Source organism: Phycisphaerales bacterium, assembly GCA_035627955.1.
Classification (GTDB): Bacteria; Planctomycetota; Phycisphaerae; order Phycisphaerales; family UBA1924; genus JAEYTB01.
In genome coordinates, this window is record DASPKU010000022.1 from 1 (window position 1) to 56,969 (window position 56,969).

A 56,969-nucleotide genomic window follows, 5' to 3' on the forward strand; every position below is an offset into this window, starting at 1 on the left:
GCCCCCGTGCGACGCTCGCCCTCGCGCGCGGAGTCCCCGCCGGCGGCGGGCGCCGCGCTCCCACCCCCCACCTCCGACCTCCCACCGCGCGCCATGGCGCGCTCCGCCCGCAGCGCCGCGGCCATCCTCCGGATGTGCTCCGGCGTCGTCCCGCAGCAGCCGCCCACCAGCCGCACGCCGTCCTGCTCGATGAACCGCTGCATCGCCTCGACAAACGGCCCCGGCTGCAATGGGTACTCGGTGCGGCCTTCGTGCAGGATGGGCAGCCCGGCGTTGGGCAGGCACGAGACGTATCTCGGGAGCGAAGCGCCGCCGCGGAGCGGCTGGCCACCCTGGCCCCAGTTCTTGCCCAGCCACCCCACGTGCTCGCTCATCTCCACCGGCCCCGTCGCGCAGTTCAGGCCCAGCGACAGGATCGGGTACCCCGCCAGCGCGGTCGCCGCCGCGGCGATCTCCGTGCCCAGCAGCATCGTCCCCGTCGTCTCGATCGTGACGCTCACCATGACGGGAACATCGAGCGGCGTCTTCCCGCGCTCCTCGATGGCCGCGAGGGCGCCGTTGATCGCGCACTTGGTCTGGAGCAGGTCCTGGCACGTCTCGATGATGAGCGCGTCGACGCCGCCCGCGAGAAGCCCGCGGGCCTGCTCGCGGTAGCTCTCGAACATCTTGTCCCAGTCGATCTGGTTGAGCGTGATGAGCTTGGTGCCCGGTCCCATCGAGCCCACCGCAAACCGCGGCTTGTCCTTCGTCGAGTGCTTGTCGCACGCCGCCCGCGCCACCTCCGCCGCGGCCTGGTTCAGCTCGAAGCAGCGGTCCTGCAAGTCAAACTCCGCGAGCACATGTCGCGCCCCGCCGAAACTGTCGGTCTCAACCGCGTCCGCCCCGACCGCCAGGAACGACTCGTGGATGGCGCCGACGACGTCGGGACGGGTCTTGGCCAGCAGGTCGACGCAGTTCTCGCACCCGCAGTAGTCACGCTGAAGGTCGAGCTCAACCTTGTGCAGGCTGGTCCCCATGGCCCCGTCGAACACCAGAACGCGCCGGGAGAGAGCATCGATGAAGGGGCTGGGCATGCGGGTTCTCGGGCCTCTGGAAGTGCTCCATCCGTTTATCCGGATGAATGGATGAATGCAAGCATACCGCGTGATTCGACCGCTGTCGAGGGATGACCAGTCGCGCCAGTTGCCCGGGAAAGGGGAATGGCCCCGGTGGGACTCGAACCCACACACCCCTTGCGGGATAGCGGATTTTAAGTCCGCTGCGTCTACCAGTTCCGCCACGGGGCCGCGGCGTGAAGGGTAACCGGATCGCGTTAGCCCTGGCGGTGCGTGGAACTGGGGAACTCCCACGGCGTGCCGGGCTTGTACTGCGTGAGGGCGTACAGCTCCTGGCGGGTCTGCATCTGGTCGATGAAGCCGGACACGCTGCCGTCCCGCTTGAGCTGCTCTAGGGCGCGGGTGACCGCGCCCATCGCGACGCGCAGCAGCGACACGGGGTAGATCACGCAGGTGTAGCCCATCGCCGCGAACCGCTCCTGCGGGATGATCGGCGTCTTGCCGAACTCGGTCATGTTGGCCAGCAGGTAGGGGCCGCCGCGCGGGGCGGGGCCGTCGAGCCGCTGCATGGCTTTGGCGAAGAGCGCGAACTCCTCCTCGTTGGCGAGGCCCTCGGGGAAGATCATGTCGGCCCCGGCGAGGGTGTAGGCCGCGGCCCGGTTCACCGCCGCCTCAAACCCATCCACGCCACGGGCATCGGTACGGGCGCAGACCACGAAGTGCGGGTCGCACGCGGTGCGGGCCTTGGCCGCCCACTGCACCTTCTCGATCATGTGGTCGGTCGGCACGAGCTCCTTGCCGTCAAGGTGGCCGCAACGCTTGGGGAACTTCTGATCCTCTAGGTGCAGCCCCGCGGCCCCCGCCCGGGAGTACTCGATCACGGTCCGGCGGACCATCTCGGCCTCGCCGAAGCCCGTGTCCGCGTCAGCGAGGACTGGCAGCCCGGAGGCGTCCGCGGCCTCGCGGATGCACCGGCAGAAGTGCTCCAGGCCGAGCAGCCCCACGTCGGGAACGCCCGCTGAGACGCTAGTGGCCGCGCCCGAGATGTAGCACGCCTGGAACCCCGCCTGCGCGATGGCGCGGGCGCAAAGCCCGTTGAACGCGCCGGGCGTGCCCACGCAGCCCTGGTTCATGAGGTCGCGAAAACGCTGGCCGGGGGTCCTGGTGGTCATCGGTCAGACTTTCTTCGCCGCCTTGTAGAACGGCATCGTGGTCACCGCCGCCTCGAGCACGCCCTTGCCCGTGTCGATCTCAACCTTTGTCCCCACGGCGTGCAGGTCCTTGTCGAGGAAGCCCATGGCGATGCACTTGCCCAGGGTGGGGCTGGGGCAGCCGCTGGTGACGACGCCCACCGTCTTGCCCCCCTGCTTGATCTCCATGCCCTGACGGGCCGAGCGCTTGCCCTCGATGAAGAACCCGGCGAGCTTGCGGGCGGGGCCCCCTTCGGCCTGCGTGCGCTTGAGGGCCTCCATGCCGATGAACTTCTCGCCGCGCTCGTCCTGGTCCTTGTCCATCGCGATCGCGAAGTCCACGCCGCAGGAGAGGGCGTTGAACTCCTCGTTGAGCTCGTGCCCATAGAGCGGCATGCCCGCCTCCACGCGGAGGGTGTCGCGGGCGCCCAGGCCCGCGGGGCGGATCACCGCGCCCGGCTTCTTCATGTCGATGTCGGCCAGCAGCAGCTTCATCGCCATGCCCACGGCCATGTTCGGCAGGATCACCTCGACGCCGTCCTCACCCGTATAGCCCGTGCGGCTCACGATCAACTTCGCGATCATCAGGTTCTTCACCGCGAAGCGGTACTTCTTCAGCGTCGGCACCTCCGAGCTCACCTTCGCGACCAGGTCCATCACTTTGGGGCCCTGGAGGGCCACCATCGCGGTGGACATCGTCTGGTCGTCGATCTTGAAGTTGAGGTCGCCCTTGTTCTCGCTGAAGTGGGCGAGCAGCTTCTCGCGGTTGCTGGCGTTGACCACCACGAGGAACTCATCATCATCCAGGCGGTAGACGATCACATCGTCCTTCACCCCACCCTGCTCGTTGCACACCAGCGAGTAGCGGCACTGGCCGGGCACCATGTCCGTGATCTTGCGGGTGCAGATGCGCTCCAGGAACCGGCGGGCGTGACGCCCGGCGACCTTGACCCGCCCCATGTGCGAGACGTCGAAGAATCCCCCGGAGGTGCGGACCTGGTGGTGCTCCTCGGTCAGGCCGAAGTAGGTGAGGGGCATCTCCCAACCGGCGAAGGGGACCATCTTGGCGCCCTGGTCGAGGTGGAACTGGTAGAGCGGCGTCTTGTGCACAGAGGTCCTCCGAAGCCCGCAGGACCCACGGCTCATCAGCGAGCCGGCGCGCAAGCGAGGGTCTTCCCGGGCGGGAGGAGGGTAGGAGCGGAGCGGTTGGCTTTCCGGCTGAGGGCTCTAGCGCCGCGCCGTCCAGGGCGCGTTGTCGATCAGCCGCACCGACCCGATCCGCGCGGCGATCAGCGCCCGCCACTGCGTCTCCGGCGTCACGTCCGCCGGGCGGGTCAGCGTGGTCGCTTCACGCACCACGGCGTACTCAGGCTTGATGCCGAACTCCGTCAGCACCAGCCGCATGACCTCCTCAGCGGCCTCGGGGTTCGCAGCCCCGAGCGACTGCCGCAGCGCCCGCGAGATCGCCAGCGCCTGCTCGCGGTCTTCGGGCGAGAGGAACCGGTTGCGGCTGCTCATTGCCAGCCCATCAGGCTCGCGAATAGTGGGGGCCCCGAGCACCTCCACCGGCAGCCGCAGCTCCTTCGCCATCCCCTTGATGACCTGCAGCTGCTGCCAGTCCTTGTCGCCGAACATCGCGGCCGTGGGCTTCACAATCTCGAACAATCGCTTGACCACCTGGCACACGCCCGCGAAGTGGCCGGGCCGGTGCGCATCCTCCAGCCCGGGCTGCGTTGCCACGGCCGGCAGCTTGGGGACCTCCACCTTCTCGTCCGGCGGGTAGATGTCATCCTCCCGCGGGGCGAACACGCACGCCGCCCCCGCCTGATCGCAAACCTTCAGGTCTTCATCCAGGTCGCGCGGGTAGCGCTCGTAGTCTGAACGTTCGTTGAACTGGGTGGGGTTCACGAAGATGCTGACAACGCACCCGCCGGGCATCTCCCGGTTCTTTGCCAGGGCGGACCCGGCTCGGATGAGGGCCGCGTGCCCCTCGTGCAGGGCTCCCATCGTGGGGACGAAGACGCAGGGCTCGTTATGAACGCGGGCAAGGTCGGCTTTATTGAGGGCTACACGCACGGCCAAAGAGTCGCCGCGCTTTTGCACCCCGTCAAGCCCGGGTCATATTGATGCTGGGTGAGACGGCGCACATCGGGAGCACGGGTTATCGGATAACCGAACGCCGGTTGCGCCGCGCCGCCATCAACCGGCGCTGCAGTTCGGCCGATGCTCACTTGGATGTGGAACGAGGACCGCTCCAAGCAGCTGGCCCCCGGGCATGACACCGCCACGGGCTTCGAAGCCCCCGCGGCCCTGCGCCCGCGCGTTCCCGGCCACCCCTTCAAGGCCGACATCGACCTTGCGGAACTCGACGACCGCCAGCGGCCCGGCCCCGCGTGGGCGGCCCGCGCCCAGACGCTCAGCCGCTCGCACATCGTGGTGCTGTCGCGCCGCATGAGCTACCCCAAGCGGCTGATGCTCGTGGCCGTGCACCTCATCGACGCCAAGCCCACGCCGCTCATGGGCAAGGTCATCGAGTGCGAGTACCACTCCGACGGCCTGTACCGAATCGTTCTCGAGCTGCTGCCGCTTCCCGAGGCCGATGTGCTGGCGCTGTGGTTCCCGGCGGGAAGCCTCAAGTAACCATGGGTTGCCCGCCGCTCCGCGGCGGGTGTTGACCGTGCGGCTCCGAAGGCGTGAGGCGACTCTGTGACGTCTCAAGTCAGCCGCCGCGGAGCGGCTGGCCACCCAGAATCAAACCGTCGTCGCCGCCTGTGCCTTCGCCTGGATCATCCAACGGTTGAGGTCCGCCGCCCACGGGTCGCGCGGGTCGATCGACGCCCCGTACTTCCGCTGGATCGCCGCGGCCACCAAACCCATGAACATCGGCTGCGGGCGCAGCGGTCGGCTGGTCAGCTCAGGGTGGAACTGCCCGCCGATGAAGAACGGGTGCGTGACGACAGGGCCGCCTGGCGTCTCGGGGCCGCTGCCCGGCTGCCGCAGCTCCATCATCTGCATGATCGGGCGCGTCGGGTGCTTGCCGCTGAACACCATGCCCGCGGCCTCCAGCCGCTCGATGTACTGCGGGTCCACCTCGTAGCGGTGGCGGAACCGCTCGCGCACGCTCGCCTTCCCGCCGAACAGGTACGACGCGATGGTCCCCGGCACCACCGTCATGTCCTGAGCGCCCAGCCGCATCGTGCCGCCCAGCCCCTCGATCTGCTTCTGCTCCGGGAGCTCGCTGATCACCGGGTGCGGCGCGGTAGGGTGGAACTCGGTCGATGAGGCGCCCGTCAGCCCCAGCACATTGCGGGCAAACTCGATCACCGCCACCTGGAACCCAAGGCAGATGCCCAGGTACGGCAGCCCCCGCTCACGGCAGTACTTCACGCAGGCGATCTTGCCCTCAACGCCGCGGGTGCCGAACCCGCCGGGGACGATGACGCCGTCGAGCCCCGCGAACTCGGTCTCGACGGAGGAGTCGGTCACGTCGGTGGTGTCCAGGAACTCCATCTCCACGCGCGTTCCAAGGTTGGCCGAGCAGTGCTCGATGGCCTTGTCGATGGACGCGTACGCATCGCGGAGGTTGGCGTACTTGCCGGCAACGCCGATGCGGACGCTGCGCTGCTTCTTGGCGGTCAGGCGGCGCACAAAGCCGGTCCAGCGCTCACGATGGCGGTCCTCCTGGGCGAAGTCCACCTTGTCGTGCAGATTGAGGATCGAAAGGATCTCGCGGTCGAGCCCCTCCATCCGCATCTCTTCGGGGATGGTGTAGATGCTCTCGCGGTCGTGCAGGCTGAACACGCGCCGCAGCGGCACGTTGCTGAACATCGCGATCTTCTGCGCCACCTTCTCGCCCACGGGGTGGTCCGCACGGCACGCGATGATGTGCGGCTGGATGCCCGCTTCCATCAGCCGCTTGATGCCCAGCTGCGCCGCCTTGCTCTTCTGCTCGCCCAGCGCGGGCGGTTCGATGATGTACGTCAGGGCCACGAAGCAGCACGAGCCCGGGCCCTCCTCGAACGCCAGCTCGCGCATCGCCTCGATGTAGAACCCGTTCTCGTAGTCGCCCACCGTGCCGCCGACCTCGACGAACACCACGTCGGCCGGCTTGGTGCCGTCACCTCTCACAGCGAGCTCGCGTAGCTTCCGCTTCACCTCGCCGGTGACGTGGGGGATCATCTGCACGTCACGCCCCAGGTACGCGCCCCGCCGCTCGCGCTCCAGGATCTCGCCGAAGATCTGCCCGCTGGTGATGAAGTTCCGCTTGCTGAGGTTCTGGTCCAGCAGCCGCTCGTACGTGCCCAGGTCCATGTCGCACTCGGTGCCGTCGTCAAGGACAAACACCTCGCCGTGCCGGTAGGGGTTGAGCGTGCCCGAGTCGATGTTGAGGTAGCCCTCCATCTTGATGGGGGCGACCGCGAGGCCCTTCTCCTTCAGCATCTTGGCCAGGCTGCTCGCGAAGATGCCTTTGCCCAGCCCGGACATGACCGTGCCCAGCACGATTACGTACTTGTGCGCACCCCGCTGATAGCCCTCCGGGATCGGGCTGTAGAACTCGCTGTCGGTCGATGTCTCGGCCAGGTCGGCCAGGCACGCGGACCGCTCCGGGTTGGCCTGAAGGTTCAGCCGCTTGGGACCCGGTGAAGAGGTGGGGGAACCGTGTTGTTGAAAGGGTTTAGGCTCGGGCTGGCCGGGGTTCTGGCTGGGCGAGGGGGGCATAGCACATCGTATCAGGAGGGCGCGGCAAACGCGAGCCCCAGACGGGCTTGTGTGCATATCTCGCGCCCGCAGTCGCCCCCTCCGCGGGACAGGCCGGGATGAGTGAATGGCCCGGGTGCGATAAGCTAGGCCCATGAACGCACGCTTCATCCTGGCCCTGGCGCTCGCCGGGCTTTCATGGGCCCCCGCCGCGGCCCAGACCACGCCCGAATCCGACCCGCGGATCGACGACGAGACCGGCCGTCTGCTGGCCACGTGGCCCAAGGACCGCCTCTTCGACCACATCCACATGCGGCTGGAGCTCACCTTCCCGGACATGGGCAAGCCGTACCTGGAGGGCGTGGAAACGCTCACGATCGCCCCGGTCGGCGCCGGCCGCTCGCGGATCACGCTGGACTGCAACGGCCCGTCGGTCACCCAGGCGCTGCTCAACGGCGACCCCTGCCGCTTCGAGCAGCAGGGCAAGAAGCTGGTGGTGACCTTTCCCCGTGAGCTGCCCAGGGGCGCGGCCGCGGACCTCACGCTCCAGTACACGGTCGACTTCGGCAAGAACAAGGGCGAGGGGCTGACCTACAGCCGCGCCCGCAAGGACGGCAAGGGGCTGACCGAGCAGTCCCCGCAGATCCACGCCCAGGGCGAGGCGGAGCTGAACAGCCGGTGGTTCCCGTGCCTGGACCACCCATCGGAGAAGCTCACGACGGAGCTGGTTGTGGACGTCGAGGATGGGTACGAGGTGGTGTCGAACGGCCGCCTGGTCTCGCAAGAGGCGGGGCTCCCCGGGCGCACGAAGTGGCACTGGCGACAGGATCAATCGCACACGGCCTACCTCGTGACGCTTGTGGTGGGGCGGCTCGCCCGCGTGGATCTCATCGAGGCTGACGGCTCCTCGCCGCGGGTGCCGATGCCGGTCTTTACGCCCATCGGCACCGAGGACAACATCCGCCGCACCTTCGCGGGTGTGCCGGAGATGATGCGTTTCTTCGAGGAGCGGTTCGGCGTGCCCTACCCCTGGGACAAGTACGCCCAGTGCAACGTGCGCGACTTCGCCGCCGGCGGCATGGAGAACACCAGCTGCACGCTGCTGAACGCCCGCATGGTGACGATGGACGCGCCCGAGGGGACGTTCGATGACCTGCTGAGCCACGAGCTGGCGCACCAGTGGTTCGGCGACCTGATCACGTGCAAGTCGTGGGACCACCTGTGGATTCAGGAAGGCTGGGCGACGTACTCCGAGGCCCTGTGGAACGCCCACAAGGGGTCGAAGGACGGCGAGGAGAAGGCCCGCGCGGCGTACCACAAGACCATCCTCTCGCTCGCCCGGAGCCAGCAGCGCCGCAACCGCGGCCACGCACCGGTCGCGCCCGCGGTCGTCAGCAACCGCTACAAGAACCCCGACAGCGTGTTCATGAAGTCCGACGACCCCTACTCCAAGGGCGCGATGGTGCTGCACATGCTGCGGCAGCGGCTGGGTGACAAGGCCTTCTTCGAGGGCACGACGCTTTTCCTGCGGCGGTTCGCGTACAAGAGCGTCGAGACCGACGACTACCGGCGCGTGCTCGAGGAGGTCTCGGGGCAGAGCCTGGAGCGGTTCTTCGACCAGTGGACGCGCCGGCCCGGGCTGCCGCGGCTCTCCGTGACGCAGGCGTGGGACGAGGCGAGCGGCATGCTGACCCTGAACGTCGAGCAGACCCAGAAGATCGACCGCCACAACCCCGCGTACGCCATCACCGTCCCGGTGCTGATCAAGCTGACCGACACCGATAGCCGCTGGCTGCACATCGACATGGACGCGCGCACCGCGAGCGGGTCGATCAAGCTGCCTGGAAAGCCCGTTGACCTGTCGGTTGACCCCAACCTGACCGTGCTCGCGGCCGTGAAGGTTGAGAAGCCCGAGGCGATGTGGCGGCACGAGGCCGAGCACGGCCCGACGCTCGCGGCCCGATGTCGTGCGGTCGACCACCTGCGCGCGGTCGACAGCCCGGGCGCGCAGGAACTGCTCGCACGAATCGCCTCTGACGCAAACGCCGATGAACTCCTCAAGCAGGCCGCGGCCGACGCGCTCGCCGCCCGCGACTAACCGACCAACGGAGATGTGTCGATGCCCCGCCTGACCCACCCGACCGCCCGCACCGCCCTCTCGCGCGTGCTGCTGCTCGCTCTTGCCGCCGACCTCGCCCTCCCCGCGCTCGCGGGCGGCGGTCACGAGGGCTGCCTCGAAGGCCGCACCCTCTTCGTCCCCGCTGCCAAGTCCGCCGCGTTCGACGAGGACAGCGGGCGCGACCTGCGGAACTTCCCCCCGCACCGCCTCGCCGACCTCACGCACATGCGGCTGGAGATCCTGATCGAGGACATGAACACGCCGCGCTTCACGGCCACGCAGTCGCTGCGGCTCGCCGCCCTCGGCCAGCCGCTGGAGACGCTCACGCTCGATGCTCGCGGACTCAGCATCGCGTCGGTGGCGATGGCAGGGCGTGAAACGCGCTTCTCGCACGACGGGCGGGCGCTCACCGTCACGTTCGCGCCGGCGCTCCAGCCCGGCGAGATTGGCGAGCTCATCACCGAGTACAGCGCCAACGACCCGGCCCTCGGCCTGATCTGGACACCCGAGTCCCCCGCGTTCCCCGGCCGCCCCGCGCAGCTGCACACGCAAGGCCAGCCCGAGACCAACAGCTTCTGGTTCCCCTGCCGCGACTTCCCCAACGAGCGCCTGACGACCGAGCTGCTGGTGACCGTGCCCGCCGGCTACACCGTCAGCGGCAACGGCTACCTGGCGGATCGGCGCCGCGAGATCCGCACGGCGAAGACCGCCGCGGGCGACCAGCGGATGAGGCCCTACGACACGTTCCACTGGGTGCAGGACAAGCCGCACGTGCCGTACCTCGTGTCGCTGGTGGTCGGCAAGTTCGATGTGGTCGACGTCGGTTCCAAGCAGCTCTCGATGCCCGTGTACGTGCCGCCGGGCCAGGGCCCCTGGGTGCAGGGGACCTACGGCCGCACCAGGGACATGGTCACCTTCTTCGAGCGCGTCACCGGCCAGCCCTACCCCTGGGCGCGGTACGCGCAGCTGGTGGTGTGGAACTTCGGCGCCGGCGGCATGGAGAACACCTCGGCCACGACGCTGTACGACACGGCCGTGTTCCGCCCCGATGCCCTGATCGACCATGACCTCGACGGCCTGATCAGCCACGAGCTCGCGCACCAGTGGTTCGGCGACCTCGCGACGTGCAACTCGTGGGAGCACATCTGGCTCAACGAGGGCTTCGCGACCTACATGACCGACCTGTGGTTCGAGCACCGCGACGGGCGCGACCGCTACGAGGCCGAGATGATCGGCCAGTTCGACGGCGTGATCGGCGCGGACAAGGCTGAGGCGCCGGCCGCGCAGGGCATGGCCAGCAAGGTCTACACGCACCCGTGGGAAGTCTTCCGCCGCCCCGCGAACCCCTACGGCAAGGGCGCCTCGGTCCTCCACATGCTGCGCCGCGAGCTGGGCGATGAGCAGTTCTTCGCGGGCGTGCGGCTCTACACGCAGCGTTACGCCCTCAAGACCACCGAGACCTCGGACCTGCGCTACGCGCTCGAGGAGGTCTCCGGCCGCTCGCTCGAGCAGTTCTTCACCCAGTGGTGCACCCGCCCCGGCGTGCCGCTGCTGACCGTGACACCCGCCTGGGACGCGGCCAGCAGCACCCTGACCGTCACGGTCGAGCAGACTCAGCCGATCAACGGCGACAACCCGGCCTTCGAGTTCGACCTGCCTATCGCTATCAGCACCGGCTCCGCGGCCTTGCAGCAGCACGAGGCCGCGGTGACCGGCCGCACGGCCACCTGGTCAACCAAGCTCGACCAGGAGCCCGTGTTCATTGCGGTCGACCCCGACATGCACGTGCTCGCCGGGATCACCATCAAGCAGGAGGAGCCCGCCCTGCTGCGGCAGATCGCCAATGGTCCCACGCTCTACAGCCGCGTGCAGGCGTGCCGCACGCTTTCTTCGCAGAGCGGGCCGGTATCGATGCAGGCCGCCGCTGCCCTCAGCCGCGTCGTGCACGACCGTGCCCTCCATTATCGACTGCGGCAGGAGGCCGTGCGTGCACTTGTCGCTCGCGGCGCCCACGCCGACGTGCGATCCCTCGCCACCACCGCGACCGACCACTGGGAGGTGCGCGTCACCACCACCGAGGCCCTCGCCCAGGTCGCCAACTCCGATCCGCTGAAGGACAACTCTCGCGCCCGCGACGCCATCGGGGCACAGCTCGCCGAGCGCGCCGCCAAGGACAAGAGCACCAAGGTCCGCGCCGCAGCCATCCGCGCTCTTGCCGACGCGAAGACCTCGCACACACTGCCCGCCGTGCTCGCGGCTCTCAGAGTGGAATCACAGAGCGATGCCATCCGCCAGGCCGCGCTCGACGCCCTCGCCAAGCTCGACGCCCCCGACACCATCCAGCACGCGATCGCCTACAGCATGCCGGGCAACGACTCGCGTACACGCCCCACGGCCGTGGCCGCGATGGCGAAGCTCGCGCGTCAGAACAAGGACCTGGCCATCCGCACCCTCACCGACCTGCTGCACGACCGCCAGCTGCGCACTCAACGCGCGGCCGGCGACGCGCTGGCGGAGATTGACGACCCCCGCGCCGCAGAGGCGCTGCGCAGTGCCGCCGAAGCCCCGCGCTCCGAGGAGCACCGGGCGATGTACAGCGAGTGGCTGGAGAAGATCGACGCAAAGAGCAACGGCGGGTGAGGACTCAGGACCGGGGAGGCGGGCTTTCAGCCCGCAGCCCTCTCCGTTCAATCTGCATGCGCTCCCAGGGAGAAAGCGAAGACTTGAGTGCGGGCTGAAAGCCCGCCTCCCCGGTTGTTAGCCCCGCCGCGCCTTCCAACGCGCGACAAACGCCTCATACTGCTCCGGGGTATCAATCCCCTGCGTTGCGCACGCCCTCACCGCCACGCCGATCCGGTACCCGTGCTCCAGGACGCGCAGCTGCTCGAGCATCTCGCACTGCTCCAGCGGCGTCGGCGGCAGGTGCACGTACTGCGACAGGAACGCCCGCTGGTACACGTACAGCCCCACGTGCTTCAGCGGCGCGACCGCCGTCCCGCCCGCCCGCGGGTGCGGGATCAGCGACCGCGAGAAGTACAGCGCGTGCCGGTCCGCCCCCGTCACGACCTTCACAATATTTGGATTCGCCGGGTCCTCGCCGGGCATGAAGGGCGACGCCACCGTGGCGACCTCACACCCGCCGCTGAGCATCACCTCAACCGCCGCGTCGATCACCGCGGGCTCGATCTCCGGCTCATCCCCCTGCACATTCACGACCACCGCATCATCACCGAGCCGCAGCCTCGCCGCGGCCTCCGCCAGCCGGCTCGTCCCATTGGGATGCTCGATGCTCGTCATCACCGCGTCGCCGCCGAACCCCTTCACCGCCTCCTCGATCCGCCGGTCGTCGGTCGCCACCACCACCCGCGACAGCGACCCCGCCCGCTTCACCGCCTCGTACACGTGCTCCACCAGCGGGTTCCCGGTGCGATCAAGCAGCATCTTCCCCGGCAGACGCGTCGAGGCCATGCGGGCCGGGATGATGGCGATGATCGGCGGCAATCGGAACGAACCCCAAAGACTAACCACAGAGACACAGAGGCACAGAGAAAGGCAGTTGGGATGGAAGATAATCACGAAGACAAAGACACTCCTCTCTGTGTCTCTGTGCCTCTGTGGTTCAATCCTTTTACTTCGCCCGCAGCTCCGTCAGGGCCTTCTTGATCTGCTCCCGCCGCGCCCGAATGTCCTTGAAGCTGATGGACTGCACCGCGATCCCCGACGCGATCTTGTCCGCCTCCTCCAGCGTCGCCAGGTCCCGCGTCTCGGTCGCCTTCTGCTGCAGCGCCACCATCAGCGAGTACCGCATCTCCAACTGCATCTCCGCGGACGTCTCACGCATCTCGAGCCCGCGCCGGAAGGTCTCCACCGCCTCGTCGTTCCACCCGATGTTCAGGAACGACTGCCCCAGGTACAGCAGGCTGGGTGCCCGGTTCTTGGGGTCCTGCTGGCTCTCCTGGAACAGCTCCACCGCCTCGTTGTACCGCCCCGCGTTGTAGTACCGCTTCCCAAGCTCGAACTTCCGCACCAGGTCCGTCGGGTAGTTCGCCACCCGCAGCTTGTGCTCCTCGAGCTCCAGGTTCGCGTGGTCGGTCTGCTGCTGGGCCAGCATCCGCTGCACCATCTCGTTCTCCGGCGCCTTCTCCAGCATCTGCTGCAGCTCGACCACCTTGCGGCGGCTCTGCCGGATGCGGATATCACCCGCCTGCTCGCGGAAGCGGAACTGCTTGGTCGCCTCGAACGCCTCCATGAACAGCTTCCACGCCTTCTCTTCGTCGCTCGGCCGCCCGCGCTCTAGCAGCAGCTTGCCCAGCTTGTCGATCGTCGGCAGGTCCGTGGGCCGCTTCTTGTACTCCTCGACCGCCGCCACCAGCAGCCGGTCGATCGTCTCGTCGGTCTTGACGATCCGCTCAGAGTCCTCCAGCATCCGCTGCTTGTCCGCATCGCGGATGTTCTGCCGGAACCCGCCCGCCTCGCCCGACCGCTCATACCCGCCGCGCGCCATCGTCGCCTGGGCCGCCAGCGTCCGGATGTACGCCCCCAGCTGCCCGTCCGTCGGGTCCACGCGGTGCGCCGCCTCCGCCGCCTTGATCGCGCGGTCGAACGACCCCACGCGCTCGAAGCTCTCGCAGCACTTCATGATCAGGTCTTTCCGCGGCTTGGGCTGGCTGATCGCCGTCGCGAACGCCCGGTCGCCCACCCACAGCGTCGGCTCGGGCTGCCCGACCTTCGCCGTCGCCTCAAACGCCCGCACCGCCAGCGTCGCCTCCTTGGGCTTCAGGGCCCACTCCAGGATCGCCAGCAGGAACTTGTCGACGTCCGTCTTGCCCGACACGCTCTTGATGACGTCTTTATCAAGGCCCTTCTTGCTCGCGGGGTCATTGAGGAACTTCGGCACCGCCGCGAAGAACCCTTGTAAGCCCGTCATCGACCCCGGGTCCCACCGCAGCCCGTTCAGCCACAGCTGGATCGCGTACTGGAGGTTGCCCGTCTCCTCCACCGTGCGGGCGTGCTCGAAGAACTTGGTCGCCTTCTCGGGCGAGAAGACAATGGGAGCCTTGTCCTTGTCTTTGTCCTTGTCAGGACCGTCGTCGTCGGGGAAGCCGGTAGCTGTTTTCTTTCCGAAGAACGCCAAAACAGATTCCTTCTGGTGGTGAGCGGTGGGGTCGTCCGGCCCGGGAGCCGCGGGGGCCGTGATTCTAGTGAAACCGGCTCAGGCCCGCATTGTTGCCTTCCTCCTGATCCGGCGGGAAGAGAACGCGGAGTACGCGGACGGGAGCGGAGGGGCGCGGAGCCGAGGCTGAATCGGGCAATCCCCGGCCTCCCTCCGTCTTCCTCCGACGCCCTCTGCGAACTCTGCGTTCTGTTCCTACTCCCCCTGGCTCTCTCCGCGTGCCTCCGCCGCTTCCGCGACCTCCGCGTTCGCTTTACGTTCCATACGATTTCAAGATGCCCCCCGATCCCGCCAATCCCGCACCCATCGACCCCAAGTCCCTCCGCCTCCGCACCTACCCCGACCCCATCCTGCGGCAGAAGGCCCGCCCCGTCCCGCAGGTGAACGACGAGGTACGCGCGGTCGCCAAGGCCATGCTGCGCATCATGGTCGAGGAGGAGGGCATCGGCCTCGCCGCCCCCCAGGTCGGGCTCCCCTGGCGGCTCTTCGTGGTTGACATCCCCGAGGGCGAGGGCCGCTCCGCAACCGGCGACCCCCACGCAAACCCGCCCACCCCCCCCAGCGCCACCCACGGCCCGCAGGTCTACATCAACCCCGTCCTGTCGAAACCCACCGGCGGCGTCGAGCCCTATGAAGAAGGCTGCCTCAGCCTCCCCGACATCCGCGGCGACGTCCTCCGCCCACCCACCATCACCATCACCGCCCTCGACATCGAGGGCAACCAGTTCACCCACACCGCCACCGGCCTCCTCGCCCGCTGCTGGCAGCACGAGTTCGACCACCTCGACGGCGTCCTCATCATCGACAAGATGACGGCGCCCTACAGGCTCAAAAACAGAAGCGCCATCAGGGACCTGGAACGCGAAGCCCTCTAGGCGAAGTCGGAAGTGGGAAGTCGGACATCGAGTTCAGACAAAGGATGGCATGCTCACTGTTCTGCGTGAGCATGCTTCTTTCCGCGGACACAAGTCGACGCTTTGCATCGCCTCCTGCCTCGGCCGCGGAAGCGGCGCACGGCTTCAGCCGGGGCGTGGCGTCTTCGACACCCCCCGAATCAAATGCGGCCCTAATCGCGGAGCGACTTCCGGAGCGCTCCGCAGATCTCCGCCGTATCAAGCGTCGACGAGTATCTCCCAACGCCATCGCTCAGGTCGCGCTCGGCCCGCCCATACGCGATCAACTCTGCGTTCGTCATGCCGTCCATCCCCCATGTATACACGACGTAGCATCCATTGGCGTCCTTGCGAGGCGACCTGGGGTCGTCGAACTCGATCGCGACGGACCAGTCAATGCCCGGGTCTAACAGGGCTGCCAGGCGTCGAGTTGCCTGTGTTTCGGTCCCAATTGCGCGGACCTCAGCAAGGCGGAACGTGAAGGGGCCTTCGGGCGGTGTACGAAACTGGAACCGTTCGTCCGGCACCGCTTCGAAACGCGTCCCGTCAAGAATTCGGCGCACCTTCCATTGGCTCACGCTGCCAATGTTGAACTCACCATCCAGCGTCTGTTTCGGTTTGAGTTTGATGTACTCCTCGCGGCGACGGCTGTCGGCCGTGTAGGCGTCCATCATTAGCGTAAGGCAGCGCACCTCGGTCTCCCTCCACCTCTTCTCCTTTAGATGGCCGAATAACGCATGCCCGCCGGCCCCGACGAGAATGATGGAGGCGATCGCAATAATCCAGCGCATACGGCGAAGACTACCTCTTTCAGCCTCTGGCCTCAACCAGGGACTGGAGCCGCTCCAAAGAACCGATGGGCACGAACCGGTTGTCCTTGTCATATCCCACGAGTGCCCCGTCGGGCTTCGTGCAGACGAAGGTGAGCTTGGCCCCCCAAGGCGGCAGCCATGCGCCCCGCATTCCGGGTACCCGTTTATCCAGCCATTCGATGCACTCAATCCGCTCAGCGATTGTCATGCCCATATATACGGACGACGAGGGGTCAGGTGATTGCGCAAACCGTCAGCTTTTCAGTAACCGCATGGTCGAGCGGGTGGCACAGGAACTGGACGGCGCAATCGATGGTTGGGCGTGGGTCGCGGCGAAGACCATTAATGCGCCGCGGACCGACGCCGCGGGTTTGGCGCGGCGTCACTCGCCGCGGCGGTTGATGGCACCCATCACGGATTGCCATGATGGTCCCGCTGTACGACGACGCGCCCGCACCATCGCCCCGCTTGCCCCCGGGAAACGACGACGCGCCGTTGCCATACGAAGACACAGCCGGGGCGCATCGTCGTACACCCCCGGCGCGCGACGACACAGTCATAGCGCATCGTCGTACAGCGGCGGCGCGCGACGATACGGCGGCGGCGCATCGTCGCGCGCCGGCGGCGCGCGGGCATGGACCCCCACCCCCTTGTGCTTGTCTGTGCGATCTGCGCGGTTTATCCGGGCGGTTGGCGAACCAATCCGGGGAGTTCATGTGCTGATGGGCATGCGGAGGCCCGGAACCGCCCACAAACACACGCTGCCCAAACCTCACGGCCTGAACGTGTAATCCGCCGTCACATTCCCGTAGTCCGTTCCCTGCGGCGCCGGCACGCGCACCCGCATGCGCGAGTGGCCGTCGACGTACAGCAGGTTGGCCTCGACCTGGCCCTTCTTAAACCAGTACATGCCCTTATCCCCGCCCTGCTGGTAGTTGTAGATCGTGTGCGTGCCGATCATCCACGTCTTGCTGGTGTTGTTCACCATCGGCATCTTGCCGCCGCCCAGCGGCACGAGCGTGGCCTGGTCCTCGCCGTCGAGCGTGTGGTCGTTGAGCGTGTAGCTGGAGCCGACGAGGTCGTACATCGACTGCGTCTTGTCCATGCCCGGGATGGGCACGCCGGTGTCCTCCGCGCCCTTGTCCACCGGCGACTTGAAGAACGGCAGCTGGACGACCTCGGGGTCGGCGTCGGGCGGCACCTTGGAGTCGTTCACGTACGCGTTCAGCGGCCGCCCCTCGGCCCCGATGGTGTCGATGCCGTAGAAGGGCAGCTGCCCCTTCTTGCCGCCGAACAGCGCGCCAATCACCGCCTCGCCCCCGCCCGGCAGCGGGCCCATCTTCTGCGGCAGCGTGTCCTTGAAGTCCACGAGGTACGCGCCGGTGCCGACGCCCAGCTGCTGGAGACGCGCGCCACACTGCGTCACCCGCGCGGCCGCGCGGGCGGCGCCGAGGGCCGGCAGCAGGATGCCGATCAGCAGCGCGATGATCGCGATGACAACCAGCAGTTCGATGAGTGTGAAGGCGCGGGGCACGGGCCAGAGGATACGGCAGAAAGGCCGATTCAGGTAGCGAAGCCCGTGGTCAGGGGATGCCCGCCCGCTTCTCGGACGCTTCCACCGCGGCCGCCCCCACCAGCCGCGTCAACGCCTCCGTCAGCGTCCGCTTCACCTCCTCGAAGGACGGGCACCTCTCCCCCAGCTGCTGCCGCATGCTGGTCACCGGCCGCCCCACCAAGCCACACGGGACGATCAGGCCGAAGTGGTCAAGGTTGGTGGTCACATTGAGGGCAAGGCCATGCAGCGAAACCCACCGTCGGACGCGCACACCCATCGCCGCGATCTTGGCCGGCTGCCCGTGGATCGCCGAATCGAGCCACACACCCGTGGCCTTGGGATCGCGGTGCGTGCGCAGTCCGTACGCGGCGCACGTGTCCATCACCGCCTGCTCCAGCAGCCGCATGTAGTCGTGCAGCCCCAGGTTCAGCAGGTTGAGGTCCAGGATCGGGTACGCGACCAGCTGGCCGGGGCCGTGATAGGTGATGTCCCCGCCGCGGTCGGTCTCGGCGACGTTGACGCCGTGCTGCGCGAGCAGCTGGGGCGTTGCGATGAGGTTGTTGGCGGCCCCCGCACGACGCGAGATCGTGACCACCGGGTCATGCTCAACCAGCAGCAGGTAGCCCGGATTCGGCTGCCCCGACTCCCGCGCCGCCATCACCTCTTCCAGGTGCGCAAGCTGGGCCTGGTACGCGGGCTCGTACGCGACACGCCCAAGGTCTTTCACAGGCAACGCAAAGGGCACGCGAGAAGCGTAGTTCAGTGCCCGCCGCCCGCGGGCTTGGCCTTGTCCCCGGACTTCTTCGGGTCCGCCTTCTTGTCCTTTGGCTGCTCCGACGAGGGCTCCACCGGCCGCGGCAGCGTGTCCGTCGCCAGATTGAACGCCGGCCCGCGCGTGGGCGCCGGAGGCTCCCGCAACAACAGGTACGCCCACACCCCACCCGCAAGCAGCAGGGTGTTCACGGCCAGCAGGCCTGTCGCCACACGAAAGGGGCGCGGCCTGCTCGCAAGCGGTGACGAAAGCCGCTCAAAGAAACGGAAGAGCGGGCCGGTAGTTGAGGGTTCCTCCACGATCGCCGCCATCGAGGGTTGCGAGCCCGCCGGAGCACTCGCAGTACTCGCCGGATTGGCAACCGCCGCGGCAGCCGGCGGCACGACAGGTGCACTCGGCGGCTTCACGGCCACCGGCGGTGCCGCGGGCGCGAGCGGCGCCGCCGGAACTACAGCCGCTGCCGCGTGCTGTTCTGGCTCTGCCACCGGAGCCACCGGCTTGTTGGGCTCGAGCAGCTCCGCCGTCAGCTCCGCAAGCTGGGCGTCAAGGTTGTCCAGCGCCTGCAGCGCCTCCGTGGAAGGCAGCGCCGGGGCCGGCTGGTCCAGCAGCGACTTCACGTCCGACGACAACGCCGCCGCCGGCGCGGCCGCCGCCTCCACGCGGTTGGCCGTGGTGTCGATCTTGCCGAGCAGGGAATCGATATCGGCCTGGAGGTTGGGGGTCCCATCCGGCGCGGCGGTACCCTTGTTGTCGGCCGCGGGTGTCATAACCGTGGAAGATGATCGGCGTTGTGAGGCCTGGACTCAAGGGGCATCGGGAGGGTGGATGGGCCATCGAGTGTACTTTCCCAGCCTCGAGACCGTGGAATCAGGGCTGATAACCGTGACGGGGGAGGAGGCCCACCACGCCCTGCGGGTCAAACGGCTGGCGGTGGGGGACGCCATCGACGTCCTCGACGGCCAGGGGCGCGTCGCCCGCACCCGCATCGCGACCACCGACAAAACCCGCGACGGCTGGGCCATGGGGCTGGAGGTGGGCTCGCTCGACCGCGTCACACAGGTGGCCCCACTCGTCACCGTTGCCGCCGCGGTGCCCAAGGGCGAGCGGCTGGAGTGGATCATCGACGGGCTCTCGCAGGTGGGCGCCGCGGCATGGCGACCCTTGTCGACGCGCCGGTCGGTCGTCGACCCTCGCGAGGGCAAGCTGGAGCGGCTGCACCGCGTCGCGATCGAGGCGATGAAGCAGTGCGGCCGCGCGCACGTGCTCCAACTGCTGCCGATCGCGTCGCTCGCCGAGTCACTGAAGACCGGCAGAGTGGTGATCGCGGACGCCTCCGGCGGCGAGTATCAGCCCACCGGCGCAGACGCGATCACGCTTCTGATCGGCCCCGAGGGCGGCTGGGAACCCGCGGAGTTGGAAGCGGCCGCCGGAGCGGGAGCGATCATCGCGCGGTTCGGTCCCCACGTGATGCGGACAGAGATGGCCGCCGTGGTGGCATGCGCCGAGGTGCTCAGTGTTGAGAAGCGGTCTCGGGCACGGGCCGTATAGTCCCAGGGGTGCCTCATGGCAGGAGAACTCAGATGACGCGTCTCGCAGCAGCGGCAGTGGCGTTGATGGTGTTCGCAGGCGGAGTGGTGGGCGAGGTTCAGCCGGCGCCAGCACCCGCGACGAACGTCGCCCCCGCCGCCAAGCCCGACGCCGCGGCCATGGCCGCGAAGGCCATCGCCTACCTCAAGAGCCAGCAGGACCAGGCCAGCGGCGGCTGGGCCGTCAACCCGCAGGGGCCGAGTTTCCCGGCGATCACCGGGCTGGTGGTATCGGGGATGCTGTCGGACCCGAGCATCAAGCAGGACGACCCGGCGGTAGCCGCGGGCGTTAAGTACATGCTCGACAAGGTGCAGCCCGACGGCGGCATCTACGACAAGGTGCTGCCCACGTACAACACGGCCATCTGCCTCTCGGCGCTCTCAAAGGTGAGCAGCCCGCCGCAGGTGAAGTCCGTCATCAAGAACGCGCAGGACTTCCTCAAGACCCTCCAGTTCGGCGAGGGCGCCGTTGTCCGCCCGGACCTCAGCGAGTCCGCCCGCCCCGTCGACAAGTCGCACGCCTTCTACGGCGGCTGGGGCTACGGCAGGCACGGCCGGCCCGACCTCTCCAACACCGGCTTCGTGCTCGAGGGCCTGCGCGACTCCGGCGTGCCAAGCGATGACCCCGCGTTCCAGCGGGCGCTCGTGTTCCTCCAGCGCACGCAGATGATCGAGCAGCACGACGGCATGAAGATCAACGAGGCGCCGTACGCCAAGGGCAGCAGGCAGGGCGGCTTCATCTACGCCACCAGCGTCAACAAGGACGAGGTCGGCGTCGGCCAGACGCAATCGACCCTCGGCCCTGTCGAGGAGACCCTCGACGACGGCACCAAGGTCAGCCGCCTGCGCGCCTACGGCTCGATGACCTACGCCGGCTTCAAGAGCTACGTGTACGCCGGGCTCAAGAAGGACGACCCCCGCGTGCAGGCCGCGATGGACTGGATCAGCCGCAACTACACCCTGACCGAGAACCCCGGCGCGGGCGAGGACGGCCTGTACTACTACTACGTGATCTTCGCCCGCGCCATGCAGGCCCACGGCGAGCCGATCATCCGCGTCGTCAACAAGGACGGCTCCACCACCGAACGCCGCTGGGCCGCGGACCTGGTCGAGCAGCTCGCCAAGCTCCAGGAGCCCGACGGCTCATTCCGCCCCATGAAGGACGGCGCCCGCTGGATGGAGGACAACAAGGTGCTCATCACAGCGTACTCGCTGGTCGCGCTGGAGGCCGCCCGCGCGGACCTCGAAAAGCACCCGGTGAAGTGAGTGGAATGCGAAGAAAGCCCAGGGATCATGATCCCTGGGCTTTGGGATGGCTACTTGATCGCGACCAGCACCCCGATCTGCACCGCGGTGATGGTGCCGTTGTGCAGCGCGTGCGCCAGCATCGGCCCGATGATGCTCCCGCGCCACTCCCGCAGGTAGCCGTACACCAGCCCGCCCAGCGCCACCTGGATGATGCCCTGCGTGCCGTACGGGTGCACGATCCCGAAGATCACCGCGCTGCTCAGCACGCGGGCGACCAGCGGGAGCTTCGTGGGGAACGCCCGGTGCAGGCAGCCGCGGAAGAAGATCTCCTCGAACACCGGCGCCCAGATGCACGCGCTGATGGCCCCGAAGATTACAGGGATCCAGCTGTTGCTCAGCGGCTGCTCGAACATCGGGAACCTGGTATCCGTCGCCGGGTCCTCGCCAGCATCACCGGTGAACATGCCCAGCAGCAGGTAGTACCCAAAGAGCAGTGCCACACCCGCGAAGTACCCCACCAGCCCTGCCGAGATCTCGCGCCCGATCCCGTCCTCACCCGCGGTCAGCCCGATGTCAACGCGCAGCTCCTCCGCCGTCACCCCCCGCAGCAGTGGGCAGAACACCGCCAGCACGGCCGTCCACAGCATCAGCTCGTGCACCACGAACGCCCACGCCGCCGTCTCCCCGAGCAGAAGCAGGCCCACGCAATCCATGGTCACAAAGCCCAGCAGGAACAGCGCGAACGCCTCCGCGTACACGTGGCGCGGCACCGTTGTTACCGGGATGCCGTGGCTGTGCCCGCGCATCTTCAGGAGCAGGATCACGGCCAGGACCACGCCAAGGAACAGCCCGACCCATTCCCACAGATTGATGAGCGTTCGCAGGGTGCTGAGCTTCCCCGCACCGGTCATCGTCGCCCACCGCAGCGGCTCGCCCGCGGGCTGCTGGTGCGAAAGCGCGAGGTCGGCGAACCACTCGTGGCGCGAGCGAAGCGACTCCTGCACCTCCGCCGGCAGCGGCTCGAGCCTCCCCTTCGCGGCATTCTCGTACCACGGCTTCAGCCACCCGATGTCCCTGGCCAGGTCCCCGCCCGGGCTCGCCTCTTCCGAGAGTTTCTGGAGCCGCTGGGCCGTCTCCGCCGGTCCGAGCAGTTCCCCGGCGACGATGGCCGCGCGGAACCGGTCGGTGCGGCTGACCGCCAGCCTGTCGATGTCGGTGATCGCCTCCCTCGCGACCTCGCGCGGGACTGCGATCCCGTCCCAGCGGTCCGGATGCTCGATGTCACCCCAAGGCTGCCGGCTCGACTTACCTGAAGGGTCGTTGCGGTGCAGTACGTGGAATACCTGCTTTACCAGCATCTTCGACGTGACGGTCAGGTCCGCGACGCCCGGGTCGGGCACGTCCTCACTCCGAACGACCTCCGCCATCGGCGCGTTGGTCGTCTGCGAGTGGAACGACGACGTCAGCTGCTGAAGCAGGATGACCAGCGGGAGCAGGACGAGCACGGCGATCGGCGCTGCCCGCTTCATCCATACGTTGAAAGGGTCATCCTCTTTGTAGGCCGAAGGGAAAAGAGACATGCAGGGGCAGGATAACAGGAGCCCGGCTTACCGACGCGGCCCGGAGCTTTTCCGCCCTCTGAAGTGCTCGGCCTCGGCCTTGGCAGCCGCGACCATTGCCTTCCGCAGCCTCTCGAACTCCTCGACGTCCGCGTCTTCTTCGAACTCGTACGAACCATCGCTGAACGAGAACTTGCCCGCCCTAGCATGCAGGAACTCGAGATAAGCGACCGTCGCATCAGCCGTCTGGGTGCGGAACTCGCAGTCCTTGACGGCATCGCCCAAGTCACCCAGTTCGCCGCGGAACTCGGCGACGAGCCTCCCGAGGTGCTCGTCCGGGCACCCTTCCTGCCGGAGCACTTGAAGGTACTTGGCCTCGGCGCTCGTGATGATGGCGCAGTTGTTGCGGTTGCTGCCCTGCATCGCTTTCGCCAGCGTCAGGCGGCTGGCAATTTCGGCGTCCTCCGTGAGAGTTGCCGGCCTGACCCCGCCCGCAGCCGCAAATGCATCGGCGTCGGCGCGGTACTTCTTTGCGCCCGCGATCATGTCGTCCGCGAATCGGCGCGACGCGCGCTTTGAAGCTTCTACCGCTTTCTGCCCCTCCGCGACGAGCTGCCGGCCCCGCTCGACGTTCTCCGCACGCCTGACGGAGATCCAACCCAGAAACCCAAAGAAGGCAAGCATGCACACCACGAGCGTGATGTTAAAGACGCGATTCGACTTCCCCGAGATCCCGTACGCGATCGCTGACACGATGAGCCCCACGAGGATCGCCGCGACCGGCGTGAGGACGCCCACGAAGGTCGCGTTCACCTCCGCCTTCCCGGTCAGCACGCCCGTCACCCACAGGGATGCCAGAACCGCCGCGCCCATCAGCAGTGCCGGCGCTGGATGGAGGCGCAGGCGATGGGCGCGCTTCGGAGCCGCCCCGGGTTCACCAGCGGGCTTCCCTTCGGTCGGTCCGCTCACGGCCTTACCCCCGGCACCGCCCCGCGCTCCGTGATTTCGCGCTGCACTTCCTCCACAAACCGCGCCAGCGGCATCGCCCCCAGGTCCTTCTCAATGCCGCGGCAGCGCACCGAGACGTTGCCGCCCTCGGCGTCGCGCGGGCCGACGATGAGCATGTAGGGCACCTTCATGTCCGCCGCTTCCTTCACCTTGCCCTGGATGCGGTCAGGCCCCGCGTCGATGGTGGCGCGCACGCCGACGGCCTTGAGCGCCTCGAGCACCTTGTGGGCGTACTCGTTGGTCTTTTCGCTGATGGGCAGCACGCGGACCTGCTCGGGCGCCAGCCAGGTGGGGAACGCGCCGGCGAAGTGCTCGATGAGCACGCCGCAGAACCGTTCCATGCTGCCGAACGGCGCGCGGTGGATCACCACGGGCCGGTGCGGCTTGTTGTCAGGGCCGACGTACGACAGGTCGAAGCGGATCGCCATGTTGTAATCGACCTGCACGGTGCCGAGCTGCCACTCGCGACCGATCACGTCCTTCACCACGAAGTCGATCTTGGGCCCATAGAACGCGGCCTCGCCCGGCTCCTTGCTGAACGGCACGCCCAGCGACTCTGCGGCGGCGATGCAGGCGGCTTCCGCCTTGTCCCAGTTCTCCTTGGTGCCGGTGTACTTGTTGCTGTCGGGGTCGCGCAGGCCGACGCGGACGCGGTAGTCCTTCATACCCAGCACGTTGAAGATGATCTTGACCAGCGACAGGCAGCCCTGCACCTCCGCGGGGATCTGATCCTCGGTGCAGAACAGGTGCGCGTCGTCCTGGGTGAAGCCGCGCACGCGGGTCATGCCGTTGAGCTCGCCCGACTGCTCCCAGCGGTAGACGGTGCCGAACTCCGCCAGCCGCACCGGCATGTCGCGGTAGGAGTGGGGGGCCGAGGCGAAGATCTTTGCGTGGTGCGGGCAGTTCATGGGCTTGAGCATGAACCCCTCGACCAGCTGATCGTCGGGCATCACGCGCGACTTCTCGATGGTCTCCTTGCCGGTTCGCTCGTTGATGCCGCGGGCCAGCCGCTCCGACACACCTTCGACGCGGTGCATCACCTCTGAGCACGAGCAGGTGGCGAGGCGGTCGAGGGTGTCGCGCTCGATGATCGGGGGGAACTGGCTGTCCTTGTAGTACGGGAAGTGGCCCGAGGTCTTGTACAGCTCCAGACTGCCGATGTGCGGGGTGAACACCTCGGTGTAGCCCTGTTTCTTGAGCTCGGCTGCGATGAAGGTCTGCAGCTCCTTCCGCACGATCGAGCCGTTGGGGGTCCACAGGATCAGCCCCTGCCCCACGGCCTCATCGATATGGAACAGCCGCAGGTTCTTGCCAATGACGCGGTGGTCGCGGGCCTTGGCCTGCTCGAGCTGGTTGAGGTACGCATCAAGATCGGCCTGGCTGGCGAACGCGGTGCCGTACACGCGGATGAGGCGGTCGGAGTTCTCGTCGCCGTGCCAATAGCTCGAGGCGAGCGACATCACGCGGGCCGCGCCGATGCGCCCGGTCGAGGGCACGTGCGGGCCGCGGCAGAGGTCTTCCCAGTTCTTGCCCGGCTCGCCGGTGGCGTAGAACGAGAGCGCGTTGCCCCTGGTGGCACCGGTCTCCTGACCGGTGTTCTTTTCGGCCTGCTTCGGACCCTTGTACACGCTGCTGGGCATCCCCAGCGCCCGCTCCGCGTTGTCGACCTTGTACTTGTTGCCCTCGGCGCGGAGCTTCTGCAGCCCCTGCTGCGAGTCGATCTCGTAGCGGGTGAACCGGCGGTCCTCCTTCACGATCTCTGCGATCCGCCTGTTGATCGCCTCGAACTGCTCGCTGGAGATCTTCTTGCCCTCGGGCACATACATGTCGTAGAAGAAGCCGGTGTCGGTGGGGGGGCCGTACGCGAGCAGCACGTCCTTGCCGATCACGTCCTGGATGGCCTCGGCCATCACGTGCGCGGCCGAGTGCCGCATGAGGTACAGGGCGTCGGCACTGGCCTGCTGCCCCGCACGCGGCGCGGTGACGATCTCGAGCTTCGCGTCGCTGGTGATGGGTGCCGAGAGGTCGCGCAGCTGGCCGTCAACCTTGACGCCGATCGCGGCCTTGGCGAGGCCCGCGCCGATGCTGGCGGCGACCTCCGCGCCGGTCACGGGTTGATCGAAGGACTTGGTCTTGCCGTCGGGGAGGGTGATGGTGGGCATGGGCAAATCCGCAAAGGGCAAAGGGCAAAGGGCAAATAGGAATCGGCAGATTAGCTGGGATTGCTGGGGGCGTAGAGGCGGAGGGCTTCGCACTCGGGGCAGCGGTAGGCGACGACCTTGTAGCCCTGTTTGACCTGCGAGCGCTTCGCGTCCCCGGACCAGAAGCTCGCTTCCGGCGTGCCGGGGCACCAGCGCGGCAGGTGGATGGAGTCATAGTGTCCCATGTCGGTCAGGAATCCGGGCTCCATTTCCTTCTGGCACACGAGGCACACAGGTTTACCCGCCATTGGTCGAAACTCCTGCTACGAAAAAAGCCCGGTCATTGCCGGGCTTTGTGGGATCGGTGCTGGCCGCGGTTGCCGGTTAGCCGCGGTGTCGGTCAGGGGTCGTCGTCGTAGTCGTGGTGGTGTTTGCCCGCATACTGGCCAAGCGTAGGCACGCACTGCTCCGCGGGTCAGGCGGAGGCGCTCCCGCACTCAGGGCACGCTGTAGAGGGCGGCAGCCCCGTGCGGTCGTACCCGCACCGGCACCTCGCGGGGCCGCTCAGCGTTCGGTTGATCACCACCCGCCGCAGGGCCTCCCAGGAGAGGGCTCCCGCCGCGACCGCCGGCACGACCGCACACAAAGCGGCGATCGCATCGCCCCCGCGCCCGTGCAGTTTCGCTGTGAGCCCGGTTCTGACCAGCACCATGGGCAGTATCACCAGAACCGCGAACGTGACCACCATGAACAGGAAGAGGCCAACCGTTGCGCACCAGCCGCTGTTGAACCGCTGGAGGTAGTGCCACCGCTCCCTCTTTGGCAGGTGAGCCAATGCCGGGTGCTTCATGGGCGAGCGGAGGTCCATTGGATGATCACCAGTGCCGTCACGCTGCTACTTCGCCATACCCACCACCGCGTCCACCATCTTGCCGATGCCCTCGAACACCTCGTGCGGCCGGGCGTCGAACATGTACGCGGGCGTCGTCACGACGCGGTTGACCTCGTCGGTGTAGGCCTCGGCCACGCTGCGGGGCACGTGCGTCGCCCCCATCGTCTTGATCGCCTCGGCGGTCTGCTCGTCGGTGCCGATGGTGACTTTCACGCCCGGGCCATCCTTCCGCGTGCCGAGCACCCGGGCCGCGAGCACCGGCGCGATGCAGCACAGGCCCACTGGCTTCTTTGCGCCGTGGAAGGCCTTGAGGACGCGGCTGATGTCGGGCAGCACCTCGCAGTCATGGCCCTTGCTGGCGAAGTCGCACAGGTTCTTGGCCGCGCCGTAACCGCCGGGCAGGATGGCCGCGGAGAACTGGGCGGGGTCGAGCTTTTCGAGCGGCGTGATCTCACCGCGCGTGATCCGCGCCGCCTCCACCATCATGTTCCGGGTGTGGCCGGGCTGGGCTTTGTTGGTCGCGTGGTTCACCACGTCCTGCTGCGGGGCATCGGGCGCGAAGCACCGGAACTCGCGCCCGTGCTTCGACAGGTGGATGAGGATGCTCACCGCCTCCTGGATCTCGCTGCCGTCCATCTTGCCGCAACCAGACAGAATCACCGCGATTGGGAGAGGCATGGTGTGCTCCTGGATTGCAGATAGTACATCGCTGACGCGAAGGCCCTACCGCGGAGGTTGCGGAGTAGGCGGAGTTCCGCGGAGAAAAAACTAGATCAGAGTTTCAGACTCCGCGCGACTCCGCCCCCTCCGCGAAACTTCCGCGGTGGTGCCTTGAACTCCCGCTCAGAGCCGCAGCCCACCCACGAGGTCCCCGATGCTCGCCGCGTGCTGCCGCGTGAGCCACTTTTCCAACCCTATGGCCACCTTGTGCGGCGTCTTGGGGTCCGCAAACAGGGCCGTGCCGATCTGCACTGCGCTCGCCCCCGCCAGAATGAACTCCGCCGCGTGGTGCCAGCGCGTCACGCCGCCGATCCCGATCAGCGGCGTCTGCGTCTGCTTGGCGATGGTCCGGTGCACGTCGTACACCAGCTTTACGGCGACATTGTGCACCGCCGGGCCCGAGAGCCCGCCCGTCACGTTCGCCAAACGCGGCCGTCTCGTCTCCACATCAATCGCCATCGCGGGGATCGTGTTGCTGATGCACAGCCCATCCGCCCCCGGGCGCGAGTTAGGCCCGCCCGGCTCGCCACCGGGTTCGATGGCGGCGCGGGCGATCTCCGCCATGCCTGGCTTGCCGCTGGCGATGGGCGAGAGCTTTACGAACAGCCGCTTGGTCTTCAGCACCGGGCGCACCTCGCGGATGAGCTGCGAGAGCTGCTCGGTATCCGCCGAGAACTCGCACCCGCCGTGCACGTTCGGGCACGACACGTTGAGCTCCAGCGCCGGGATCGACGGGATCGGCTCCAGCGCCGCCGCCACGCGGCAGTAGTCCTCGATCGAGTACCCCGCCACCGACGCGATCACCGTCGTCGGCACCTGCGGTACCCGCGGTGCGTAATCGCGCACGAAGGCGTCCACGCCCACGTTCGCCAGCCCGATCGCGTTCAGCATCCCCGCGTCCGTCGGCAGGATGCGCCACGTCTGGTTTCCGTCGCGTGGCTGGGCGGTGATCGACTTGGTCACCACCGCGCCCACCCGCGAGAGGTCGAGCACATCGGCGAGCTCGCTCAGCGTCCCCGCGGTCCCGGCCGCGAGCATTATGGGCGAGAACAGCGGGATCCCGGCAAGATTGGTGGAGAGCGAGGGCACGCCCAGAGCGTACCCGGCAGGATCAGCCGGGGTGCGACGGGTCACCGCCCGCGCCGCTTACTCCGACCGTCGAATCCACCCCGGAGGGTCGCTCGCCGGGAACGACTCCTCCGAGGCTTCCGTCACCACGTCATCGATGTTCGCTGCGTTCCCGCCCTTCCGCTCGCCGCTCTCCTCCCTGGCCACGGGCTCGGGCTTGGGGTACTGGTGCGGCGGCGGGTTGATCTCCCGCCCCGGCGTGTTCGTCGGCTGGGCCGACGCCGGTGACGGGCTGGTGGTGGGGGTGTTGTAATCGGACGAGGTGGGGCGCTTGCCCTCGCTCTCCCGGTTGTGCTCGTACTGCGGGCTGCGGTCCTGCATGGAGTCCTCCTTTGGTCTCTTCATACGCGACCGGTACAAGCGCGGCCGGTAGTCGAGGTCAGCAGAGTCTCAACTCAGCGGGAATCGGATTGAGGAACACCAAGTGGGGCACACGCACCCGGGCCAAACACGGGAGATTCATCGATGCCTTAGCGGTGGCAGTGAGAGTGTGGGTTCAGGAGCGGTGTTCACATCAAGCACAGAGCCCGCACGCGGTTACAGCGGGCACATCACAAGGAAGAAACGCATGAAACGCATCGCAGTTCTCACCATCGGGGCGATGATGCTGGCCGGCTTCACGGCCTGCGAGCAGTCCAACGACAACAACGCCGCCCGGCGCGGCAACGTGCAGCGCAACCAGGGCACCACCACGACGACGCCCAGCCCCAGCGCGACCAACAACGACCTCAACACCGGCGCCGGCAGCAACCGTGGCACCAGCGGGTCCAGCGGTAGCAGCCAGACCGCCATGCACACGCAGATGCTGACTCAGTGGAAGTCAGAGATCGGCGACGTGCAGACCCGCGTGCAGGGCCTGCAGACGCGCATCGACAGCTACCAGGGCACCGACAAGGACCAGATCCAGCAGCAGTACAAGGACCTCCAGCAGCAGGTCCAGCAGCTGAACACCCAGGTGCAGACCTTCAACGTCAGCGACACCGGCAGCTTCGATCAGTTCAAGAATGACTTCACCACCAAGATGAACCAGATCAACCAGCAGCACCAGCAGCTGGAGCAGAAGCTGAACCAGGCGCCGATGAGCGACCCCAGCACCCCGCCCTCGGATACGCAGCCGACCGAACCGGCCCAGCCCGAGAGCGACCCCGCGACGCCGCGCAACCCCTGAGCCGCGCCGCGTGACACTTGAACAGAGCTGAAGACCAGGGCCCCCTCGCGGGAGGGGGCTTCTTTCGTTTTGCTCCGCGATGCACTTGCCGCACCCGCAGGCTGTTTCACCGCTCCGGTGTATCCGGGCTGTTCAGCGGCGTCGCCCCGAACCCGCCCGTGTCGTGCGATTGATCGGACTGCTGCTGGTGCGGCCGCGGCAGCGGCGGCGTAAACCCCCGCTCCTCGTCGGCGGGGTTGTAGCAGCCCGCGATCGGCAGCAGCACGAGGCACGTCACGACGGCGATGGATCGCATGCCTCAAAGGTGCCACAGGTTGGGCTACTCGCACACGGACCACGACCGTCCGGGCACGGTCGTGCCAGGTTCCCCGCGAATGAAGCTGGATTCGACCCGGTCACACGCGAGCCGGTGGGTTGGGCGGGGTATGGTGTAGGCATGAGCGGGGCCCAGCAAGTGCTGACATGGACGGTGCTTCTCTCCCGGTGGATGGAGTTCGCCAAGTCCTCCGTTGCCCTGCCCAAGGGCGGCGAGGCCGGACGCGTTCGGCGGGCCGTGCCCGCCCTCATCGGCCTCCAGGCCGTGACGTACGCCCTCGCCGAGGTCCCGCTCCTGCCCTCCGAAGAGCAGAGCTTCGCCCGCGACCGCGCCGAGGTGCTCATCAAGCGCTACCAGGCCGAGCTCCACGGCATCTGGGAGGGCGAGCCCCTGCCCGAGGCCATCGAAGAGAGCGTTAGCGACGCCCTCGCCTCCCTCGCCGTGCTCGAGGCGAGCCTGCACAACTGGGCCTGAGCAACCGCCCGCCGCCCCGTCTGCGGCGTTCTCGGGCCTCCGGTTTGCCTGCACCGGCGGCAAATATTTCGTAACTTCCCATCAGCGGCGTGGACTTCGAGGAGTCTGCCATGCGCAAGCTCGGCGTGCTGATGATCGCTCTCGGGATGCTGCTCTTCCTCGGCCCTGTCGTCGGGGCCAGAGTCGAACTCCTCCGCTGGACCGCGGCCGTGGACACCTGGGGCCCCATGGTCGGCCTCATGATCAAAACCGTGGTCCTGGTCATGGGCGTGGTCATGTCGCTCTCGAGCAAGGCCTAGCTCGAAGGCCCGGTCCCGGTATGCTGGACCCGGCCCGCGCCAGACCCGCGGGCCGGGGAGGCACCATGCGAAGCTGGGGCATCTGGTTCATCATCATGGGCGCGGGCTCGTTCCTGCTGCACTACATCAACATGGAGTTCATCCTGCTGAGCTGGGTGGACCTGTGGGGTGCCACCATCGGCAACGTCATCCGCGTCGGCTTCATCGCGCTGGGCATCGTCATGGTCGCCCTGGGCCGCCCCGACGCCGACGCCCCCGTGCAGAGCACCCGCCCTACCGACCAGCCGCCGCGGCCGTAACCTCTCCGCGTGGCGATGGTCACCGACATCGGCGTGTGTATCCGTCAGTGGGACTGGTCCGAGACCAGCCAGACGGTGTCCATCTTCGGGCGTGATATCGGCATCGTCCGCGGCCTCGCCAAGGGCGCGAAACGCGAGAACGCCCGCTTCTCCGGCGGGCTCGAGGTCATGACCCGCGCCGAGTACATCGTCTCGCTCAAGCCCACCGAGGGCCTGATGACCCTCGCCGCGTGGGACCTCCAGGAGACCTTCCCCGCCGCCCGCGCCTCGCTCTCGGCCTTTTACTCGGGCATGACCATGCTCGACCTCGTGCACCACGCCCTCCGCGAGCAGGACCCGCACCCGGAGCTCTTTGACGCCCTCCTCGCCGGTCTTCGCGGCCTGGGCACCCCGGCCGGCGATCGCGTCAGCCTGCTTCGCTTCCTCTGGGCCGTGCTCGGGGAGACCGGCCACCAGCCCGAGCTGGTGCGCGACGTTGACAGCGGAACCGAGCTCGCGCCCGCACGCTCCTACGCCTTCAACGCCCGCCTGGGGGGCCTCACCCGCGACGCTGGCGAGGGTGGCACCGGCGTCTGGCGCGTGCGTGCCGAGACCGTCGAGCTGCTGCGGGCCGTGGCCTTCCAGCAGTCCCTCGAGGCGGGCGATCTCGCGGGCGTCGAGCGCGCGACCAAGCTCCTCGCCCTCTACTTCCGCGAGGTCTTCGCCTGCGAGCTGCCCTCGATCAAGGTCTGGCTGAAGGACTGAGGACCCGGGGAGGCGGGCTTTCAGCCCGCACGATCAGTCCGAAATATCACGCCGGGATCAACCGCCCCGTCGTGCAAGGCTTGATCGGGAACGCCGCGGCCGTCGCCCGCAGGTCGTCCAGCGTTACCGCCCGGATCTTCGCCAGCTCCTCCTCGAGCGTCGAGTACTTCCCCAGGTACGTCCACTGCCGCCCCAGCCGGTGCATGCGGTCGTGCGGCCGCTCTCCGCCGATGGTCGCCCCCGTCGCCAGCTTGTTGAGCAGACGATCCAGGTCCTCCTGCGAAAGCGACGCCACCAGCCCATCGAGCTGCTTCTCGATCTCGGCCCAGATCTCGTCCGCACGCTCCGGATCACCGGATGCGTACACGAAGAACTCGCCGAACCCGTCGTGCGGGTCGAAGCTCGCCTGCGCATCCTCCGCCAAGCCCGTCTCGATCAGCGACCAGTGGAATCGCGAGTTGTCCGGCGCGCCCACGATCTGCGCCAGCAGCGCCGCGGCGTACCGCCGCTGGTCCGCCATCGCCGGCGCCCGGCACAGCCCCAGCATGTACGCCCGGTTCACCTTCTCGCTCTTGATCACCAGCTCACCGCCCGCGATCGGCGGGTCGGCGTTGTCCCGCCCGATGCTCGTCGATTGCCACCGCCCGCACAGCGCCTCGATCTGCCGGCCCACCTTATCGAAGTCCATGTTCCCCGCCAGCGCCACGATCGTGTTGTTGGCGCTGTAGCGATTCTCGAAGTAGGCCATCATCTCGTCGCGCTTCATCGCCTTGATGGAGTCGTCTGTCCCCAGCACGCGGTGCGACAGCGGGTGCGTGCCGAAGTGCTTCTCCAGCGTCGCCTCGTACAGCACCCAGAACGGGTTGTCCTTGTACATCGCGATCTCTTCGAGGATGACGCCTTTCTCCATGTCGAAGTCGGCCTGCCGCAGCGCCGGCCGCATCATCTGCCCCAGCATGTCCATGCCCGACTCCAGGTACTCCGGCAGCACGTGCGCGTAGAAGCAGGTCATCTCGTTGCTGGTGAACGCGTTGTTCCGCGCCCCGATCTCGTCAAAGCGACGGTTCAGCTCGTCGGCCGAGATCGTCTCCGTCCCCTTGAACATCATGTGCTCGAGGAAGTGCGACACTCCCATCAGCGGCGTCGACTCGTCCCGCGCCCCCGTCTTCACGAAGAAGCCCGCGGCCGCGGTGTGGGCGTTCCGGTCCACCTCCGCGATGATCGTGAGTCCGTTGGGGAGCCGGTGCTGCTGGAACGAGACGGTGCCTGTCGCCATGGTCCGAGTGTACGGGCACGACCGCTGCCGGTGGGGAGGGCAGGTGAGCGCGGCCGCTAACGTGCCGCGGGTTTTCCGGACGCGGGTTCACTCGCAGCCGGCTTCACCGGAGTCTTCGCCCCGGGCGCCGCCTTCGTCTCGGTCCTCGGCTGGTCCTTTGCCGCGGGCGTCCCCGCCCGAAACTCCACCACCCCCCAGCGCTCCGGCAGGTGCATGTCGATCAGCCCCATCGGCGACCACACCCAGTTGTGCTCGGGCCTGCCGGGCACCTTCACGTACTTCCCGTGCTCGATCGTCGTGTCCCACTCCACGCGGGAGAAGTTCACCTTCCACTGCTCGCCGTGCTTGGGCGCCTGCCGCTGCTCGCCGGCGTTGAGTGCCGGCTCGTGCACGGTGAACGCCGCCCATGGCAGCGCGATCTCCACATCCCACCCGCGGTCCGTGTCCGACGGGTCGTTGGTGGTCCCGTGCACCTTCACCGCCGTCTTCAGCCCCGCAATGTCGAACTCGTTCTCCCCCTTCCCGCCCTGCCGGTACGGCTTCCGCAGCAGCAGGTCCCACACCGTGTTCAGCGCGTTGACCTCCAGCTCGTAGTAGTTCTTCGTGTCGCACGAAGGGTTGAGGAACACCTCGAAGTCGTTGTCGTGGAAAATCACCGAGTCCCGCTGCGTGAGTGTCGCCCACACGTGAGGCTCTTCCATCTCGGCCGCGATGTAGAAGTGCGTGTCGTCCCAGCACATCTTGACCCGTGTGCGGTGGCGCGGGCGCGGCTTCAGGTCCCCCTCAATGTCCACGAAGTCGTCGGTCCACTGGAACGCAGCCCACTCGGGCTTGCCGATATCGCCGTCGATCACGATCGCCGTTGGCGTCCGCTCGCACGCGTACGTCTTGAAGGCCGGAGCTGGCGGCAGTGGGGGAGGCGGGGGCGGGGGCTCGAACATGGGCCGATGGTACCATCGCACCCGTGCACACCGTGGACCTCAGCGGCAACACCTGGACCGTGCGCACCGACAGCGCGGAAGCTCCTGCGCACGTGCGCGCCCGCGCCTTCGCCGCCCTCGTCCCCGGCTGCGTGCATACCGACCTGCTGCGCGCGGGCGCCATCCCCGACCCGCTCGTCGGCACCAACGAGCGCGAGACGCTCTGGATCGGCGAGTGCGACTGGGTCTACGAGCGGACCTTCACGGTCGCCCACAGTCACACCGAACGCCCCCGCCTCGAACTAGTCTGCGACGGCCTCGACACCATCGCCGAGCTGCACGTGAACGGCACGCCCATCGGCACGGCCGCGAACATGCACCACCCGCACCGGTTCGACCTCCGCGCCGCCATACAAATTGGCGAGAACCGCATCGCCATCACCTTCCGCTCCCCCCTCAAGCACATCCGCACCGAACAGTCCCGCCTCGGCCCCCGCCCCGTCAACGGCGACTGGGACCCCTACATCTTCATCCGCAAGCAGGCCAGCAGCTTCGGCTGGGACTGGGCCCCCAAGCTGCCCACCAGCGGCATCTGGCGCCCCCTTCAAATCGAAGCGTGGAGTATCGCGCGGATCGCCTCCGTCCGCCCGCAGGTCATGCGACTGGACGCGGAGCGCTGGCGCGTCTCAACGCACATTCAACTCGAGTGGGCGGACGCACAAACCCAGGCGAGCAACCTCCTGCTCGGCGCCTGCCTGCGGGGACCGGACAATAACGGCCCCAATAGATGCGATGAGTGGGACTCGGTCGTGCCAACGCCCGGACAGACAGAGTTCACGCTGGTGCACGAGGTTGACCGCCCGCGCCTGTGGTGGCCCCGTGGTTACGGCCAGCAGCCGCTGTACGCCCTCGACGTGGCCCTCCATACCGATGAGCCGCGCGAGCCCTGGGGCGTGGCCGACGGGTGGAACGGGGCCATCGGCTTCCGCGAGGTGCGGCTGCGGACCGACCCCGACGCCCACGGCACCTCCTTCGAGCTCATTGTGAACGGCAGGCCCATTTTCTGCCATGGCGCTAACTGGATCCCCGAAGGTCCGTACGCCGCAACTGCAAGTGACGAAACCGTGCGGCAGCGCGTCCAACAGGCCGCGTCGATGGGCCTGAACATGCTCCGCGTCTGGGGCGGCGGCATCTACGAGTCCGACGAGTTCTACAAGGCCTGCGATGAAGTGGGCATCCTCCTCTGGCAGGACTTCATGTTCGCCTGCGCCATGTACCCCGAGGAGCCGCCCTACCCCGCGCTCATCGAGGCCGAGGCCCGGCAACAGGTCTCGCGCCTGTCGCCGCACCCCAGCGTCGCCCTCTGGTGCGGCGGTAACGAGTGCACCTGGGCGTACGAGGCCTGGGGCAACGCCCCCGGCGAGCGGCCGTGGAAGGAGCGCCTCGACGGCCGCACGTGGGGACGCGGCTACTACCTTGACCTTCTGCCGCGCATGGTCAAGGAGCTCGACCCCACGCGCCCGTACTGGCCCAACAGCCCCTGGCCCGGGCGTGAAGGACTCGGCGGCAACTCGCCGGCTCACGGCGACCGCCACACCTGGGACCTCTCGCTCGACGGTTACACCACCATCGTCCCGCGCTTCGTGAGCGAGTTCGGCCACCAATCCCCGCCGGCCCGCGCCACGCTGCTGCAAGCTCTCACCCCCGAAGACCTCACTTTGCGATCCGCCGCTCTCGAGCACCACCAGCGGGCCACCGGCGGCACCGAGCGTCACATCAACGCCGCCATCCGCGCGACCTTTGGCGAGCCGCGCGACTTCGATCAGTGGCACCTCTGGGCGCAGCTGCTCCAGGCCCGCGCCGTCTACACCGGCTTCGCCTGGGTGCGGGTAAACCGCCGCCGCTGCATGGGCGCCCTCGTGTGGCAGCTCAATGACTGCTGGCCCGGCATGAGCTGGTCGCTGATCGACTCCGCGGGCATCGAAAAGCCCGCCGCGGCGGCCGCCAGGCACGCCCTGCTCCCCCGACAGCTCTTTCTGTTGAACGTCAGCGGATCGCCGCACCTCTACTCCGTCAACGACACGGACGAGCCATGGGACGCGCCCGTCACCGTGCAAAGGCTGAGCTTCGCAGGCGAGGTGCTCGCGCACACCAGTCTCGCGCTGAGCCTCCCTGCGAGGGCAGCCCTGCACCTCGGCCGCATGCACGACATTGTCGGATCGCCGCACCGCCCCTCCGCCGAGTTCTGCACCGCCGCGGCCGCACCACTAAAGGCCAGCGCGTTCTACGTGCCCGACAAAGAGCGCGAACAACCCGCCCCGCTCTCTGAGATCGACGCCCTCGCCATCAATCACTGGCGCAACACGGCTGCCATCAAGGACGCCAATCTCGCTACCCTCCACCCATGAACCTCACCCGCACACCTTTCGGCGTCGCCGTCAACCTCCCCTCCGGCGAGCTCCTGCCCATCCGCCACATCATCGGCATCGGCATGAACTACGCGGCCCACGCCAAGGAGCAGGGCAAGGGCGTCCCTGAGCGGCCTGTGCTGTTCACCAAAAACCCCTTCGCCGCGAGCCTCAGCGGCGACGACATCCGCATCCCCAAGGTCTGCCAGGACCGCCCGCAGGTCGACTTCGAGGCCGAACTCGGCGTGGTCATCGGCACGCAGCCCGGCGGCGCGTTCGTGCGCGACGTGCCGAAGGACAAGGCCCTCCAGTGCGTCCTCGGCTACGTCTGCGCCAACGACGTCTCCGCCCGCTGGTGGCAGAAGGAAGGCTCGGGCGGCCAGTTCTACCGCGGCAAGTCCTTCGACACGTTCTGCCCCATCGGCCCCAAGGTCGCCACACCCGAGCAGGTCGGCGACCCCAACGCCGGTGGGGGGCTCCGCATCCGCTGCCGCGTCAACGGCCAGTTGATGCAGGACAGCACCACCGCCGACATGATCTTCAATGTCACAACCCTCATCAGCGAAATCAGCCGCGGCCACACCCTCCTCCCCGGCACGCTGATCGTCACCGGCACCCCCAGCGGCGTCGGCATGGCCCGCACCCCCGCCGTCTTCCTCAAGCAGGGCGACACCGTCGAGGTCGAAATCGAGAAGATCGGCACGATCACGAACCGAGTGGTCCAGGAGTAACCCGACTTCTCCTCTCCCCTCCTCTGCCTTCCTCTGCACTCCCCCGCGCTACCGTTCCCCAGATGGCCAAGAAAAAGGCTGACCAGGACCACACACCCTCCATCGAGAACCGCAAGGCCCGGTTCGATTACCACATCGGCGACACGCTCGAGGTCGGCATCGTGCTGCGCGGCTCGGAAATCAAGGCCGTGCGCGACAGCCAGGTCTCCCTCGGCGAGGGCTACATCCTCGCCCGCGAGCAGCCTCTCGAGCTCACCCTCCTCAACGTCAACATCGGCGAGTACGCCCCCGCCGCGGCCCTCGGTCACAAGCCCACCCGCGCCCGCCCTCTCCTCGCCCACAAGCGCGAGATCATCAAGCTCGCCCACGAGGTCAGCAAGAAGGGCATGACCATCGTGCCCCTCAAGCTGTACTTCAAGAACGGCTTTGCCAAGCTGCTCATCGGCGTGGCCAAGGGCAAGGCCAGCCACGACAAGCGCCAGACCATCGCCGAGCGCGAGAGCAAGCGCGACATCGACCGCGCGATGTCACGCCGCCGCTGATATCCGCCCGTGACATCCAGCAAGCCGGGACTCAGCTCTTCCCCCCCGGCCCCTTCGCGCCAGCCTTCCCATGCCCGCCCTGCTGCGGCGTCTGGTTGTGCAGGGTGCCGCGCGCCATCGCGTCGGTCTGGTTCTCGTCGGCCTCGTAGTTCTGCGCGGGCTGATCGCTGCCAATGCCCGCCTTGCGGCCCTCGTGCGCCTGCCGCTTGTCGTCGTGGTCGCCCTTGCCAAAGCCGGGGGTGGGGGGCGTGTTGCCGGGGTTCGCCATGTGATCCTCCTTCACAGAGGAGTGTGCGCACCGCGCCTCGGCGTAGGCTGAAATCGAGCCTCAAACACCGCCCACCGGCACACCGGCTCAGGTGCGGAACCGCTCCCCTTCCTTCTTCCGCGCCTTCTCCACCTCGTCATCCGTCGCCGGCGTGATCGGCACGATCTTCGGCGCGGGCCGCGTCGGGTCCGGCGCGGCCACCACATCCGCCCCCTTGGGCTGGATCACCACCAGCTCACGATCTTCGGGCGACTCCGGCCGCTGTGCAATCTCCGAAGCGGACTTCGCTCCCTGAATACGCGCCTTGAGCTGATCGATCTCCGTCGCGAACGCCGCCCGGGTCCCCCCCGCCTGCTGGATCAGCTGGAGCGCACCCACCACCTCCGAATACGTGAAGTTCAGCCCCGGCCGCGGGTCCTCCGGCGTGGGCTTGTGCGCCATGTACTCGATCAGCTTGGGGAGCCGGCCGCTCACCGTGCTGATGATCGGGCGCGCCCCATTGGCGGGCTTGTAGTACACCCGCACCTTGTCCGTCGTCTCCTCCGCCGTGAGCATCAGCCGGTCGCCCCACGCCGACACCACCGCCGGGCGTCGCATCTCGTTGTTCTCACCAAACAGCACCACCCGCGGCTGCCCCTGCTGGCTGATATAGATCAGCGGCTCGCCCACCGGCACGATGTCCAGGAAGAACTTGTCCGCCACGAACTCCCGCTCGATCCCCTGAATCGTCCGGCCCGACAGGTTCCGGCTCGCGATCAGCTGCAGCTGCGTCGGAGAGATCCGCGCCTCCGCCGAGTCCGGGTTCGCCCGCTGCATCGCCTGCAGCCGCCGCAGCTGCGTGCGTTCGGCCCGCCCCGCCAGTGCCTCGTACGCCGCCACGCGCACGCTCAGCTCCGGCTGCGCCAGCAGGTCCTTGAGCGCCTCGTCCACCGTCGGCCCCGTGGCGTTGATCTGCCCCAGCAGCGCGATGGCCTGCAGCTGCACCGGCCCCTCGCGCTTGAGCGCGAGCTCCTTGAGGTGCGGCGCCGCCAGCGGGTCCTCCAGGCGCGCACCGGTCCGCAGGGCGGCCAGCTGCACGCGCGTCTCCGGAAAGTCGTACAGCTCGCGCACGAACGGCAGCGACTTGACGCCGATCGCCTCCAGGCACCACGCCATCTCGTCGGCGAGCACCGGTTCGTTCTTCATTCCTTCGACGTAGCGGCGGGCGTACTGCTCGGGGAATCCCTGCTCGATCTGCAGGTGCCGGATCAGGCTCAGGAACTCGCCGGGCGTCTGCCGGAAGCGGTTGGGCACGTGCAGGGCGATGCTGCCGCCCGCGCCCGTGCGGTCGTCGGGGCCGCTGCGGCCGCGTGCCGTCGCGACCGGGTCACCCGGCCCCGCGGGGAAGCGGCTGTTGATCGCCGACACCATCGCCCGCGCCCGCGCAAAGCTCGGGTTCATCAGCACCATCTCGATTGCCAGCGGGTTCGCCACCCGTCCGCCGGCGAGAATGCGCCCGCTTACACGGGCCGGCGACGGTGCACCTTCTTCCTGCTTCTCGAAGGGGTTGATGAAAATGGGTCCCTTGGCCACGGCGATCCGGCGCGCCTGCACACCGCCGAACGCGTTGGCCTGCCCCAGCCGCAGGTCGGTCGTCCACAGCGTGCCGCCCTCCAGGCTCGATGCGTTCAGCGCCTGAACGTACACGTCAAACGTCGCGTTAGCGGGCGCGCCCGGCGGGATCGCCGCCTGCACCAGCACCACCGCCACGTTCTTGTCCCTCAACACCTCGCGCGGGCTCTTCCCAGTGATCGCGTCGTTGCCCAGCTCGTTGGCCTTGCCGATCTCGTTGAGCCCCATCTCCCGTTCCATCGTGGCCGCGATGGAATCAGGCAGTACGTCGCCGCCTGTGCCGTTCAGCCCTACGACCAGCCCGTAGCCGGAGACCAGGACCGGCTCGATGCCGCGGAACTCGACTTCCGCCCCGATCGTCCCCCGCAGCAGCGCCGGCACCTCCTTGACGGGCACCTGCACCTGGCGGGGCTTGGGCTTCTCGCCCGATGAGCAGCCAACAACAGCCAGGGCCGCCAGGGCCAAAGCGGGGAACATCGCCAGCGCAGGGGCGCTCTTCAAGGTCATAACCATCTCCAGCACGGCCGCTTTGGTCACCGGGCACGCACGTCGGCACGCCCAGTTCACCACGGCCTTGGGCCTCCAATGTACGGATTCCCGAGCCGGTTGGCCTCGCCCCAGACTCCCCAACAGCCCCGATCCCACCACGCCGCAACCCCTCCGCCCTGTCGGTTGCACGCCCTTCATGTGGAAAAACCGCCCACAGACAGCTTGCCGGTACCCGAACAGGCCGGTTGTGGATTCTTCCATCCACACCCGACCCCGTTCCTCAGCGGTTTTTCATCGCTTCCCAACCCCGCGTGAACGCGGGGCTTGCGCCCTGCCGACAGAGTTTCCCCGAATTTGACCACCGGATTTTGGGTCTGACCCCGTTGCACCTACGATAGGTAGTGGTATCCTCGCCCCCGTCAACACAACTGGTCGCGTGTCGGTCAAGGGTGTTCGCAGGACCTTCACACGCGAAGCAGGCGTCAACGAGAGTTTGTAGGATGGGCGCGTCGGGTGGGAGCCCGCGACGCTTATTCGGGTAGTGTTTGGACTTCACTCGGGCCGAAGGACCTCGGCTCAGCGTGGTCGGCGGTGACATTCCGCGCCCCCTCGCAAGGGCGGCGCACACCGGGTCGGCAAGCGGGAAAGGGTGGTCTGTGGGCGTTCTTTGTGACAGGCAGATCCGGCAGCTGGTGAAGATCACCCCCTTCGAGGAGGCGGTGAAGCGCCCCGGCAAGATCTCCTACGGCGTCTCCAGCTACGGCTACGACGTCCGCGTCGGCACCCACTTCAAGATCTTCACCGCCACGCCACGCACCGGCGGCATCACCGTCGTCGACCCCAAGCGCTTCAGCGACGACCTCATGGTCGAGATCGACACCGCGAAGATCCACGCCGACCACATCATCATCCCCCCGCACAGCTTCGCCCTGTGCGAGACCGTCGAATACCTCGAGGTCCCGCGCGACGTGCTCGTCATCTGTGTCGGCAAGAGCACCTACGCCCGCTGCGGCCTCATCGTGAACGTCACGCCCCTCGAGCCCGAGTGGCGCGGCAAGGTCACGCTCGAAATCTCCAACACCACGCCCCTCCCGGCGCGGGTGTACGCCAACGAGGGCATCGCCCAGTTCGTGTTCCTCAAAGCGGACCAGGTCTGTGAGAAGTCGTACGCGGACAAGGGCGGCAAGTACCAGGACCAGGGCGGGCTGACGCTCCCCAGGGTTGATTGAACGTTAGAAGAAGGCATCGAGGCAGCAAGGCATAAGGCATCGAGGCGTGAGTGTCCGACCCGATCAAGTCATATCAGGACCTCGTGGCATGGCAACGGGCCTTCACACTTGGAAAAGCGCTTTACGCCCTCTCGGGGAAGTTCCCCGACGGAGAGCGGTTCGGGCTGATGAACGCGGTGCGTCGGGGCGCCTACACGGTTGCGAGCCACATCGCTCAGGGCTATGGGCGAGGCAACACACACGACTATGTCTGGTTCCTCAAGCAGGCACGCGGCGAACTCTACCAGCTCGACACTCAGCTCCTCTTTGCACTCGACTTCAAGTACATCTCCGACGACGAGCATCGAAGAGTGAAGCAGCAGTTGGATGAAGCCGAACGCGTTCTCGCAGGATTGATCAGGAGTCTGGGCGGCTAACTCGGTGCCTTGGTGCCTCATGCCTCGGTGCCTTCTTCTAAGTTTCAAGGCGGCAGTATGAAGATCACACGCAAGTTCACCACGGCTGGCAACGACCCCTTCGCTTCGGTCAAGTGGGTCACCCGCTCCTCCAAGATCACCAACCCCGATGGCTCCATCGTCTTCGAGATGAAGGACGCCGAGGTGCCGGAGAGCTGGTCCCAGCTCGCCACCGACATCATGGTGAGCAAGTACTTCCGCAAGGCCGGCGTGCCCGTGCGCGACGCCGCGGGGGCGCAGCTCAAGGATGACAAGGGCAAGCCCGTCACCCGCGGCGAGAAGTCCGCCCGTGAGGTCATCCACCGCCTCGCCGGCTGCTGGCGCTACTGGGGCGAGACCCACGGCTACTTCGACACCGCGCAGGACGCTCAGGCGTTCTACGACGAGCTCGCCTACATGATGGTGCACCAGATGTGCGCCCCCAACAGCCCGCAGTGGTTCAACACCGGGCTCAACTTCGCCTACGGCATCACCGGCCCCGCGCAGGGCCACTGGATCGTCAACCCCAAGACGGGCGAGCCCGAACTCGCGGATGACGCCTACACCCACCCGCAGCCCCACGCCTGCTTCATCCAGAGCGTGAGCGACGACCTCGTCAACGAGGGCGGCATCATGGACCTGTGGGTCCGCGAGGCACGCCTCTTCAAGTACGGCTCGGGCACCGGCACCAACTTCAGCAACCTCCGCGGCGAGGGCGAGAAGCTCTCCGGCGGCGGCAAGTCCTCCGGCCTCATGTCCTGGCTCCGCATCGGCGACCGGGCCGCGTCGGCCATCAAGTCCGGCGGCACCACCCGGCGCGCCGCCAAGATGGTCTGCCTCGACATGGACCACCCCGACATCCAGGACTTCATCAACTGGAAGGTCCGCGAGGAGATCAAGGTGCAGGCGATGGTGGAGGGGCTCAAGCTCCTCAAGAAGCACAACAAGGACATCGCCGAGCAGGCCGACAAGTACGACCTCAAGCTCGACTACGACTTCAACGGTGAGGCCTATCAGACGGTCGCCGGCCAGAACAGCAACAACTCCGTCCGCATTCCCGATTCCTTCTTCGAGGCCGTGGACCAGAACGCCGACTGGGTCACGCACTTCCGAACTAACCCCAGCAAGACCAAGAGCTACAAGGCCCAGGAACTCTGGGACGACATCGGCTTCGCCGCGTGGCGGTGTGCCGACCCCGGCGTGCAGTTCGACAGCACCATCAACGCCTGGCACACCTGCCCCAATGGCGGCCGCATCAACGCCAGCAACCCGTGCTCCGAGTACATGTTCCTCGACAACACGGCCTGCAACCTCGCATCGCTGAACGTTCTCAAGTTCTACGACGCCCAGAAGCGCACCTTCGACATCGCTGCCTACGAGCACGGCATCGACCTGTGGACGATGGTGCTGGAGATCAGCGTCCTCATGGCCGCGTTCCCCAGCCGCGAGATCGCCGAACTGAGCTACAAGTACCGCACGCTGGGGCTGGGCTACGCCAACCTCGGCGCCATGCTCATGCAGGCGGGCATCCCCTACGACAGCGACGAGGGTCGGGCCGTGTGCGCCGTGCTCTCCGCCATCCTCACCGGCCGCAGCTACCGCATGTCGGCCCTCATGGCCGGCGAGCACGGCGCCTTCCCCGGCTACCACGCCGACAAGGACAACATGCTGCGGGTCATCCGCAATCACCGCCTCGCGGCGATGGGCGAGGCCCGCAGCTCCAAGAAGTATGAAGCCCTGAAGATCACGCCCGTCCCCACCGACCACGCGATCTTCAAGGCCGGCAAGGTGAACATCGCCAATAGCAAGGACCTCCTCGCCCACTCCGTCAAGGCCTGGGATGACGCCCTCAGCCTCGGCGAGAAGCACGGCTACCGCAACGCCCAGACCACGGTGATCGCGCCGACGGGCACCATTGGCCTGCTGATGGACTGCGACACCACAGGCGTCGAGCCCGACTTCGCGCTCGTCAAGTTCAAGAAGCTCGCCGGCGGCGGCTACTTCAAAATCGCCAACGAGAGCGTCCGCCCCGCCCTCAAGGCCCTGGGCTACAGCGACGCACAGGTCAAGGACATCATGGAGTACATCCTCGGCACCCTCAGCCTGGATGTCCCCGTCCCCGGTTCCGCCCGCAACGAGACTCTGAACGGGTTCCTCAAGAGCAAGGGGCTCTCCGATGCTGATCTCGAGAAGATCTCTGACACTCTGCCGGGCGTGTTTGAACTCTCCTTCGCGTTCTCGGCGTGGGGGCTCTCCGACGTGGCGCTCAAGGCGTGCGGCGTGGACCCCATGGCGGCCAAGGCCGACCCATCCTTCAACCTCCTCAGCGCGCTCGGCCTGACCGCCCAGCAGATCGAGGAGCTCAACCTCACCATCTGCGGCACCTCCACCATCGAGGGCGCCCCGCACCTCAGGCCCGAGCACCTGCCCGTCTTCGACTGTGCCAACAAGTGCGGCAAGCGCGGCCAGCGCTTCATCCACCCGCACGGCCACATCAAGATGATGGCCGCGGCTCAGCCGTTCATCAGCGGCGCCATCAGCAAGACCATCAATCTCCCCAATGAGGCGAGCGTGCAGGACATCAAGGACTGCTACCGCCTCTCGTGGGAACTGGGCCTCAAGGCCAACGCACTCTACCGCGACGGCTGCAAGCTCAGCCAGCCGCTCTCCGCCACCGCCGACGAGGCGAAGAAGGAGGCCGGCAAGGCTGAGGCCGTGATCGACACGGCCGTCAAGAAAGTTGGGCAGGACCTGGAACCATCCTCCTCAACGAAGGCGGCCTCGGCTGGGCCGGTCCCCGCCGCATCGGCCCCTGTGGCGACGCAGGGTGCGAAGTTTGAGCTCCCTGGAATCACGGCGGAGGTCAAGCCGCGGGCCCAGCGCCGCCGCCTGCCCGACACGCGCCTGAGCAAGACGCACAAGTTCAACGTCGCCGGCCACGAGGGCTACCTCACCGTCGGCCTCTATGAGGACGGCCAGCCCGGCGAGCTGTTCATCACCATGAGCAAGGAAGGCTCCACGATCGGCGGCCTGATGGACAGCCTGGGCACCGCCACCAGCGTCGCCCTCCAGTACGGCGTGCCCATCAGCAGCCTGGTCACCAAGTTCAGCCACCAGCGCTTCGAGCCCGCGGGGATGACCGAGAACCGCGACATCCCCTTCGCCAAGAGCCTGGTCGACTACATCTTCCGCTGGCTGGGCATGGAGTTCATCCCCGGCTACCGCGAGAACAACTCGCCCCGCGCCATCGCGGAGGCGGCAAACGGACACACACCCGAGGAGAAGGCATGGAAGACATCCGAGCGCGTCTCGATCGTCCCGCCTGTCACGGACCGTCCTCACGCTGGGGACGGGTCGAAGAAGCCCGGTCAGGCTGGGGAGGTGATGAGCACGCCCGCGATCGTGATGAAGGAGACGCTCACCATCACGGAGACGGTGGGGGGCCTCGCGAGCACGCTCTCGATCGCGATGGAGAGCATCAGCGACGCGCCCGCGTGTGACGTGTGCGGCACCATCACGGTCCGCAACGGCACCTGCTACAAGTGCGTCAACTGCGGCAACAGCATGGGCTGCAGCTGACGCGAAAGCCCAGGGATCATGATCCCTGGGCTTTCGGTGAGGGCTTCGGTGAGAGTCAGTGCACACGGTTGGTCGACGGGGCGCCCACTTGGTCCGCGGGGCGGAGGGCGTTCCCGGTTGGAGAAGGGCCGGTTCGCGAAGGGATGCGCGCCGGGGCAAGGGTCGAGGACCGACCCCGCCCACCGCCCGGACATTCGCGGGACCAGACGGCAAGTGGCATGGGGCGTCGCAACAGCATCGCTTCTGCCAGTCCGAGGAGAGTCGGCGCCCCGTCCGCAAGGACGGCCGCCAAGCCACGGAGGCTCCCGCAGCGTCCCCACACCACGGAGCGTCTTCCAATGAACGGAAACACGCCCCGTCGCCAACCCTGTGCACTGACTGACAAAGCAAGCTGGACAACAGAACGATCGACGGAGACATCAGACTGAACAACACCCCGCGGTAACCCGCAGCACCTCCTACTCCGCTTTCCGGTTTCCGCCTTCCGGTTTCAAATGCCTCCCACCCGCAGGGCCAGAGCGCGGCGGTCCACCCCCGCCATTGTCGCCGGCCCTGCACCCCAAAACCCCCGGGCTCCACCTCCCGGGGGTTTTCTTTCGCGCTCACCTCGCTCAACGAGCCCGACGCGCCAGCGAGGGTCTTCCGCGCCCGCACGCACCCGCCCCCAACCCCTGCTAACTTCCCCCCATGCCCCACCCCACCGTCGCCATCTGCCGCGCCCTCCCCGGCACCATTGATCTTCCCGGCGCCGAGGTCCGCATGGGCACCGAGCGTGCCCTCCCGCGCCAGCAGCTCCTCGAGTTCGTCCGCGGCGCCCACGTCCTCATCACCTGGGTCTCCGAGAAGGTCGACAACGAGCTCCTCGACGCCGCCGGCCCGCAGCTCAAGGCCGTCTGCAACTTCGCCGTGGGCACCGACAACATCGACCTCAAAGCCTGCGCCGCCCGCGGTATCAAGGTCACCAACACCCCCAACGCCGTCACCGAGGGCACCGCCGACCTCGCGTGGCTGCTCATCATGGCCGTGGCGCGCCGTCTCATCGAGGCCGACCGCTTCGCCCGCTCACCGCTCTACCCCCAGCACGGCCCGCTCGGCCCCACCGAGCTCGTCGGCCAGGACCTCACCGGCAAGACGCTCTGCATCGTCGGCGCCGGCCGCATCGGCTACGCCACCGCCATGCGCTCGCTCGCCTGGGGCATGAAGCAGCTCTACGTCGCCCGCTCCCGCCACTGGGACTTCGAGCTCGCACCGCTCAACTCCAGGCGCGTCACACTCGAAGAAGGCCTCGCCCAGGCCGACGTCGTCAGCATCCACTGCCCCCTCACCCCCCAGACCCGCGGCCTCATCAACGCCCGCGCCCTCGCCCTGATGAAGCCGTCCGCTATCCTCGTCAACACCGCCCGCGGCCCCATCGTAGACGAGCAGGCCCTCGTCGACGCCCTCAAGGCCGGCAAGCTCTACGGCGCCGGCCTCGACGTCTACGAGCGCGAGCCGCAGGTGCACCCCGATCTCATCACCATGACCAACGTCGTTCTCACACCCCACATCGGCAGCGCCGCCGCACGCTTCCGCGCCGCTATGACCGAGATGGCCTGCGCCAACGCACGCGCCGTGCTCGCGGGCGTCGAGCCGCCCAACCGAGTCGTCTAACGCTGAAAAGCTGGGCACTTCCGATTGTGAGATTCCCCAACTTGGGGTACACTGAAGATGGATGGGCTTCACCTACACCGTGGATGAGTCGCTCGGCCTCGCGCGCGTCGTGTGGACCGGCGATGTCACACCCGAACTCGCGGGCGAGGCCATCCACGCCGTCTCGTCCGACCCGCGCGTGAAGCCCAGCTTCTGCCGCCTCGTCAACATGCAGGCCGCCCGCATCCAGATCCCCCGCAACAGCAACCGCGACCTCGCCGCCGCGAAGGCCAACGGCCACGACGCGAGCAGCGCGAAGACCAACGGCAAAACCGCGATCGTGGTGGGGGACGAGCTCAGCTTCGGCATCGCCAGCCAGTACGCCGCGTACTCCGAGCTCCAGGGCTTCCCCACGGAAGTCTTCCGCGACATGGGAAGCGCGGAGAAGTGGCTCGCTCTCGGCTCGTCAGTCGCCGCGACGGTCTAAGGCACGGACCAGACGATTTACCGCCGCCCGCTGCCGCTTCCCGTGTGCCCGAAGTGCAGCTCCAGGTACCGCGCCACATAGTCGACGATCGATGACGCCTCCGGGATGTCCGGGTTGCTGGTCATGCCCATCGGCTCGAACCGCATCCCCTTGAACCGCACCACCGCGTCCTTCACGCTCAGCCCGTGCTGCAGCGACAGGCTGAACGCACGGCAGAAGGCCTGCGCCATCCCCGAGATCGTCGAGCCTTCCTTCGACATCTTGATGAAGATCTCTCCCGGCCGGCCATCCTCATAGAGGCCGATCGTGAGGTACCCCTCGTGCAGCCCGATCGCGAACTTGTGCGTGATCGAGTCGCGGGTCACGGGGAGCGATTGGCGGGTCGCGACCATGTCTGAACTCTCCGAAGAGTCGTGGTGATGGGCACGGGTGTGGCCGTGGTCGCTCATAGGGGTCGAATGTAGCCGGACGGGAGACAGAAGGAAGGAAGATTCGCGACGAGGGACTATCGGACAGGCGGCCGCCCCTTCCACCACAGAAATCCCACAGCGTGTCCACGCCACCACCCGCTCCCCGGCTCGCTCCGGCCCCAAGTCGTTGCTCCGCAAGCCTCACACGCGGCCCTGAACCGGGTAAAAAACGGGGATCGCCCTCGTGCCCGGGGGGTGTCGGCTCGATATCCTGTTGATTCGCAATGAACCCCGTGACCGGAACCCTCAAACCTTCGCCCATGCGGGCCGCGCTGGGAGGCATCACCCTCCTGCTGCTGGTCGCGGTGGCGTTGCAGGGTTCCCCGGGGGAGCGGGCCGACGCCCCCGGGCAGCGTCACGGCCCCGTTGTCCGCATGCTCGCCGAGGCCGTTACCCGCCGCATGGACCGTCAGGTCCGCCGGCAGGATGAACGCCCCGCCGTCGCCGCGGCCCACCCCGCCGTCACGCCCGACCGATCTGCTCTGCGTCCCATCGCGACCCCCGACCTCGGGGTCGCAGTCCGTTGCCTGTCGCCCTGGCTGACCGACCTCCCGCCGCCCGCGCTGGCCTGATCCCAGCAGTCGCCCCGCGCACGACGCGCAGGGCTGGTGGCCTCCATCCATTCCAGAGTCGGTCCAACCGCCCGCACGCACCAGCGTGCGCGGCGTTCACTCCCCGTCACATCCCGGCGTTCGCCCCTGCCGCGGTGCCTCTCGCACCCCGCGCGGGCGCGCCAAGCGAGCAAGCCATGGCAGAGCAGCAGGGCATCCCGTTCATCGGTCCCATCCTCAACAAGATCATCGGCACCCGCAACGAGCGGTTCGTCAAGAAGTACACCCAGCGCGTCAACGAGATCAACGCGCTGGAGCCCAAGGTCATCCAGCTGACCGACGAGCAGCTCCGCGGCAAGGTCCACGAGCTCCGCGCCCGCGTCGACAAGGGCGAGAAGGCCGACGACCTCATCCCCGAGGCGTTCGCCTACGCCCGCGAGGCCATGGACCGCGGCGTCGGTATCCGCAACATCTTCAACCCCGCCGCCAACTTCGACGTCTCCCTCCTCCCCCCGCCCATGCGGGACCTCTACGCCAAGGTCAAGGCCGAGATGGACGCCCGCGAGCCCCTGCACCCAACCGGTGAGTGGCAGGGCTGGACCATCCCCATCGAGGGCTGGCGGCAACTGGACATCCCCAACGAGCTCTACGCGGCCGTGAAGGCCCTCTTCCCCGAATCGCGGCCCCCCTTCCGCGCCCGCCCCTTCGACGTCCAGCTCATCGGCGGCATGGTGCTCTGCCAGGGCAAGATCTCTGAAATGCGCACCGGCGAAGGCAAGACCATCGTCGCCCCGCTCGCCTGCTACAAGGCCGCGATCGAGCGCATGAAGGTCCACGTCGTGACCGTCAACGACTACCTCGTGCAGCGCGACCGCGACTGGACCGCGCCCTACTTCCGCGCCCTGGGCATGACCGTCGGCGCCATCCACCCCCAGCACATGCAGGACGAGGACGAGAAGCGGGTGATGTACCGCTGCGACGTGGTCTACGGCACCACCGCCGAGTTCGGCTTCGACTACCTCCGCGACAACATGAAGAAGTCGGTGGACATGCAGGTCCAGAAGAAGCGCGAGTTCGCCATCGTCGACGAGGTTGACTCGATCCTCATCGACGAGGCCCGCACGCCTCTGATCATCTCCGGCGAAGCCCACAGCAACTCGCCCCGTTACGACCTCGCGGACCGCCTGGCCCGCCACCTCGTCGAGCGCCAGAAGCCCTGGGCCGAGGCCGACGAGAAGGTCCAGAAGTGCAAGATGCGCATCAAGGGCTTCGAGGGCGACATCCGCCAGGCCCGCGACAAGGCCCAGATCCCCACGCTCCAGGAGGGCCTCCGCCAGGCCAAGGCCGAGCTGCCCATGCTCGAGAAGGAGCGCGACAAGCACACGCAGTACTTCGAGGTCAAAATGGAGCGCAAGAGCGCCCACCTCACCCACGACGGCGTGAGCGAGGCCCAGCGCGTCGCCCAGATCGGCTCGCTGTACGTCGACGAGAACATCGACCTGCCGCACCTGCTGGAGCAGTCGCTCCGCGCCTTCACGGTCTACGAGCGCGACCGCGACTACGTGGTCATGCCCGCGCAGAACCCCCAGACCGGGCGCATGGAGCCCAGCATCGTCATCGTCGACACCAACACCGGCCGCCCCATGATCGGCCGCCAGTGGTCCGACGGCCTGCACCAGGCCATCGAGTGCAAGGAGAAGGTGCCGATCAAGGCCGAGACGCAGACGGTCGCCACCGTCACCATCCAGAACTTCTTCAAGATGTACAAGCGCCTCGCGGGCATGACCGGCACGGCCGACACCGAGGCGCAGGAGTTCCACGACATCTACCACCTCGACGTCGTGGCCATCCCCACCAACAAGCCGGTGGTCCGCAACGACTTCGACGACGTCGTCTTCCTCTCCGCCAAGGACAAGTGGAACCAGATCGTCGATGAGATCAAGGCCTTCCACGACGTGGGCCGCCCCATCCTCGTGGGCACGACCTCCGTCGAGAAGAGCGAGACCCTCAGCAAGCTCCTCACCGCCCGCCACCAGATCCAGCACGAGGTTCTCAACGCCAAGCAGCACGAGCGCGAGGCCCACATCGTCGAGAACGCCGGCCAGATGGGCGCGGTCATGATCGCCACCAACATGGCCGGCCGCGGCACCGACATCAAGCTGGGCAAGATCACCCGCGAGAGCCAGCTCGACCACTGGCTCCGCCGCGGCATCTGCCCCCGCACGGTGACCATCGAGTCCACCGTTGACCAGCTCCGCGAGGGCGTCTACCGCAAGATGGCGCCCAAGGAGCTCAACATCCAGAAGCGTGACGCCGAGTCCATGGACTTCGCGCAGCTGGAGCTTCAGCTGCTCCGCCACTGGGCCCAGAAGTTCACGTGGATGGACCCAAAGAACATCGAGCGTGCCAACGCCGAGGAGCTCCGCACCGCCCTTGATGAGAACGGACGCTTCCTCATCCACCGCCTCCGCTGGTTCGACTCCATCGAGGACATGGGCGGCCTCCACGTCATCGGCACCGAGCGCCACGAGGCCCGCCGCATCGACAACCAGCTCCGCGGCCGCTCCGGCCGCCAGGGCGACAAGGGCTCCTCGCGCTTCTTCGTCAGCCTCGAGGACGACCTGATGAAGATGTTCGCCGGCGAGACCACCATGCGCATCCTCGCCCGTCTGGGCATGAAGGAGGGCGACGCCATCGAGCATCCCATGCTCACCAAGAGCGTCGAGCGCGCCCAGCGCAAGGTCGAGGAGCGCAACTTCCAGTACCGCAAGCAGGTGCTCGAGTACGACGAAGTCATGGAGCACCAGCGCCGCGCTTTCTATGGCCTCCGCCAGCGCGTCCTCGAGGGGCGCGACATGAAGGCCCTCATCTTCGACTTCATCAAGAGCACCGTCGACGGCGCGGTCGACACCTACCTCGACCCCGAGTACCCCGCCCAGTGCGCCGCGGAGTACGCCAAGAGCAAGCTCGAGTGCTCGATCGCCCCCGACCGCCTCCGCGGGAAGGAAGTCAGCGAGATGGAGCGCGTCATCCTCGAAGACGCCGCCCACGAGGCCCGCCAGTCCATCGAGCTCACATTGGGCGAGTACATGCCCATGGAGGGCTCCGAGGTCAGCGTCGACTTCGACTCCGCCGGCCTCATCGGCTGGGCCAGGTCCCGCTTCGGCGTCGAACTGCACTCCGAGGACCTCCGCACCGGCGGTGCCGAGGAGCGCCACCGTGTCAAGGATCTGCTCGTTCACGCCGCCGTGGAGCAGATCGAGCAGGCCGACCTCTCCGGCCTCAACGCCTATACCGAGCCCAACTACGGCGCCAAGGAGCTTTCCTCCTGGCTCCGCGACAAGCTCACGCTGGACGTCCACGCCGACGAGATCGTGCAGGTGCACAAGGCCGGCGAGCGCGACCGCACCGTCACCGACCTCATCATGGAGAAAGTCGAGGCCCTCTACCGCAAGCGTGAGATCGAGTACCCCGTCGACTTCGCCCTCCAGATCACCAGCCTGCTCTTCCAGCGCGGCGCCCGTGACGAGGCCGCGGCCAACCTGGTCGCCTGGGCCAACGCCCGCTTCAAGATGGGCTGGGACTCCACCGTGTTCAAGAAGAACCCGGCGGTGGTCCGCAGCGAACTCCTCGCCGAATCCGAGAAGTTCGTCGCCGAGGGCCGCATGGAGAAGGAGATCGACGCCGCCCTCAAGTGCACCACCGACGAGCAGCTGGAGGCCCACCTCCGCGAGCGCTTCGGCCAGGAGCTGCCCGAGAACATGCGGCACCTCCCCGAGGACGAGCGTCCCGACAAGATCCGGGCCAAGGTCGAGAACATCCTCCGCCCCGAGCTGCTCCAGCTCGAGCGCGGCATGCTGCTGGAGACCCTCGACACCGCGTGGAAGGACCACCTCTACGCGATGGACCAGCTCCGCGACTCCATTAACTTCCGCGCCTTCAGCCAGCAGGACCCGCGCATCGAGTACAAGAAGGAAGGCTCGCACCTGTTCAACGGCATGATGGAGAGCGTGCGTGCCCGCGTCACCGAGTACGTCTTCAAGGCCCGCATCTCCCTGCCGGGCATGGGCGGCCCGCCCCGCCCGATGGCCACGCCGATGCCCCGCCCAGCCGCGGCCCCCGTCATGGCCCCCGGCGGCGCAAGCATCATCGGCCCCGGCATCGACGGCGGCGTCGCGTGAGCATGCCTGAGTTCGTTGCCTTGAGTTTGTGACCAACCCTGATCGCAACCCCTCGGGGCCTCCGCATTGGAGGCCCCGTTTTCGTTGCGCACCCGCTGCACCTCCCACCCGCTACACTGCCCCCATGCTGAAGCGGGCCGGGCTGCTGCTGTTGATCGTGGGCTTTGGGCTGGGCGCCGGCGGCTGCCTCGAGCGCCGCATGACCATCACCTCCGAGCCGCCGGGCGCCACCGCGACCGTCAACGGCGTTGAGGTCGGGCGCACGCCCGTCTCCGCTTCCTTTGTTTACTTCGGCAAGTACCAGGTCGAGCTGGAACGCGACGGTTACGAACCCCTCCGCACCGAGGCCAAGGCCACAACGCCCCTCTACGAGTACCCGCCCATCGACCTGCTCGCCTCCGCGGTGCCCCTCAACATCACCAGCAACGTCAACTGGCACTTCGTCATGGAGCCGGAGAAGTCCGCCCGCGGCTCGACCGAAGCCACCGACGCCGCCCTGCTCGAGCGCGCCCGCGAGCTGCGGAAGCAGGTGCAGTAGCCCATGGCCGACCACGCCGTGCAAGGTTCTTCCGCCGCGATGCCCTACCGCATCGCCTGCCTCTGCGACCTGCGGGACACGCAGGGGCGCGTGCTGCTGCTCCGCCGCCTCAAGGCGCCCAACCAGGGCCTCTGCTCGCCCATTGGCGGCAAGCTACACGTCGATGAGGGCGAGTCGCCCGCCCAGTGCGCCCAGCGCGAGATCCTCGAAGAGGCCGGCCTCAGCGTCCCCATGGACCGCATCCACCTGATCGGCCTCGTCGCCGAGACGGCCTTCGAGGGCAAGGGCCACTGGCTCATGTTCGTCTACCGCGTGCTTGGCCCCGTCGAGGTCGAGCCCCACGACATGCGCGAGGGCCGCCTCGAGTGGTTCACGCCGCAGGAGGTCGAGCACCTCCCGCTCCCCGAGACCGACCGCAAGATCATCTGGCCCCTCATGAAGCGAGCCGACCCGCGGACAGCGAATGGCCGCCCCGGCTTCTTCGCCGTGCACATCGACTGCCGGGGCGATCAGCTCAAGTGGACCGTCGAGCAGGAAGTCCCCGGCACCTGACTTCGGAACGCTCGTGGCGGGCTAGAACGCCCACGCCGGCTCCCGGTCCGCCACCAGCCCGAGCGCCCGCGCCTCCGCGATGAACGCGCCCACCGCCTCGCGCTCGCGCTCCCCGACCTCGAAGCGCAGCAACTGCGTCAGGTACCGCTCCGCCTCCTCCGCCGGCCAGCGCGACGCCGGCTGCCGGCGCGCGATCACCCAGTCCAGGCGCGTGGCGTTGTGCCGCCGGTGCCGGTCGAGCAGCGCCGTCGCGGCCTTCACCTTCTGCGAACCAACATCCTCGCGCCGGCACATCCACACCGCGTACGCAAACGGCAGCCCCGTGAGCGCCTTCCACTGCTCGCCGAGATCGAGCTGGTACGGGTACCGCGACGCCGGCGGGCAGTCCGTCACCACCTTGTCACCGATCAAGAGAACAGTGGGGGGCCAGCTCTCCTCGATCGACCCCGAGGGCGCCGCCCCCTCCAGCGGCATCCGCTCCCGCGCATCAAACCCGATCACTCGCGGCCTCACCCCATACCGCCGCGACAGAATCACCTGCGCCAGGATCACCGACGTGTGGCTGTCCGTGTCCGCGTGCAGCGTCGTCACCTGCTCGAACGGCACCGCCGAGAACACCCGCACCGTCAGCGTCGGCCCGTCGCACCCGATCATCCCCGCCGGCACCAGCGCCAGCGCCGGGTCATCCGACCCCGGCAGCCCCACCGCATCCACCACCGAGCACAGCCCCAAGTCCGCCTCTTCGCTCCGCACCATCCCGGCGATCACCGACGGCACGGCCGGGACCAGCGTCAGCCCCTGCACCTTCTCCAGTCCTTCAACCAGGGGAGCGGTGTTCAGGTAACGCACGCACGCGACGCGGATCGGCTCCATGCGCGAAGGGTAGGTTCAGGAAAGACAATGTGTTGGCACGCGCTTTGCCGATCTTGGCCCCATGCACCCAGCGGGGAAGCGCAAGCTGATCGTCATCGGTGGGGGTGGTCACGCGCTGGTCGTGACCGAGGCCGTGCAGGCCGCGGGCGTGCAGCCCGAGGGCTTCTACGACGACAACCCCGAGGCCGTGCTCGGCCAGCGCCTCAGCATCAACTACCTCGGCCCACTCTCCGCGGCCAAGGTCGGCGACGAGGACCTCTACATCGTCGCCCTGGGCGACGTGCAGCTCCGTCGGCGCGTGCTGCAGGGGCTGCCCTACGACCTCGCGGCCACCATCATCCACGCCGAGTCCTTCGTCGCGCCATCCGCAACGCTCGGCACCGGCATCTTCGTCGCACCCAAGGCGATGGTGCACTCGTTCGCCAGCATCGACGACCACTGCATCATCAACTCCGGCGCGATCGTCGAGCACGAGTGCGCCATCGGTGAGAACACCCACATCGGCCCCGGCGCGGTGCTCGGCGGCGGCGCCCGCGTGGGCGCTCAGACACTCGTCGGCCTGGGCGCCCGCGTGCTCCCCGGCGTGCGGATCGGCTCGGGCTGCGTGATCGGCGCCGGCGCGGTCGTGGTGCGCGACATCCCCAGCGACACCAAGGTCGTCGGCGTCCCGGCTCGCGTGATGTCCTGATTGACGTGGTAAGCGGAAGGCCTACTCGTCGCCCGCCAGATTCGCCGCGATGTACTTCCGCGCCCGCGACTTGTTGTCGCGCGCTGAAATACGGCTGCCGTCCGACCGGAACCGGATCACCTGCCCCGAGCGGCACAGCTTCGCCAGCGCCTGGTTGATGCTCGACTTCAGCGACGTCGGCGCCGCGTTGGAGCGGTACCCCGTCTCCGGCAGCGCATCGCCGATCTCCTCGGTCGTCAGCTGCTCCTGGTAGCGGTCCAGCGACCAGATCGCCAGGATCGCATCCGCGATGTTCATCTTGCCGGCCGTGGGCCGCCCCGCGCCCGCGCCGCCAGATCCGCCGTTACCGACGCGACGCTGCCCGACGTTGTTCCGTCCCTGGTCCTTGTTCAGCATGCCGCTGAAGGACGAGACCTTGCGGTTCTGGGCATCCACCAGCTGCTGGGCGTACTGGCGGATCTGAGAGACCGACGACTCCACCTGCTGCGCCACCGCCGTGTACGCGGCCCGCGCCTCGCGCTCCTTCACCCGCTGCGCCTCGATCCAGCTCGTCACCTTCTCCAACTGCTCGGCAATCTCGACAAGGCTCATCTCATTGACGGGCTTGCCCGCAAGGAACGGGAGGCGTTCATCAGGTTGCACTATGTAGCTCCAGGGAGTGACCCAACCGTCCCGAGCAGCGGGCGTCGACAAGAGCCCCGCGTCCCGAACAGGGGGGCACATCAATAGCACTCGCAACGAAGGTGCGTCAACAGTGTGACAGAAGACTGTTGGTAAAGCTACTGCATATCCATGCACCCATCCGTCTTTGAATCCTTTTCCCCCCGTGTCCGTACCGTATTGGCGCAGAGGTTGCCCGGGCTCTGTTGGGTGCTGTTCGGGAAATCCGGGTGCATTGCAGGAAACTTCCGGGTACGCTTGGGCTGCAAACAGGAGACGACCATGGCACGCCGCACACCCCGCCTCGTCCACACCGCCCGACGCGCCTTCACGCTCATCGAGCTCCTCGTAGTCGTCGGCATCATCGGCGTGCTGGTCGGCCTCACCCTCTTCGTCGGCACCCAGGTCGTCGGCGGCGGCAAGCAGCGCACCACCCAGCAGATCATCCAGGTGCTCGACCAGGCGATGCAGACCTACATCACGTCCACCGGAGACAACCCGACCGCGATCTACGTCCACCGCGACCCGGCCGGAACTCTCACGTACTTCCCCATCGGCGACGTGCGAGACATGACCACCAACGCTGTTGCCGTCCCCGGCGAGTTCCCGGGTGGGCACCCGATGGTCAATGCCGTCGGAATGTTCTACGAGGAAGCACGGACAAAGCCTGAAGTCAGCAAAATCCTCGACAAGATCCCCCAGCAATACGTCCGCATGTACGACATTGACGGCACCGGGCCGCAGCCTGCCCTCCTGACGGTCTTCGACGCCTGGGGCAAGCCCATTCGTTACGTACATCCCACGTTTCAGGGTGTTTACTCCGACGACCCTACCAACAACTCGCCCAACCCAGCCACCGCCCGCCCGACCATTGCCGTGTGCCCGCTCCCCGCGGGTCTCCCCGCCGGCACCGCCTACTCGGTCCCAAACATCCGCCGCAACAACGTCCCCACCGGCACCGGCACCGCCGCCGACAATCAGCCCGACGGGGACGGCGGCATGTG

Annotated in this window: 52 protein-coding genes and 1 tRNA gene (1 of these 53 running past the window's edge); 25 read left to right on the forward strand and 28 right to left on the reverse strand. The window is 67.5% G+C overall.

The window, feature by feature from the left end:
• The 5 genes from VD997_17515 to panC all read right to left on the reverse strand — a co-directional run.
• Window positions 1–1,073, reverse strand: a 1,073-nt coding sequence (locus tag VD997_17515) for a homocysteine S-methyltransferase family protein (GenBank protein HYE63794.1), incomplete at its 3' end; no start/stop codon positions are given.
• Window positions 1,074–1,200: 127 nt separating this feature from the next.
• Window positions 1,201–1,286 (reverse strand) — tRNA-Leu (locus tag VD997_17520).
• 26 nt (window positions 1,287–1,312) lie between these two features.
• A complete protein-coding gene (locus VD997_17525) occupies window positions 1,313–2,227 on the reverse strand; it encodes an isocitrate lyase/phosphoenolpyruvate mutase family protein (protein HYE63795.1) in 915 nt (304 codons plus the stop codon).
• A gap of 3 nt (window positions 2,228–2,230) precedes the next feature.
• Window positions 2,231–3,355, reverse strand: a complete 1,125-nt coding sequence (gene gcvT / locus VD997_17530) for a glycine cleavage system aminomethyltransferase GcvT (protein HYE63796.1) — start codon at window positions 3,353–3,355, stop codon at window positions 2,231–2,233.
• A gap of 117 nt (window positions 3,356–3,472) precedes the next feature.
• The gene (gene panC, locus VD997_17535; protein HYE63797.1) at window positions 3,473–4,321 is read right to left on the reverse strand and encodes a pantoate--beta-alanine ligase; all 849 of its coding nucleotides are present in this window, start codon (window positions 4,319–4,321) and stop codon (window positions 3,473–3,475) included.
• Between the two features lie 147 nt (window positions 4,322–4,468).
• Between panC and VD997_17540 the strand changes: the two genes are divergently transcribed.
• On the forward strand, window positions 4,469–4,885 hold the full coding sequence (locus tag VD997_17540; protein HYE63798.1) for a hypothetical protein: 417 nt from the start codon (window positions 4,469–4,471) through the stop codon (window positions 4,883–4,885).
• A 111-nt stretch (window positions 4,886–4,996) separates the two neighbouring features.
• Here the strand turns inward: VD997_17540 and VD997_17545 are convergent, their stop codons facing one another.
• Window positions 4,997–6,964: a CTP synthase gene (locus tag VD997_17545; protein HYE63799.1), complete on the reverse strand. Its 1,968-nt coding sequence runs from the start codon at window positions 6,962–6,964 to the stop codon at window positions 4,997–4,999.
• A 133-nt stretch (window positions 6,965–7,097) separates the two neighbouring features.
• On the opposite strand from VD997_17545, the gene VD997_17550 reads away from it, so the two are divergent.
• Both VD997_17550 and VD997_17555 read left to right on the forward strand, forming a co-directional pair.
• Window positions 7,098–9,041, forward strand: a complete 1,944-nt coding sequence (locus tag VD997_17550) for a M1 family aminopeptidase (protein HYE63800.1) — start codon at window positions 7,098–7,100, stop codon at window positions 9,039–9,041.
• A 21-nt stretch (window positions 9,042–9,062) separates the two neighbouring features.
• Complete coding sequence (locus VD997_17555) at window positions 9,063–11,702, forward strand: M1 family aminopeptidase (GenBank protein ID HYE63801.1); 2,640 nt, start codon at window positions 9,063–9,065, stop codon at window positions 11,700–11,702.
• Between the two features lie 117 nt (window positions 11,703–11,819).
• Here VD997_17555 and kdsB read toward each other — a convergent pair whose 3' ends face one another.
• Both kdsB and VD997_17565 read right to left on the reverse strand, forming a co-directional pair.
• Window positions 11,820–12,563, reverse strand: coding sequence for a 3-deoxy-manno-octulosonate cytidylyltransferase (kdsB, locus tag VD997_17560; GenBank protein ID HYE63802.1), 744 nt, complete (start codon window positions 12,561–12,563; stop codon window positions 11,820–11,822).
• A gap of 127 nt (window positions 12,564–12,690) precedes the next feature.
• The gene (locus VD997_17565) at window positions 12,691–14,196 is read right to left on the reverse strand and encodes a hypothetical protein (protein ID HYE63803.1); all 1,506 of its coding nucleotides are present in this window, start codon (window positions 14,194–14,196) and stop codon (window positions 12,691–12,693) included.
• 314 nt (window positions 14,197–14,510) lie between these two features.
• On the opposite strand from VD997_17565, the gene VD997_17570 reads away from it, so the two are divergent.
• Window positions 14,511–15,110, forward strand: a complete 600-nt coding sequence (locus VD997_17570) for a peptide deformylase (protein ID HYE63804.1) — start codon at window positions 14,511–14,513, stop codon at window positions 15,108–15,110.
• Between the two features lie 191 nt (window positions 15,111–15,301).
• Here the strand turns inward: VD997_17570 and VD997_17575 are convergent, their stop codons facing one another.
• The 4 genes from VD997_17575 to VD997_17590 all read right to left on the reverse strand — a co-directional run bounded on the left by VD997_17575 (window position 15,302) and on the right by VD997_17590 (window position 19,034).
• Window positions 15,302–15,919, reverse strand: a complete 618-nt coding sequence (locus VD997_17575; protein HYE63805.1) for a hypothetical protein — start codon at window positions 15,917–15,919, stop codon at window positions 15,302–15,304.
• 793 nt (window positions 15,920–16,712) lie between these two features.
• Window positions 16,713–17,474: a prepilin-type N-terminal cleavage/methylation domain-containing protein gene (locus tag VD997_17580; GenBank protein HYE63806.1), complete on the reverse strand. Its 762-nt coding sequence runs from the start codon at window positions 17,472–17,474 to the stop codon at window positions 16,713–16,715.
• A gap of 49 nt (window positions 17,475–17,523) precedes the next feature.
• The gene (gene lipB, locus VD997_17585) at window positions 17,524–18,240 is read right to left on the reverse strand and encodes a lipoyl(octanoyl) transferase LipB (GenBank protein ID HYE63807.1); all 717 of its coding nucleotides are present in this window, start codon (window positions 18,238–18,240) and stop codon (window positions 17,524–17,526) included.
• Between the two features lie 14 nt (window positions 18,241–18,254).
• On the reverse strand, window positions 18,255–19,034 hold the full coding sequence (locus tag VD997_17590) for a hypothetical protein (GenBank protein HYE63808.1): 780 nt from the start codon (window positions 19,032–19,034) through the stop codon (window positions 18,255–18,257).
• Window positions 19,035–19,092: 58 nt separating this feature from the next.
• On the opposite strand from VD997_17590, the gene VD997_17595 reads away from it, so the two are divergent.
• Together VD997_17595 and VD997_17600 are read left to right on the forward strand one after the other, a co-directional pair.
• Window positions 19,093–19,815 (forward strand): RsmE family RNA methyltransferase, encoded by a 723-nt coding sequence (locus tag VD997_17595; protein HYE63809.1) that lies wholly within the window; start codon window positions 19,093–19,095, stop codon window positions 19,813–19,815.
• Window positions 19,816–19,847: 32 nt separating this feature from the next.
• Window positions 19,848–21,119 (forward strand): prenyltransferase/squalene oxidase repeat-containing protein, encoded by a 1,272-nt coding sequence (locus tag VD997_17600; GenBank protein HYE63810.1) that lies wholly within the window; start codon window positions 19,848–19,850, stop codon window positions 21,117–21,119.
• A 50-nt stretch (window positions 21,120–21,169) separates the two neighbouring features.
• Here VD997_17600 and VD997_17605 read toward each other — a convergent pair whose 3' ends face one another.
• The 8 genes from VD997_17605 to VD997_17640 all read right to left on the reverse strand — a co-directional run bounded on the left by VD997_17605 (window position 21,170) and on the right by VD997_17640 (window position 28,870).
• The gene (locus VD997_17605; protein ID HYE63811.1) at window positions 21,170–22,681 is read right to left on the reverse strand and encodes a CPBP family glutamic-type intramembrane protease; all 1,512 of its coding nucleotides are present in this window, start codon (window positions 22,679–22,681) and stop codon (window positions 21,170–21,172) included.
• 27 nt (window positions 22,682–22,708) lie between these two features.
• A complete protein-coding gene (locus VD997_17610; protein ID HYE63812.1) occupies window positions 22,709–23,629 on the reverse strand; it encodes a hypothetical protein in 921 nt (306 codons plus the stop codon).
• A complete protein-coding gene (gene thrS / locus VD997_17615) occupies window positions 23,626–25,830 on the reverse strand; it encodes a threonine--tRNA ligase (protein HYE63813.1) in 2,205 nt (734 codons plus the stop codon). The genes VD997_17610 and thrS overlap by 4 nt, the downstream gene beginning before the upstream one ends.
• A gap of 50 nt (window positions 25,831–25,880) precedes the next feature.
• Window positions 25,881–26,117, reverse strand: coding sequence for a PF20097 family protein (locus tag VD997_17620; GenBank protein HYE63814.1), 237 nt, complete (start codon window positions 26,115–26,117; stop codon window positions 25,881–25,883).
• Window positions 26,118–26,284: 167 nt separating this feature from the next.
• Window positions 26,285–26,677: a hypothetical protein gene (locus VD997_17625; GenBank protein HYE63815.1), complete on the reverse strand. Its 393-nt coding sequence runs from the start codon at window positions 26,675–26,677 to the stop codon at window positions 26,285–26,287.
• Window positions 26,678–26,704: 27 nt separating this feature from the next.
• Window positions 26,705–27,379 (reverse strand): isoprenoid biosynthesis glyoxalase ElbB, encoded by a 675-nt coding sequence (elbB, locus tag VD997_17630; GenBank protein HYE63816.1) that lies wholly within the window; start codon window positions 27,377–27,379, stop codon window positions 26,705–26,707.
• 165 nt (window positions 27,380–27,544) lie between these two features.
• Complete coding sequence (locus VD997_17635) at window positions 27,545–28,510, reverse strand: dihydroorotate dehydrogenase (protein ID HYE63817.1); 966 nt, start codon at window positions 28,508–28,510, stop codon at window positions 27,545–27,547.
• Between the two features lie 57 nt (window positions 28,511–28,567).
• Window positions 28,568–28,870 (reverse strand): hypothetical protein, encoded by a 303-nt coding sequence (locus tag VD997_17640; GenBank protein HYE63818.1) that lies wholly within the window; start codon window positions 28,868–28,870, stop codon window positions 28,568–28,570.
• 247 nt (window positions 28,871–29,117) lie between these two features.
• Here VD997_17640 and VD997_17645 point away from each other — a divergent pair, with 247 nt between their 5' ends.
• Window positions 29,118–29,717, forward strand: a complete 600-nt coding sequence (locus VD997_17645) for a hypothetical protein (protein ID HYE63819.1) — start codon at window positions 29,118–29,120, stop codon at window positions 29,715–29,717.
• A gap of 106 nt (window positions 29,718–29,823) precedes the next feature.
• On the opposite strand, the gene VD997_17650 is transcribed toward VD997_17645, so the two are convergent.
• Complete coding sequence (locus tag VD997_17650; GenBank protein HYE63820.1) at window positions 29,824–30,012, reverse strand: hypothetical protein; 189 nt, start codon at window positions 30,010–30,012, stop codon at window positions 29,824–29,826.
• Window positions 30,013–30,153: 141 nt separating this feature from the next.
• On the opposite strand from VD997_17650, the gene VD997_17655 reads away from it, so the two are divergent.
• The 4 genes from VD997_17655 to recO all read left to right on the forward strand — a co-directional run bounded on the left by VD997_17655 (window position 30,154) and on the right by recO (window position 31,849).
• The gene (locus tag VD997_17655; GenBank protein HYE63821.1) at window positions 30,154–30,507 is read left to right on the forward strand and encodes a hypothetical protein; all 354 of its coding nucleotides are present in this window, start codon (window positions 30,154–30,156) and stop codon (window positions 30,505–30,507) included.
• 110 nt (window positions 30,508–30,617) lie between these two features.
• Entirely contained in the window at window positions 30,618–30,806 is a 189-nt protein-coding gene (locus VD997_17660) for a hypothetical protein (GenBank protein ID HYE63822.1), read from the forward strand.
• Between the two features lie 65 nt (window positions 30,807–30,871).
• A complete protein-coding gene (locus tag VD997_17665) occupies window positions 30,872–31,105 on the forward strand; it encodes a hypothetical protein (protein HYE63823.1) in 234 nt (77 codons plus the stop codon).
• Between the two features lie 15 nt (window positions 31,106–31,120).
• Complete coding sequence (gene recO / locus VD997_17670; GenBank protein ID HYE63824.1) at window positions 31,121–31,849, forward strand: DNA repair protein RecO; 729 nt, start codon at window positions 31,121–31,123, stop codon at window positions 31,847–31,849.
• A 46-nt stretch (window positions 31,850–31,895) separates the two neighbouring features.
• Here recO and VD997_17675 read toward each other — a convergent pair whose 3' ends face one another.
• Both VD997_17675 and VD997_17680 read right to left on the reverse strand, forming a co-directional pair.
• Window positions 31,896–33,125: a pitrilysin family protein gene (locus tag VD997_17675; GenBank protein HYE63825.1), complete on the reverse strand. Its 1,230-nt coding sequence runs from the start codon at window positions 33,123–33,125 to the stop codon at window positions 31,896–31,898.
• Between the two features lie 56 nt (window positions 33,126–33,181).
• Window positions 33,182–34,066, reverse strand: a complete 885-nt coding sequence (locus tag VD997_17680) for a carbohydrate-binding family 9-like protein (GenBank protein ID HYE63826.1) — start codon at window positions 34,064–34,066, stop codon at window positions 33,182–33,184.
• Window positions 34,067–34,089: 23 nt separating this feature from the next.
• Between VD997_17680 and VD997_17685 the strand changes: the two genes are divergently transcribed.
• From VD997_17685 to smpB, 3 genes are all read left to right on the forward strand, one after another.
• Window positions 34,090–36,453, forward strand: coding sequence for a hypothetical protein (locus VD997_17685; protein ID HYE63827.1), 2,364 nt, complete (start codon window positions 34,090–34,092; stop codon window positions 36,451–36,453).
• Window positions 36,450–37,184, forward strand: a complete 735-nt coding sequence (locus VD997_17690; GenBank protein ID HYE63828.1) for a fumarylacetoacetate hydrolase family protein — start codon at window positions 36,450–36,452, stop codon at window positions 37,182–37,184. The genes VD997_17685 and VD997_17690 overlap by 4 nt, the downstream gene beginning before the upstream one ends.
• Before the next feature lie 62 nt (window positions 37,185–37,246).
• A complete protein-coding gene (gene smpB, locus VD997_17695; protein ID HYE63829.1) occupies window positions 37,247–37,726 on the forward strand; it encodes an SsrA-binding protein SmpB in 480 nt (159 codons plus the stop codon).
• 31 nt (window positions 37,727–37,757) lie between these two features.
• Here smpB and VD997_17700 read toward each other — a convergent pair whose 3' ends face one another.
• Both VD997_17700 and VD997_17705 read right to left on the reverse strand, forming a co-directional pair.
• Window positions 37,758–37,994: a hypothetical protein gene (locus VD997_17700; GenBank protein HYE63830.1), complete on the reverse strand. Its 237-nt coding sequence runs from the start codon at window positions 37,992–37,994 to the stop codon at window positions 37,758–37,760.
• An 87-nt stretch (window positions 37,995–38,081) separates the two neighbouring features.
• Window positions 38,082–40,112: a flagellar basal body P-ring protein FlgI gene (locus VD997_17705; GenBank protein HYE63831.1), complete on the reverse strand. Its 2,031-nt coding sequence runs from the start codon at window positions 40,110–40,112 to the stop codon at window positions 38,082–38,084.
• A 638-nt stretch (window positions 40,113–40,750) separates the two neighbouring features.
• Here VD997_17705 and dcd point away from each other — a divergent pair.
• The 5 genes from dcd (at window position 40,751) to VD997_17730 (ending at window position 47,452) form a co-directional block, all read left to right on the forward strand.
• Window positions 40,751–41,323 carry a dCTP deaminase gene (gene dcd / locus VD997_17710; GenBank protein ID HYE63832.1) on the forward strand — a complete coding sequence of 191 codons (573 nt, stop codon included), beginning with the start codon at window positions 40,751–40,753 and terminating at the stop codon, window positions 41,321–41,323.
• 50 nt (window positions 41,324–41,373) lie between these two features.
• Window positions 41,374–41,739 (forward strand): four helix bundle protein, encoded by a 366-nt coding sequence (locus VD997_17715; protein HYE63833.1) that lies wholly within the window; start codon window positions 41,374–41,376, stop codon window positions 41,737–41,739.
• A gap of 57 nt (window positions 41,740–41,796) precedes the next feature.
• Window positions 41,797–45,336 carry an adenosylcobalamin-dependent ribonucleoside-diphosphate reductase gene (locus VD997_17720; protein ID HYE63834.1) on the forward strand — a complete coding sequence of 1,180 codons (3,540 nt, stop codon included), beginning with the start codon at window positions 41,797–41,799 and terminating at the stop codon, window positions 45,334–45,336.
• Window positions 45,337–46,023: 687 nt separating this feature from the next.
• On the forward strand, window positions 46,024–46,986 hold the full coding sequence (locus VD997_17725; protein HYE63835.1) for a D-glycerate dehydrogenase: 963 nt from the start codon (window positions 46,024–46,026) through the stop codon (window positions 46,984–46,986).
• A gap of 61 nt (window positions 46,987–47,047) precedes the next feature.
• Window positions 47,048–47,452: a hypothetical protein gene (locus tag VD997_17730; protein HYE63836.1), complete on the forward strand. Its 405-nt coding sequence runs from the start codon at window positions 47,048–47,050 to the stop codon at window positions 47,450–47,452.
• 17 nt (window positions 47,453–47,469) lie between these two features.
• Here the strand turns inward: VD997_17730 and VD997_17735 are convergent, their stop codons facing one another.
• Window positions 47,470–47,844, reverse strand: a complete 375-nt coding sequence (locus VD997_17735) for a hypothetical protein (protein ID HYE63837.1) — start codon at window positions 47,842–47,844, stop codon at window positions 47,470–47,472.
• 302 nt (window positions 47,845–48,146) lie between these two features.
• On the opposite strand from VD997_17735, the gene VD997_17740 reads away from it, so the two are divergent.
• The 4 genes from VD997_17740 to VD997_17755 all read left to right on the forward strand — a co-directional run bounded on the left by VD997_17740 (window position 48,147) and on the right by VD997_17755 (window position 53,744).
• Window positions 48,147–48,494, forward strand: coding sequence for a hypothetical protein (locus tag VD997_17740; protein ID HYE63838.1), 348 nt, complete (start codon window positions 48,147–48,149; stop codon window positions 48,492–48,494).
• 176 nt (window positions 48,495–48,670) lie between these two features.
• Window positions 48,671–52,654, forward strand: a complete 3,984-nt coding sequence (gene secA / locus VD997_17745; GenBank protein HYE63839.1) for a preprotein translocase subunit SecA — start codon at window positions 48,671–48,673, stop codon at window positions 52,652–52,654.
• A gap of 124 nt (window positions 52,655–52,778) precedes the next feature.
• Complete coding sequence (locus VD997_17750; protein ID HYE63840.1) at window positions 52,779–53,192, forward strand: PEGA domain-containing protein; 414 nt, start codon at window positions 52,779–52,781, stop codon at window positions 53,190–53,192.
• Between the two features lie 3 nt (window positions 53,193–53,195).
• Window positions 53,196–53,744: an NUDIX domain-containing protein gene (locus VD997_17755; protein HYE63841.1), complete on the forward strand. Its 549-nt coding sequence runs from the start codon at window positions 53,196–53,198 to the stop codon at window positions 53,742–53,744.
• A 21-nt stretch (window positions 53,745–53,765) separates the two neighbouring features.
• Here the strand turns inward: VD997_17755 and VD997_17760 are convergent, their stop codons facing one another.
• On the reverse strand, window positions 53,766–54,617 hold the full coding sequence (locus VD997_17760; GenBank protein ID HYE63842.1) for a menaquinone biosynthesis protein: 852 nt from the start codon (window positions 54,615–54,617) through the stop codon (window positions 53,766–53,768).
• Between the two features lie 61 nt (window positions 54,618–54,678).
• On the opposite strand from VD997_17760, the gene VD997_17765 reads away from it, so the two are divergent.
• Window positions 54,679–55,305, forward strand: a complete 627-nt coding sequence (locus VD997_17765) for an acetyltransferase (protein ID HYE63843.1) — start codon at window positions 54,679–54,681, stop codon at window positions 55,303–55,305.
• A gap of 21 nt (window positions 55,306–55,326) precedes the next feature.
• On the opposite strand, the gene VD997_17770 is transcribed toward VD997_17765, so the two are convergent.
• Complete coding sequence (locus VD997_17770) at window positions 55,327–55,947, reverse strand: hypothetical protein (GenBank protein ID HYE63844.1); 621 nt, start codon at window positions 55,945–55,947, stop codon at window positions 55,327–55,329.
• Between the two features lie 300 nt (window positions 55,948–56,247).
• Between VD997_17770 and VD997_17775 the strand changes: the two genes are divergently transcribed.
• On the forward strand, window positions 56,248–56,969 hold the 5' portion of the coding sequence (locus VD997_17775) for a prepilin-type N-terminal cleavage/methylation domain-containing protein (protein ID HYE63845.1). The gene runs 142 nt beyond the window's last position; the window shows 722 of its 864 coding nt (coding positions 1–722); the start codon lies at window positions 56,248–56,250; its stop codon lies off the right edge, out of view.

What these genes read in the sequence shown, in the direction of transcription:
- VD997_17575 (HYE63805.1), bottom strand. Translation starts at nt 15,919, where the DNA reads ATGCGCTGGATTATTGCGATCGCCTCCATCATTCTCGTCGGGGCCGGC.
- VD997_17605 (HYE63811.1), bottom strand. Translation starts at nt 22,681, where the DNA reads ATGTCTCTTTTCCCTTCGGCCTACAAAGAGGATGACCCTTTCAACGTA.
- VD997_17525 (HYE63795.1), bottom strand. Translation starts at nt 2,227, where the DNA reads ATGACCACCAGGACCCCCGGCCAGCGTTTTCGCGACCTCATGAACCAG.
- VD997_17645 (HYE63819.1), top strand. Translation starts at nt 29,118, where the DNA reads ATGAAACGCATCGCAGTTCTCACCATCGGGGCGATGATGCTGGCCGGC.
- VD997_17740 (HYE63838.1), top strand. Translation starts at nt 48,147, where the DNA reads ATGAACCCCGTGACCGGAACCCTCAAACCTTCGCCCATGCGGGCCGCG.
- VD997_17660 (HYE63822.1), top strand. Translation starts at nt 30,618, where the DNA reads ATGCGCAAGCTCGGCGTGCTGATGATCGCTCTCGGGATGCTGCTCTTC.
- recO (HYE63824.1), top strand. Translation starts at nt 31,121, where the DNA reads ATGGTCACCGACATCGGCGTGTGTATCCGTCAGTGGGACTGGTCCGAG.
- VD997_17680 (HYE63826.1), bottom strand. Translation starts at nt 34,066, where the DNA reads ATGTTCGAGCCCCCGCCCCCGCCTCCCCCACTGCCGCCAGCTCCGGCC.
- VD997_17665 (HYE63823.1), top strand. Translation starts at nt 30,872, where the DNA reads ATGCGAAGCTGGGGCATCTGGTTCATCATCATGGGCGCGGGCTCGTTC.
- VD997_17725 (HYE63835.1), top strand. Translation starts at nt 46,024, where the DNA reads ATGCCCCACCCCACCGTCGCCATCTGCCGCGCCCTCCCCGGCACCATT.
- VD997_17730 (HYE63836.1), top strand. Translation starts at nt 47,048, where the DNA reads ATGGGCTTCACCTACACCGTGGATGAGTCGCTCGGCCTCGCGCGCGTC.
- VD997_17720 (HYE63834.1), top strand. Translation starts at nt 41,797, where the DNA reads ATGAAGATCACACGCAAGTTCACCACGGCTGGCAACGACCCCTTCGCT.
- VD997_17545 (HYE63799.1), bottom strand. Translation starts at nt 6,964, where the DNA reads ATGCCCCCCTCGCCCAGCCAGAACCCCGGCCAGCCCGAGCCTAAACCC.
- VD997_17690 (HYE63828.1), top strand. Translation starts at nt 36,450, where the DNA reads ATGAACCTCACCCGCACACCTTTCGGCGTCGCCGTCAACCTCCCCTCC.
- VD997_17650 (HYE63820.1), bottom strand. Translation starts at nt 30,012, where the DNA reads ATGCGATCCATCGCCGTCGTGACGTGCCTCGTGCTGCTGCCGATCGCG.
- VD997_17540 (HYE63798.1), top strand. Translation starts at nt 4,469, where the DNA reads ATGCTCACTTGGATGTGGAACGAGGACCGCTCCAAGCAGCTGGCCCCC.
- smpB (HYE63829.1), top strand. Translation starts at nt 37,247, where the DNA reads ATGGCCAAGAAAAAGGCTGACCAGGACCACACACCCTCCATCGAGAAC.
- VD997_17675 (HYE63825.1), bottom strand. Translation starts at nt 33,125, where the DNA reads ATGGCGACAGGCACCGTCTCGTTCCAGCAGCACCGGCTCCCCAACGGA.
- secA (HYE63839.1), top strand. Translation starts at nt 48,671, where the DNA reads ATGGCAGAGCAGCAGGGCATCCCGTTCATCGGTCCCATCCTCAACAAG.
- VD997_17570 (HYE63804.1), top strand. Translation starts at nt 14,511, where the DNA reads ATGCCCCCCGATCCCGCCAATCCCGCACCCATCGACCCCAAGTCCCTC.
- VD997_17590 (HYE63808.1), bottom strand. Translation starts at nt 19,034, where the DNA reads ATGACACCCGCGGCCGACAACAAGGGTACCGCCGCGCCGGATGGGACC.
- VD997_17755 (HYE63841.1), top strand. Translation starts at nt 53,196, where the DNA reads ATGGCCGACCACGCCGTGCAAGGTTCTTCCGCCGCGATGCCCTACCGC.
- VD997_17750 (HYE63840.1), top strand. Translation starts at nt 52,779, where the DNA reads ATGCTGAAGCGGGCCGGGCTGCTGCTGTTGATCGTGGGCTTTGGGCTG.
- VD997_17640 (HYE63818.1), bottom strand. Translation starts at nt 28,870, where the DNA reads ATGCAGGACCGCAGCCCGCAGTACGAGCACAACCGGGAGAGCGAGGGC.
- VD997_17700 (HYE63830.1), bottom strand. Translation starts at nt 37,994, where the DNA reads ATGGCGAACCCCGGCAACACGCCCCCCACCCCCGGCTTTGGCAAGGGC.
- VD997_17595 (HYE63809.1), top strand. Translation starts at nt 19,093, where the DNA reads ATGGGCCATCGAGTGTACTTTCCCAGCCTCGAGACCGTGGAATCAGGG.
- VD997_17620 (HYE63814.1), bottom strand. Translation starts at nt 26,117, where the DNA reads ATGGCGGGTAAACCTGTGTGCCTCGTGTGCCAGAAGGAAATGGAGCCC.
- VD997_17760 (HYE63842.1), bottom strand. Translation starts at nt 54,617, where the DNA reads ATGGAGCCGATCCGCGTCGCGTGCGTGCGTTACCTGAACACCGCTCCC.
- VD997_17555 (HYE63801.1), top strand. Translation starts at nt 9,063, where the DNA reads ATGCCCCGCCTGACCCACCCGACCGCCCGCACCGCCCTCTCGCGCGTG.
- VD997_17655 (HYE63821.1), top strand. Translation starts at nt 30,154, where the DNA reads ATGAGCGGGGCCCAGCAAGTGCTGACATGGACGGTGCTTCTCTCCCGG.
- thrS (HYE63813.1), bottom strand. Translation starts at nt 25,830, where the DNA reads ATGCCCACCATCACCCTCCCCGACGGCAAGACCAAGTCCTTCGATCAA.
- VD997_17600 (HYE63810.1), top strand. Translation starts at nt 19,848, where the DNA reads ATGACGCGTCTCGCAGCAGCGGCAGTGGCGTTGATGGTGTTCGCAGGC.
- VD997_17765 (HYE63843.1), top strand. Translation starts at nt 54,679, where the DNA reads ATGCACCCAGCGGGGAAGCGCAAGCTGATCGTCATCGGTGGGGGTGGT.
- VD997_17550 (HYE63800.1), top strand. Translation starts at nt 7,098, where the DNA reads ATGAACGCACGCTTCATCCTGGCCCTGGCGCTCGCCGGGCTTTCATGG.
- VD997_17705 (HYE63831.1), bottom strand. Translation starts at nt 40,112, where the DNA reads ATGACCTTGAAGAGCGCCCCTGCGCTGGCGATGTTCCCCGCTTTGGCC.
- VD997_17625 (HYE63815.1), bottom strand. Translation starts at nt 26,677, where the DNA reads ATGGACCTCCGCTCGCCCATGAAGCACCCGGCATTGGCTCACCTGCCA.
- elbB (HYE63816.1), bottom strand. Translation starts at nt 27,379, where the DNA reads ATGCCTCTCCCAATCGCGGTGATTCTGTCTGGTTGCGGCAAGATGGAC.
- VD997_17735 (HYE63837.1), bottom strand. Translation starts at nt 47,844, where the DNA reads ATGGTCGCGACCCGCCAATCGCTCCCCGTGACCCGCGACTCGATCACG.